The 57671-nt window shown below is 72.2% G+C and carries 48 protein-coding genes and 1 pseudogene (2 of these 49 running past the window's edge); 28 read left to right on the top strand and 21 right to left on the bottom strand.

Translation table 11 applies throughout. The annotated features are described in order from the left end of the window. From IF29_RS0131015 to IF29_RS0131025, 3 genes are all read left to right on the top strand, one after another. A protein-coding gene (locus IF29_RS0131015) for an alpha-mannosidase (RefSeq protein WP_030261784.1) crosses the window boundary here: on the top strand, window positions 1-37 show its 3' portion. The gene continues 2990 nt to the left of window position 1, outside the view; 37 of the gene's 3027 nt are visible here — the last part of the coding sequence; its start codon lies beyond the left edge, outside the window; it ends in the stop codon at window positions 35-37. Window positions 38-106: 69 nt separating this feature from the next. Beyond that, window positions 107-3256, top strand: coding sequence for an alpha-mannosidase (locus IF29_RS0131020; RefSeq protein WP_030261786.1), 3150 nt, complete (start codon window positions 107-109; stop codon window positions 3254-3256). 74 nt (window positions 3257-3330) lie between these two features. After that, complete coding sequence (locus IF29_RS0131025; RefSeq protein ID WP_030261787.1) at window positions 3331-4536, top strand: ROK family transcriptional regulator; 1206 nt, start codon at window positions 3331-3333, stop codon at window positions 4534-4536. 24 nt (window positions 4537-4560) lie between these two features. On the opposite strand, the gene IF29_RS45380 is transcribed toward IF29_RS0131025, so the two are convergent. Together IF29_RS45380 and IF29_RS0131035 are read right to left on the bottom strand one after the other, a co-directional pair. Further along, window positions 4561-6687, bottom strand: coding sequence for an ROK family protein (locus IF29_RS45380; RefSeq protein ID WP_198037597.1), 2127 nt, complete (start codon window positions 6685-6687; stop codon window positions 4561-4563). A 68-nt stretch (window positions 6688-6755) separates the two neighbouring features. After that, window positions 6756-9056: a beta-galactosidase gene (locus tag IF29_RS0131035; RefSeq protein WP_030261789.1), complete on the bottom strand. Its 2301-nt coding sequence runs from the start codon at window positions 9054-9056 to the stop codon at window positions 6756-6758. 360 nt (window positions 9057-9416) lie between these two features. Here IF29_RS0131035 and IF29_RS0131040 point away from each other — a divergent pair, with 360 nt between their 5' ends. The 5 genes from IF29_RS0131040 (at window position 9417) to IF29_RS0131060 (ending at window position 16645) form a co-directional block, all read left to right on the top strand. After that, window positions 9417-10787 carry an ABC transporter substrate-binding protein gene (locus IF29_RS0131040; protein ID WP_030261790.1) on the top strand — a complete coding sequence of 457 codons (1371 nt, stop codon included), beginning with the start codon at window positions 9417-9419 and terminating at the stop codon, window positions 10785-10787. Window positions 10788-10796: 9 nt separating this feature from the next. After that, a complete protein-coding gene (locus IF29_RS0131045) occupies window positions 10797-11696 on the top strand; it encodes a carbohydrate ABC transporter permease (protein ID WP_030261791.1) in 900 nt (299 codons plus the stop codon). Further along, window positions 11693-12640 carry a carbohydrate ABC transporter permease gene (locus IF29_RS0131050; RefSeq protein ID WP_198037598.1) on the top strand — a complete coding sequence of 316 codons (948 nt, stop codon included), beginning with the start codon at window positions 11693-11695 and terminating at the stop codon, window positions 12638-12640. The genes IF29_RS0131045 and IF29_RS0131050 overlap by 4 nt, the downstream gene beginning before the upstream one ends. Before the next feature lie 488 nt (window positions 12641-13128). Beyond that, window positions 13129-15972, top strand: a complete 2844-nt coding sequence (locus tag IF29_RS0131055) for a fascin domain-containing protein (protein WP_157624014.1) — start codon at window positions 13129-13131, stop codon at window positions 15970-15972. A 100-nt stretch (window positions 15973-16072) separates the two neighbouring features. Further along, complete coding sequence (locus tag IF29_RS0131060) at window positions 16073-16645, top strand: dihydrofolate reductase family protein (RefSeq protein ID WP_030261794.1); 573 nt, start codon at window positions 16073-16075, stop codon at window positions 16643-16645. A 22-nt stretch (window positions 16646-16667) separates the two neighbouring features. Here IF29_RS0131060 and IF29_RS42515 read toward each other — a convergent pair whose 3' ends face one another. Together IF29_RS42515 and IF29_RS48035 are read right to left on the bottom strand one after the other, a co-directional pair. Then, complete coding sequence (locus IF29_RS42515) at window positions 16668-17525, bottom strand: CAP domain-containing protein (protein WP_051726256.1); 858 nt, start codon at window positions 17523-17525, stop codon at window positions 16668-16670. 176 nt (window positions 17526-17701) lie between these two features. After that, on the bottom strand, window positions 17702-18268 hold the full coding sequence (locus IF29_RS48035; RefSeq protein ID WP_232242673.1) for a hypothetical protein: 567 nt from the start codon (window positions 18266-18268) through the stop codon (window positions 17702-17704). A 66-nt stretch (window positions 18269-18334) separates the two neighbouring features. On the opposite strand from IF29_RS48035, the gene IF29_RS0131075 reads away from it, so the two are divergent. After that, on the top strand, window positions 18335-19057 hold the full coding sequence (locus IF29_RS0131075) for a response regulator transcription factor (RefSeq protein WP_030261799.1): 723 nt from the start codon (window positions 18335-18337) through the stop codon (window positions 19055-19057). Further along, the gene (locus IF29_RS0131080) at window positions 19054-20436 is read left to right on the top strand and encodes a sensor histidine kinase (protein ID WP_030261801.1); all 1383 of its coding nucleotides are present in this window, start codon (window positions 19054-19056) and stop codon (window positions 20434-20436) included. Before IF29_RS0131075 ends, IF29_RS0131080 begins: the two co-directional genes overlap by 4 nt. 87 nt (window positions 20437-20523) lie before the next feature. Here the strand turns inward: IF29_RS0131080 and IF29_RS0131085 are convergent, their stop codons facing one another. Both IF29_RS0131085 and IF29_RS0131090 read right to left on the bottom strand, forming a co-directional pair. Next, window positions 20524-21915: a Cys-Gln thioester bond-forming surface protein gene (locus tag IF29_RS0131085; RefSeq protein ID WP_030261802.1), complete on the bottom strand. Its 1392-nt coding sequence runs from the start codon at window positions 21913-21915 to the stop codon at window positions 20524-20526. A 179-nt stretch (window positions 21916-22094) separates the two neighbouring features. Then, window positions 22095-23507, bottom strand: a complete 1413-nt coding sequence (locus IF29_RS0131090) for a S41 family peptidase (protein WP_030261804.1) — start codon at window positions 23505-23507, stop codon at window positions 22095-22097. A 221-nt stretch (window positions 23508-23728) separates the two neighbouring features. Between IF29_RS0131090 and IF29_RS0131095 the strand changes: the two genes are divergently transcribed. From IF29_RS0131095 to IF29_RS0131115, 5 genes are all read left to right on the top strand, one after another. Continuing rightward, complete coding sequence (locus tag IF29_RS0131095) at window positions 23729-25441, top strand: glycerol-3-phosphate dehydrogenase/oxidase (protein WP_030261806.1); 1713 nt, start codon at window positions 23729-23731, stop codon at window positions 25439-25441. Window positions 25442-25526: 85 nt separating this feature from the next. After that, window positions 25527-26327 carry an MIP/aquaporin family protein gene (locus tag IF29_RS0131100; protein ID WP_030261808.1) on the top strand — a complete coding sequence of 267 codons (801 nt, stop codon included), beginning with the start codon at window positions 25527-25529 and terminating at the stop codon, window positions 26325-26327. Window positions 26328-26371: 44 nt separating this feature from the next. Further along, window positions 26372-27886: a glycerol kinase GlpK gene (gene glpK, locus IF29_RS0131105; protein WP_030261810.1), complete on the top strand. Its 1515-nt coding sequence runs from the start codon at window positions 26372-26374 to the stop codon at window positions 27884-27886. Window positions 27887-28046: 160 nt separating this feature from the next. After that, complete coding sequence (locus IF29_RS48635; RefSeq protein ID WP_030261812.1) at window positions 28047-31403, top strand: glucodextranase DOMON-like domain-containing protein; 3357 nt, start codon at window positions 28047-28049, stop codon at window positions 31401-31403. 35 nt (window positions 31404-31438) lie between these two features. Continuing rightward, complete coding sequence (locus tag IF29_RS0131115) at window positions 31439-32059, top strand: L-threonylcarbamoyladenylate synthase (protein WP_030261814.1); 621 nt, start codon at window positions 31439-31441, stop codon at window positions 32057-32059. 25 nt (window positions 32060-32084) lie between these two features. On the opposite strand, the gene IF29_RS0131120 is transcribed toward IF29_RS0131115, so the two are convergent. Then, on the bottom strand, window positions 32085-32981 hold the full coding sequence (locus IF29_RS0131120) for an SDR family oxidoreductase (RefSeq protein ID WP_030261816.1): 897 nt from the start codon (window positions 32979-32981) through the stop codon (window positions 32085-32087). A gap of 114 nt (window positions 32982-33095) precedes the next feature. Here IF29_RS0131120 and IF29_RS0131125 point away from each other — a divergent pair, with 114 nt between their 5' ends. Next, window positions 33096-33668, top strand: coding sequence for a TetR family transcriptional regulator (locus IF29_RS0131125; protein WP_030261818.1), 573 nt, complete (start codon window positions 33096-33098; stop codon window positions 33666-33668). Window positions 33669-33696: 28 nt separating this feature from the next. On the opposite strand, the gene IF29_RS0131130 is transcribed toward IF29_RS0131125, so the two are convergent. From IF29_RS0131130 to IF29_RS0131140, 3 genes are all read right to left on the bottom strand, one after another. Next, the gene (locus IF29_RS0131130; RefSeq protein ID WP_030261820.1) at window positions 33697-35406 is read right to left on the bottom strand and encodes a methyltransferase; all 1710 of its coding nucleotides are present in this window, start codon (window positions 35404-35406) and stop codon (window positions 33697-33699) included. A gap of 54 nt (window positions 35407-35460) precedes the next feature. Continuing rightward, on the bottom strand, window positions 35461-36672 hold the full coding sequence (locus IF29_RS0131135) for a 4-hydroxybenzoate 3-monooxygenase (RefSeq protein ID WP_051726258.1): 1212 nt from the start codon (window positions 36670-36672) through the stop codon (window positions 35461-35463). A 90-nt stretch (window positions 36673-36762) separates the two neighbouring features. Next, on the bottom strand, window positions 36763-37665 hold the full coding sequence (locus IF29_RS0131140) for a LysR substrate-binding domain-containing protein (RefSeq protein WP_030261823.1): 903 nt from the start codon (window positions 37663-37665) through the stop codon (window positions 36763-36765). Window positions 37666-37736: 71 nt separating this feature from the next. Between IF29_RS0131140 and IF29_RS0131145 the strand changes: the two genes are divergently transcribed. The 3 genes from IF29_RS0131145 to IF29_RS0131155 all read left to right on the top strand — a co-directional run bounded on the left by IF29_RS0131145 (window position 37737) and on the right by IF29_RS0131155 (window position 39605). Continuing rightward, entirely contained in the window at window positions 37737-38429 is a 693-nt protein-coding gene (locus IF29_RS0131145; RefSeq protein ID WP_030261825.1) for a 3-oxoacid CoA-transferase subunit A, read from the top strand. After that, entirely contained in the window at window positions 38426-39121 is a 696-nt protein-coding gene (locus IF29_RS0131150) for a 3-oxoacid CoA-transferase subunit B (protein WP_030261826.1), read from the top strand. Before IF29_RS0131145 ends, IF29_RS0131150 begins: the two co-directional genes overlap by 4 nt. A gap of 97 nt (window positions 39122-39218) precedes the next feature. Next, the gene (locus IF29_RS0131155; RefSeq protein ID WP_157624015.1) at window positions 39219-39605 is read left to right on the top strand and encodes a hypothetical protein; all 387 of its coding nucleotides are present in this window, start codon (window positions 39219-39221) and stop codon (window positions 39603-39605) included. A 22-nt stretch (window positions 39606-39627) separates the two neighbouring features. Here the strand turns inward: IF29_RS0131155 and IF29_RS0131160 are convergent, their stop codons facing one another. Together IF29_RS0131160 and IF29_RS0131165 are read right to left on the bottom strand one after the other, a co-directional pair. After that, on the bottom strand, window positions 39628-40092 hold the full coding sequence (locus tag IF29_RS0131160) for a hypothetical protein (protein ID WP_030261829.1): 465 nt from the start codon (window positions 40090-40092) through the stop codon (window positions 39628-39630). A gap of 72 nt (window positions 40093-40164) precedes the next feature. After that, on the bottom strand, window positions 40165-40743 hold the full coding sequence (locus tag IF29_RS0131165) for an XRE family transcriptional regulator (RefSeq protein WP_030261831.1): 579 nt from the start codon (window positions 40741-40743) through the stop codon (window positions 40165-40167). A gap of 166 nt (window positions 40744-40909) precedes the next feature. On the opposite strand from IF29_RS0131165, the gene IF29_RS42520 reads away from it, so the two are divergent. The 3 genes and pseudogenes from IF29_RS42520 (at window position 40910) to IF29_RS0131180 (ending at window position 43266) form a co-directional block, all read left to right on the top strand. Further along, a complete protein-coding gene (locus IF29_RS42520) occupies window positions 40910-41350 on the top strand; it encodes a mycothiol transferase (RefSeq protein ID WP_232242674.1) in 441 nt (146 codons plus the stop codon). Window positions 41351-41564: 214 nt separating this feature from the next. Next, window positions 41565-42923: pseudogene (locus tag IF29_RS48065) on the top strand (MFS transporter); the annotation flags it as partial. Then, entirely contained in the window at window positions 42832-43266 is a 435-nt protein-coding gene (locus IF29_RS0131180; protein ID WP_232242675.1) for a P-loop nucleotide/nucleoside kinase family protein, read from the top strand. The pseudogene IF29_RS48065 and the gene IF29_RS0131180, both read left to right, overlap by 92 nt. 81 nt (window positions 43267-43347) lie before the next feature. Here the strand turns inward: IF29_RS0131180 and IF29_RS0131185 are convergent, their stop codons facing one another. From IF29_RS0131185 to IF29_RS0131195, 3 genes are all read right to left on the bottom strand, one after another. Then, window positions 43348-44124 (bottom strand): amidase domain-containing protein, encoded by a 777-nt coding sequence (locus IF29_RS0131185; RefSeq protein ID WP_030261836.1) that lies wholly within the window; start codon window positions 44122-44124, stop codon window positions 43348-43350. Window positions 44125-44250: 126 nt separating this feature from the next. Continuing rightward, complete coding sequence (locus tag IF29_RS0131190) at window positions 44251-45252, bottom strand: NADP-dependent oxidoreductase (protein ID WP_030261838.1); 1002 nt, start codon at window positions 45250-45252, stop codon at window positions 44251-44253. Between the two features lie 122 nt (window positions 45253-45374). Further along, window positions 45375-45824 (bottom strand): carboxymuconolactone decarboxylase family protein, encoded by a 450-nt coding sequence (locus tag IF29_RS0131195; RefSeq protein ID WP_030261840.1) that lies wholly within the window; start codon window positions 45822-45824, stop codon window positions 45375-45377. Window positions 45825-45929: 105 nt separating this feature from the next. Here IF29_RS0131195 and IF29_RS0131200 point away from each other — a divergent pair, with 105 nt between their 5' ends. After that, the gene (locus tag IF29_RS0131200; protein ID WP_030261841.1) at window positions 45930-46820 is read left to right on the top strand and encodes a sigma-70 family RNA polymerase sigma factor; all 891 of its coding nucleotides are present in this window, start codon (window positions 45930-45932) and stop codon (window positions 46818-46820) included. Window positions 46821-46827: 7 nt separating this feature from the next. Here IF29_RS0131200 and IF29_RS0131205 read toward each other — a convergent pair whose 3' ends face one another. Further along, a complete protein-coding gene (locus IF29_RS0131205; RefSeq protein ID WP_030261843.1) occupies window positions 46828-48114 on the bottom strand; it encodes a vWA domain-containing protein in 1287 nt (428 codons plus the stop codon). 122 nt (window positions 48115-48236) lie between these two features. Here IF29_RS0131205 and IF29_RS0131210 point away from each other — a divergent pair, with 122 nt between their 5' ends. Then, window positions 48237-48698: a membrane protein gene (locus tag IF29_RS0131210; RefSeq protein ID WP_030261845.1), complete on the top strand. Its 462-nt coding sequence runs from the start codon at window positions 48237-48239 to the stop codon at window positions 48696-48698. Between the two features lie 186 nt (window positions 48699-48884). Next, window positions 48885-49511, top strand: coding sequence for a maleylpyruvate isomerase family mycothiol-dependent enzyme (locus IF29_RS0131215; protein WP_030261847.1), 627 nt, complete (start codon window positions 48885-48887; stop codon window positions 49509-49511). A 57-nt stretch (window positions 49512-49568) separates the two neighbouring features. Here IF29_RS0131215 and IF29_RS0131220 read toward each other — a convergent pair whose 3' ends face one another. Both IF29_RS0131220 and IF29_RS0131225 read right to left on the bottom strand, forming a co-directional pair. Then, window positions 49569-50432 (bottom strand): LLM class flavin-dependent oxidoreductase, encoded by an 864-nt coding sequence (locus IF29_RS0131220; protein ID WP_030261848.1) that lies wholly within the window; start codon window positions 50430-50432, stop codon window positions 49569-49571. Window positions 50433-50477: 45 nt separating this feature from the next. Then, complete coding sequence (locus IF29_RS0131225) at window positions 50478-52241, bottom strand: ABC transporter ATP-binding protein (RefSeq protein ID WP_030261850.1); 1764 nt, start codon at window positions 52239-52241, stop codon at window positions 50478-50480. Window positions 52242-52505: 264 nt separating this feature from the next. On the opposite strand from IF29_RS0131225, the gene IF29_RS0131230 reads away from it, so the two are divergent. Further along, entirely contained in the window at window positions 52506-54467 is a 1962-nt protein-coding gene (locus tag IF29_RS0131230) for a phosphocholine-specific phospholipase C (protein ID WP_037597227.1), read from the top strand. Window positions 54468-54571: 104 nt separating this feature from the next. Here the strand turns inward: IF29_RS0131230 and IF29_RS0131235 are convergent, their stop codons facing one another. Next, window positions 54572-55459, bottom strand: a complete 888-nt coding sequence (locus IF29_RS0131235) for an SGNH/GDSL hydrolase family protein (protein WP_030261856.1) — start codon at window positions 55457-55459, stop codon at window positions 54572-54574. 246 nt (window positions 55460-55705) lie between these two features. On the opposite strand from IF29_RS0131235, the gene IF29_RS0131240 reads away from it, so the two are divergent. After that, window positions 55706-56371, top strand: a complete 666-nt coding sequence (locus IF29_RS0131240) for a DUF998 domain-containing protein (RefSeq protein WP_063757652.1) — start codon at window positions 55706-55708, stop codon at window positions 56369-56371. After that, window positions 56368-57129 carry a dienelactone hydrolase family protein gene (locus tag IF29_RS0131245; protein ID WP_030261860.1) on the top strand — a complete coding sequence of 254 codons (762 nt, stop codon included), beginning with the start codon at window positions 56368-56370 and terminating at the stop codon, window positions 57127-57129. The genes IF29_RS0131240 and IF29_RS0131245 overlap by 4 nt, the downstream gene beginning before the upstream one ends. 13 nt (window positions 57130-57142) lie before the next feature. Here IF29_RS0131245 and IF29_RS0131250 read toward each other — a convergent pair whose 3' ends face one another. Next, window positions 57143-57466 carry an L-rhamnose mutarotase gene (locus tag IF29_RS0131250; protein ID WP_030261861.1) on the bottom strand — a complete coding sequence of 108 codons (324 nt, stop codon included), beginning with the start codon at window positions 57464-57466 and terminating at the stop codon, window positions 57143-57145. A gap of 133 nt (window positions 57467-57599) precedes the next feature. Further along, window positions 57600-57671, bottom strand: partial view of a glycosyl hydrolase family 95 catalytic domain-containing protein gene (locus IF29_RS0131255; protein WP_030261863.1) — the 3' end only. 2373 nt of this gene lie beyond the right edge of the window; only the last 72 of its 2445 coding nucleotides appear in the window; its start codon lies off the right edge, out of view; its stop codon occupies window positions 57600-57602.

Raw genomic sequence — 57671 nt, forward strand, 5'->3', positions numbered from 1 at the left:
CTTCCAGCTGGTGACCCTGCGCATCCCCCGAGCCTGACCCGCCCGTCACCGGTCCTGCGCCGAGCGCCTCGTCGCCCCGCGCAGGACCCCGGAAGGAGCAGTCCCCGTGCACGACGACCGCCGGATCACCGAGACCCGGATCCGCAAGCTGCTGGACCGGGTGGTCCGGCCCGCCCTGTACAGCGACGTCCACCCGTTCACGCTGAGCGCCTGGCAGGTCGACGGCGAACCCGTGCCGGTCGCCGAGGCGCTGAACGCCGACTACCGGCCCTTCGCGCTCGGCTCCAGCTGGGGCGGCCCCTGGTCGACGACCTGGCTGCGGGCCCGCGCGCAGATCCCGCAGGGGTGGGCGGGCCGCCGCGTGGAGGCCGTCTTCGACCTCGGCTTCGACCTCACCCGCGGGCCCGGCGGCCAGGCCGAGGGCCTGGTCCACGACGCCCACGGCGCCCCGCTGCAGGGCCTGCACCCCTACCACCGCAGCGTGCTGCTGACCCCGTCCGCCACCGCCGGCGAGCAGGTCGACCTGCTCGTGGAGCTCGCCGCCAACCCCTGGATTGTGGGCAGTGCCGGACACAACACCCACCTCGGCTCGCTGGAGACCGCCGGCACCGAGCACCTCTACCGGCTCGGGCAGGCCGAGATCGCCGTGCGCGAGGAGGAGGTCTGGCAGCTGATCCACGACATCGAGGTGCTCGACGAGCTGATGCACCAGCTGCCCGAGGGCTCCTCCCGGCGGCACGGGATCCTGCACGCGCTGCGGCAGGCGGCCGACGCCGTCGACCCCACCGATGTGCCGGGCACCGCAGGGCGGGCCCGGCAGCGGCTGGCCGATGTGCTGGCCCGGCCGGCGAACGCCTCCGCCCACACCGTCTCGGCGGTCGGACACGCCCACATCGACTCCGCCTGGCTGTGGCCGGTCCGCGAGACGGTGCGCAAGTGCGCCCGCACCTTCACCAATATGACCACCCTCGCCCAGGAGTACCCCGAGCTGGTCTTCGCCTGCTCCTCGGCGCAGCAGTACGCCTGGATGAAGGAGCAGTACCCGGAGGTCTTCGCCCGGATGAAGAAGGCCGTGGCCGAGGGCAGTTGGGCGCCGGTCGGCGGCATGTGGGTCGAGGCCGACGGCAACCTGCCCGGCGGGGAGGCGCTGGCCCGCCAACTCGTCCACGGCAGGCGGTTCTTCGCCGAGGAGTTCGGCATCGAGCAGCACGGCGTCTGGCTGCCCGACTCCTTCGGCTACACCGCCGCCTACCCCCAGCTCGCCAGGCTGGCCGGGGCCCGCTGGTTCCTCACCCAGAAGCTGTCCTGGAACGAGACCAACCGGCTGCCGCACCACACCTTCGCCTGGGAGGGCATCGACGGCTCGCGGATCTTCACCCACTTCCCGCCCGTCGACAGCTACAACGCCGAGCTCACCGGGGCCGAACTCGCCCACGCCGAAACCAACTTCGCGGAGAAGGGGGTGGCCACCCGGTCGCTGGTGCCGTTCGGCCACGGCGACGGCGGCGGTGGTCCCACCCCCTCGATGCTGGAGAAGGCGCGCCGGCTCCGGGACCTGGAGGGCTCGCCCCGGGTGGTGGTCGAGGCGCCGGACGCCTTCTTCGCCGCTGCGGCGGCCGAACACGAGCAGCTGCCGGTCTGGCGCGGCGAGCTCTACCTGGAGAACCACCGCGGCACCTACACCAGCCAGGCGCGCACCAAGCGGGGCAACCGCCGCGCCGAGGCCCTGCTGCGCGAGGCCGAGCTGTGGGCCGCCACCGCGGCCGTGCGGGCCGGCGTGGACTATCCGCACCAGCGGCTGGAGCGGATCTGGCAGCGGGTGCTGCTCAACCAGTTCCACGACATCCTCCCCGGCTCGTCCATCGCCTGGGTGCACCGGCAGGCCGAACGCGAGTACGGCGAGATCCACCGGGAGTTGGAGGAGATCATCGGCGCGGCGGTGGCCGAGCTTCCGGGTGCGCCCGCCTTCCTGAACAGCGGCCCGCTGCCGCGCCGCGAGGTCGCCTTCCTGACGCCGGATCAGGAGCATTCCGCAGCCTCGACGCAGGGCCAGCTCCTCTCGGACGGCCGGCTCGCCCTGCTGGCCGAGGCGCCCGCCCTCGGCTCCGGCACCGCGACCGCCCCGGCGCAACCGGTCACCGCCCGCGCCGAGGACGGCGGCTACGTCCTGGACAACGGCCGACTGCGGGTGGTGGTCGACCACCGGGGCCTGGTGACCTCCGCCTACGACCACATGGCGCAGCGCGAGGCCATCGCCCCCGGCACGGCCGGCAACCTGCTCCAGGTGCACCCGGACGACCCCAACCTGTGGTCGGCCTGGAACCTGGACCCCTACTACCGCGACACCGTCCGCGACCTCGACCAGGCCGACTCGGTCAGGCTGATCGACGCCGGCCCGCTGCTGGCGTCCGTGCGCGTCGAGCGCACCCACGGTGCCTCGTGCTTCGTCCAGCACATCGAACTGGCCGCGGAGAGCGCCTGGCTGACGGTCCGTAACGACATCGACTGGCAGGAGCGCGACACCGTGCTCAAGGCGGCCTGGCCGATCGACGTGCACGCCGAGCACGAGAGTGCCGAGATCCAGTTCGGCCATGTGCGCCGGCCCACCCACGAGAACACCAGCTGGGACGCCGCCCGCTTCGAGCTGTGGGCGCACCGCTGGATCCACGTGGGCGAGCACGGCTGGGGGGCCGCGCTGCTGACCGACTCCACGTACGGACACGACGTGCACCGCGACACCCGCGCGGACGGCGGCAGCACGACCACGGTGCGGCTGTCGCTGCTGCGCGCGCCGCACAGCCCGGACCCGCAGGCCGACCGCGGCCGGCACCGGTTCAGCTACGCCCTGGCCCCGGGCGCCGGTGTCGAGCAGGCCGTCGCGGGCGGCTACGCGCTGTCGCTGCCGCTCCGACCGGCGGCCGCGCAGGCCGCTCCGCTGATCGCGCTGGACAATGACCGGGTCGTGGTGGAGTCGGTCAAGCTGGCGGACGACCGCAGCGGCGACGTGGTGGTGCGCCTCTACGAGTCGGGCGGCGGTACCGCCGAGGCCCGCCTGACGGCCGGGTTCCCGCTGGCCTTCGCCCGGGACTGCGACCTGCTGGAGCGGCCCTGGCCGCAGCCCGCCCCGGGCGAGCCGGAGCGCAGGCCGGCCGTACTGACACAGGGGCCGGACGGGGTCCGGCTGCGGCTGCGGCCCTTCCAGATCCTGACCCTGCGGCTGCGCCCGCAGGCCGCCGAGCACAGTGGGCAGGGGTGAACCGGTCGCGGTGGCATAGCATGCCAGCGACCGGACACCAGTCCACGGAGGCGAAGAGGCGCAGGTTGGCGAGCATGAGGACGGGTTCGGACACGCAGTCGCCGATCAGACGCGGAACCAACCTGCCGCGGGTGGGGGACTTCAACGAGTCCGTGGTCCTGGACGCGATCCGCCGGCAGCGCTCCGGCCTGAGCCGGGTCGAGCTGGCCCGGGCCACCGGACTGTCGTCGCAGACGGTCTCCAACATCACCCGGCGGCTGCTGGACCAGGGCGTGGTGCGCGAGTCCGGCCGGCAGAGCAGCGGCAGCGGCAAGCCGCGGACCCTGCTGGAGATCGTCCCGGCCTCGCTCTACGCGGTGGGCGTCCACCTGGACCCGGCCGTGATCACCTGCGTGGTGGTGGACCTGCTGGGCACGGTCGTGGCCGAGCACAGCCACACCACGCCCAGCGGCGGTGACACCGACCGGATCGCCGCGGACATGGCCGCATCGGTCACCGCGCTGGTCGCGGACTCGGTCACGGACCGGGACCGGGTGCTGGGCCTGGGCATCGCCGCGCCCGGGCCGATCGACGCCGTCGCCGGCTGGGTGGTGGACCCGCCCGAGCTGCCCGGCTGGGGCCGCTACCCGCTGCGGGACCGGTTGAGCGAGGCCACCGGCTTGCCCGCGGTGCTGGACAAGGACGTGACGGCGGCGGTGGTCGCGGAGCGCTGGACCGGGGCCGCTACCGCCAGCCGCAATCTGCTCTTCTTCTACTTCGGCACGGGCACGGGCATGGGCCTGGTGGTGAACGACACCGTGCTGCGCGGGATCTCCGGCAACGCCGGCGAGGTCGGCGGCCTCGGCGCGGCCGGCTCCACCCGCACCCTGGTCGAGGAGGCGGTGACCCTGGGCGTGCTGGGAACCGAGTACACCGTGGTGAGCCCGGCCGACGCGCAGCGGGGCCTGGAGCGCCTGGCGGAGCTGTCGGCCGCCGGGGACGCGGCGGCCGACGGCGTCCTGGAGCGGCTGGCGGTCCGGATCGGCCGCGGCGTCTGCGCGGCGGCCACGCTGCTGGACGTGGACACGGTGGTCTTCGGCGGCCCCGCCTGGCAGGTGCTGGGGGACCGGCTGCTGAAGACCGTGGAGCCGATGGTGGCCGGCAGCCCCTTCATCAGGGCCACGCATCCGACTGCGGTCCTCTCGACCACCCTCGGCGCCAACGTCGCCGCCGTGGGCGCGGCCTCCCTGGTACTCGACAGCGCCCTGTCCGCCCAACCGGGCACGCTGCTGCTGACGTAGCCCAAGCAGCCGCAGCCGTCGCCTTCACGGCCGTCGCAGGCGGGGGGTGAAGGAGGCGTGGAAGAGGGTGGAGGCGGCGCCTACGGCGGCGGCCTCGTGGGTGCTGACGGAGCGTTCGACGTGGACCCGGCGCAGCCGGCGGGCGGTGGGGAAGTCGTTGACGGCGCGTTCGATCTCGGTGAGGTAGACCTCGGCGGCGGGGCCGGTGCAGAACGGGCCGCCGACCACCACCAGGCCCACGTCCAGCATGTCGATCACGGCCAGCGTGCCGCGGCCGATGGCGCGGGCGGCCTGGCGGACCGTCAGCTGCGGGCGCTGGGCGGCCGGGTCGGGGACCAGGACGTGGCAGGCCGGGTTGCACTCGGGCAGTACCTCCGGGCGCCCCGAGGGCTCGACCCGGCCCAGCACCACCGCGCACAGCTGGCCGAACTCGCCCGCGTTGGCGGTGAGCCCGCGGTAGATGTCGCCGTTGAGGATCAGGCCGGCGCCCACCCCGGTGCCGAGGTAGAGGTAGACGAAGTCGCGGGAGCGCCGGTCGCGGCCGATCCAGCGTTCGCCGACGGCGGCGGCTATCGAGTCCTTCTCGATCAGGATCGGGCAGGAGAAGCGGCGCTCCAGCAGGGTGCGCAGCGGCACGTCGCGCAGCACACCCATCAGCGGCGGGTCCAGCACGGTCCCCGACACCGTGTCGACCGGGCCCGGCACGGCGACGCCCAGGCCCAGGAAGCTGCTCTCGCGCACCTGCCGGTCGGCGCCCGCGAGCACCGCCTCGCCGAGCGCGGCGATCTGCGCGACCACCGCGCCGGGGCGCGGCTCGGGGGTGATCCGTTCCACCCGCCGGGCGACGATCCGCCCGGACAGGTCGACCACCACCGCGGTCAGCACCTCGGGGTCGATGTGGATGCCCATGGCGTGCGCGGCGTCGTCGCGCAGCCGGACCAGGCCGCGCGGTTTGCCGTCCGCCGACGGGCGTTTGCGGTCCTCCACCAGCAGCCCGCGCTCCAGCAGTGAGCGCGCGATCCGGGAGACCGACTGCTGGGTGAGCCGGGTCCGGGTGGCGATGTCGCCGCGGGTGATCGCGCCGGCCAGCCGCACCGTCTCGATGACCACGCATTCGTTGAAGGAGCCCAGGTCGATCTGGTTGGCGCCGGCGCCGCTGGCGGTCCCGGCGGCGTGCAGCGGACCGGCGGCGCCGGACGGGCGCTCGCCCGGGGCGGCGGGCAGCGGTTCGCGGATCCAGCGCAGCGGGGCGGGGCCCTGCAGCGCCGCCGCGAGGTCGAGCAGCACCCGGGCCGAGGAGGACGGGTGCTGGGCGGCGTCCAGGGCCAGCGCGGCGCGCAGGAAGGACACCGTGCCGGTGTGTTCCGGCGGCTGATGGGGGGTCACCTTGGCCCGGGCGCACTGCTCGGTGAAGTCCGTGGCGGCGGGACCGCGCAGGACCACCAGGTGCAGTGCGGCCCTGGGGTGGACCCGGCGGGCGGCGGCCAGGAAGGCGCCGACCGCGGCATGGCCCGCGGTCTGGCCCGTGCCCGGTCCCGCGGGCGGCGCCGCCGGGGCGGCCAGGGCGCGGGTGAAGGCGGTGGTGACCGCGGCCAGTGCGTCGGCGGGGGGCTGGATGTCGGCGGGCGCGGGTTCGGCCCGGGTGCCGGTGCGCTGGGCGAGCAGCACCAGGGTGTGGCCCGGCTCGTGCAGCAGGCCCACCACCCAGATCCCGCCCTCGCCCAGCGGCGGTGTCAACGGCGGTGCGGGGGTGGAGAGTTCGTCGCGACCCAGGTTCCAGTGGCGGCGGGCGGCGGCGACCGCGGTGTGCGAGCAGCCGAGCCGGCGGCCCAGGCTGCGCGAGGAGCGCTGGTCCGGCGGGGCCAGCAGGCTCTCGGCGACCACCTCGCCCTCGTCCACCACGCTGGGGCGGCCGCTCTGCGAGCGGCTGTCGAGGCCGGTCGCGCCCTCGGCGGCGTAGCGCTGCCGCCAGGTGGCCACGGTCTGCCGGGAGACCCCGAGCCGGCGGGCGATCTCGGCGTTGTGCCGCCCGAGCGCGGCCTCCAGCACGATCGCCGCACGCAGCGCGCGGGGTTGCGGCCCGGCCGCCCACCGGCGGAGGACGTCGAGCTCGTCCTCCACCGGTGCGCGGGTGGCAGTGTGCTCAAGCACCGGCAGTCGTCCCTCCTGCCGGCCCGCCCGGCGGATCTCATGCTAGTTGCGGACGGCGCCGTTGCAGCTCACTGGGCGCCGGTGGACAGCTGGACGCTGTGGATGTACAGCGGCAGGCCGGGGTCGGTCGCGGCCAGGCGCAGGTCGGCCTGGAGGTTCTGGGCCTCGTCGAACTGCGCGCCGGTGAGGGTCACCGTCGCGGTCTGCCAGCTGCCGGTGCCGCTGCCGGTGACCGTGGGCCCGTTCTGGTACGGGCTGCCGGTGGCGTCGTACTGGGCGGTGAAGCCCTGTCCGGCCTGCGACCAGTAGGTCACCGTGAGGGTGACCGTGGACGCGCGGGCCACCGCGCTGCCCGGGTCCAGCTGGAGGTAGGCGTTGGCGGAGCCGACCCCGGTCTGGGCGGTGGTCCAGGTCTGGTACGCGCTCTGGCCGCCGATACTGGTGACCGTCAGGTTGCCGTCCGCGCCCGCGCCGGTCGCGCCGACGCTCTGGAAGATGACCCCTGACGAACCGTCGTTGCTGCCCACGGTGGCGCCGATGGTGGTGGCGCCGCCCGCGCTGGTGGAGCAGCCGGCGGGCACCGGGGTGCCGGCCGGGGCGGGGCCCGGCACCAGCTTCCACTCGCCGAGCGTGGCCGTGCCGAGGGTCAGCGGCACGCAGGCGCCGCCGTCCTGCTGCGGGACCTGCGGCAGCGCCTTGCCAGTGACCGCGTCCACCGCGTGGTAGCGGCCGGAGGCGAGGTTCAGCCCGGCCGGGTGCAGCACCACCGCGCCGTCGTAGCCGAAGTAGGGGTTGATCTCGGCCAGCACCAGCTGCGCGCTGCGGTGGTCGGCCGCGGTGGTGGGCACGATCTGCAGGGCGTGCGCGCTGCTCAGGTCGGCGTAAGCCGGGGCGTAGCTGGTGAGCTGGTCGCCGCTGGTCAGCACGGTGCCGCCGGAGTTCTGGTAGGCGGTCACATTGGCGTCGGTGCCGTTGAGCGGGAGCACCGCGCGGAACTTCCGCAGGTCCACCGCGTGGTTCTTGACCTCGTCGCTGGTGACCACGGCGAAGCCGCTCTGGTGGCGCGACCACAGCGCGGTGATCTCGTTCTCCACGCTGTTGAGGCTGCCGCCGGCCGGGTTGCCCCAGGCCTTGGAGTAGTCGAAGTAGACGGCGACCGGCTGCTGCGGGTAGGAGCCCTTGAGGCTCTGCAGCTGCGCCAGCGCGGCGGTGTAGATCGGGTAGGCGATGACGTCCTTGGAGGTGCCGTCGTGGATGAAGAAGTCCTCGCCGCCGCCGTAGGGCAGCCCCATGCCGTAGTTGGAGATCCACTGCACGGCCTGGGCGGGCATCTCGGTCTCGTCCGGCGCGGTCCACTCCTGGGCCAGCTTGACGTGGTAGGCGTTGGCCAGGCTGCCGAAGGTCAGGGTGAGGCCGGGTGACTGGGCGGCGTCCTCGACGACGGTGACGTCGTACTTGCGGGCCAGGTCGAAGAAGATGTCGGGCAGGTTGCCGATGTCGGGCGCGTTGGAGATGTGGCCGCCGAAGTAGTAGTACAGCGTCCCGGAGCTGACCTTGCGCACGGCGGCGGTGAGCCGGTCGTAGGTGTCCAGCACGCTCCACTGGCGGAAGTCCTGGTAGACGCCGGCCAGCGGCTGCCCGGGGGTGGCGGCCGGCACCTGGTCGAAGGAGGTGTAGGCGGTGCCGTTGGCGGTGTTGAAGCGCGCGACGGTGCGGTACGTCTGCGGCAGCCAGTGCTGGTGGAAGTAGTCGATGTCGGCCTGGGCCCAGCCGCCGTCGCCGTTGTCGCTCCACTGGGCGTCCAGGCGGCCGTAGTTGAGGATGGCGCCGCCGTAGCCGGGGTTGGCGGTGATGTGCGCGACGGTGCTGGTGACGTAGTCGAAGTAGTCCTGCTGCTGGGTCAGGTCCCACCAGGGCGGGGCGATGCCGGTGCCGCCGGTGCTGGTGGTCTCGGTGCCGGTGATCCAGGCCGCGGGGCTGCCGCCCCAGCCGGCCTGCCAGAAGATCGGGACGATCCGGATGCCGGCCGCGGCCGCGTTGGCGAGCTCGGTGTCCAGCTCGCTGAAGTCGAAGGTGCCGCGGCTGGGCTCGATCTGGTTCCACGGCATGTTGATCTCGACGCTGTTCATCCCCTTGGCCCTGATGGCCTGGAACTGCGCCACCGACCAGGGCGTGCCGTGGTCGTCGAACTGGAGCTGGGTGGACCACAGTTTGGCCGCGCCGGCGGCGGATCCGGCCGTTGCGCCGGTCGCCGAGCCGGTTGCAGCGCCGGCCGGGGAGACCATGCAGGCCGTCGCGGCGGCGAAGGCCGCGGTCGCGGCGAGGAATGGGACCGTTCTGCGTTTCGAGGGTTTCGATGTGCGCAGCATCGGCAGAGCCCTTCCGGGTGGGTGGACGGGTGGGGTTCGACGGGCCGTGCTTCTCCAGGGCGCCCCGTCGGCGGCAAGGGCTATGGAAAACCAAGAGTGTTACGAAGGCAACAGTTCGGCCGGAAAACCTGCCGCCGTCCCGTTTCTCCATGAGGCGACCTGCGCAGATGCCACCGTCGATGTGCGGGTAACGGGGTTTCCACCACTCTTCCGTAAGAAAAGTCTCTTGGCGAACCGTCAGAATTCTCCGTGCAGACGGTCTTGACGCGGCAAACAATCGGTCACATGCTTCGGATCAATCTCCGGGGCTTCCCCGTCGGCCACATCGCGTCCCTCGTCTCTCTCGCAGAGGAACCAGACATGGCCGACAGAAACCGCACCATCCGCCCGTCCCGCGTGCTGGCCGCGACCGCAGCCGCGGCTCTCGCCGCCACCGGGCTCACCGCCTGCGGAGGCGGCAGCGGCAGCAGCAGCTCGTCCACCACCCTGGTGGTCGCCGAATGGACCAACGCCGCCGCCGTACAGGAAACCCAGGCCATCGACGCCGCCTTCGAGAAGGCCAACCCCGGCGTCAAGATCAAGCTGGAGACCGCGCCGACCACCGCGGGAGCCTGGCCCGCCCTGCAGTCCTCGCTGGAGGCCTCCAAGGGCGTGGACGTGCTGGCCCAGTTCGCGCAGTCGCCGGAGAAGTACGCGCCGGCCGGCTCCGGCGTCACCGTCGGCGGCACCCCGGCGCTGATCTCCAGCGGCCAGCTGCTCGACCTGAGCAAGCAGTCCTTCATGTCGCGCTTCGACAGCACCACGCAGAAGTTCGCGATGGGCTACAAGGACGGCATCTACGGCGTCACCATGGCCGAGTACGTCAACAACTCCGGCATGTTCTACAAGAAGGACCTGCTGGCCAAGTACGGCCTGTCGGTGCCGACCACCTTCGACGAGTTCATCAGCGACCTGAAGACGCTCAAGTCCAAGGGCCTGACCCCGCTCTACGTGGCGGGCAAGGACGGCATCCAGAACATCGTCTGGATGGGCATCTACAACCAGCTGATGATGCAGGACAAGCCGGCCTCCGAGGCCACCAGCGTCTTCATGGCCAAGGACAACGCCTTCCTGAACGGCACCCAGAACTGGAACAGCGCGCTGTACCAGGACGCCGCCAACCGCTACGAGCAGATCATGCAGTACATCGAGCCGAACGCGGGCGGTGTCTCCTTCGCCAGCGCCCCCGGCACCTGGTCGGCCAAGACCGACGACTACCCCTTCTTCGTGGACGGCTCCTTCGACGGCAACACCATCGCCGCCGACAACCCGGCGCTGAACTTCGGCATGATGGCCATCCCCGGCACCGACAACGCCGCCTGGAACCGCGCCGACCTGGCCCCCGACCTCGCCTGGACGGTGCCGACCTGGTCCAAGCACCAGGACCTGGCGCTGAAGTACCTGGACTTCTTCACCCAGCAGACCAACTACGAGGCCTGGGTGAAGGCCACCGGTTCGCTGTCCACCCAGACCGCTGTGCCCACCCCCACGCTCAAGTGGACCGACTGGCTGCAGACCAACGCGTCCAAGGGCTTCCCGGGCACCACGCTGCCCTGGCTGCCGGCGAACGTCGGCACCGGCAACCCGGCCGGCGGCCCGACGCTGACCGAGACCAAGCCCTTCGGCTCCAAGGACCTGCTCGCGGCACTGGACGACTCCGCCAAGGCGTACACCGCCGCCGTCAAGAAGTAGGGGCGTGCCGTGTCCACCAGTCCCTTCGGCACCAGGAGGACCAGGCGCTGGATCCCCTGGCTCTCCATCCTGGTGCCCTCCGTCGGCTGGCTCACCTTCGGGCTCTACCCGTCGCTGGCCACCGTCTACTACTCGCTCACCGAGTACTCCGGAGTGCCCGGCACCCCGATGAACTACTGCGGGCTGTGCAACTACCGCAACCTGTTCACCAGCAACTACTCGCAGGTCTCCGACGCCGTCGTGGCGACGCTGAAGTACACCGCCGGGGTGACGGTGCTGCAGATCGGGGTCGGCCTCGGCCTGGCCCTGCTGCTGCAGCGCCGCCGCTTCGGCTACGGGCTGTACCGGGCGCTGATCTTCATGCCGCAGATCTTCTCGGTGACCATCGTCGGCGTGCTCTTCTCGCTGCTGCTCGACCCGAGCAGCGGTCCGGCGGAGCAGATCCTGCACTCGCTCACCGGCGGCTCCAGCGCCTTCCTCGGTGACGCCTCCGTCTCGATCTGGCTGATCGTGCTGGTCAACGTGTGGATGTTCTCCGGCTACACGATGCTGGTCTACATCGCCGGACTGAGGCGCATCCCGCTGGAGCTGTACGAGGCCGCGTCGCTGGACGGCTGCGGTCCGATCCGCCGCTTCACCAAGATCACCTGGCCCATGCTGGCCCCCGCCACCACGGTGAACGTCTTCCTCACCGCGATCGGCAGCCTGGGCGAGTACGCGCTGATCCTGGTGATGACCCAGGGCCAGTACAAGACCCAGACCATCGGGATGTTCATGTTCAACTCGGCCTTCGGCGTCAACCCCGACCTCGGGCTCGGCTCCACGCTCGCCATGGTGCAGTTCGTCTTCACCGCGGCCATCGGCGGCGTGCTGCTGTGGCGCCTGCGCCGACGGGAGGTGGCGCTGTGAGTGCCCTCAGCACACGGCTGCACCGGCAGACCGATCCGGCCGTGGCAGTCGACCCGCAACGCGCCTCCCGCCGCCGCGGGGTGGTCCGGGGCCTGCGGCTGACCGGCGTCCAGCTGTTCTGCTTCGTGGTCTCGGCGGGCTTCTTCGCCCTGCCGTTGGTGTACCTGCTGCTGCAGTCGTTCAAGGACAACCTGGACTTCCTGCAGGACCCGACCGGGCTGCCCAAGCACTGGACGCTGAGCAACTTCTCCGCCGCCTGGACGCAGGGCGACTTCGCCACCGAGATGGTCAACTCGCTGATCTACGCGGTGGTCCCGGACGTCATCACGCTGGTCCTCGGGGTGTTCCTGGCCTTCCCGATCTCCCGGGGCTGGTTCCGGCACTCCAACGTGCTGTACGCGTTCTTCGTCTTCTCCGGCTTCCTGCCGGCGGGGCTGATCCCGCTGTTCATCGAGGCACAGAAGCTCGGCCTGTACGACAACCGGCTGGGCTATCTGACCCTCACCTCGCTGGCAGGCGCCGGGTTCTTCTTCTTCGTGGGCTACATCAAGACCATCCCACGGGAGTTGGACGAGGCGGCGGCGATGGACGGCTGCGGCTACGTCCGCTTCATCTTCACCATCATCATCCCGCAGATGAAGCCGGCGCTGGCGACCTTCGCCGTGTTCGGCTTCGTGGCCTCCTGGAACAACCTGATCCTGCCGCTGATCATGCTCACCGACTCCGATCTGTGGCCGGTGACCCGCGGCCTGTACAGCTTCTTCGGCGAGCACGGCAGCCAGTGGCCGCTGATCGCCGCGGCCACGATGATCGTGGCCGCGCCGATCCTGGTGGTCTTCGCCCTGCTGCAGCGCTACCTGGTGGAGGGCGTCGCCGGCGGCGCGGCCACCGGTACGGCCGGGGTGGGCAATGCGCCCGCCACGGTGGTGGCGGCGGAGGAGTGAGATCCGGCTGCTTCGCCCCGCCGACCGGTGTGTCGGCGGGGCGAAGTGCTTCCCCTGCCAGGGCCTGATGATTCATCGGACCTTTGCGCCGGCTGAGTGGGGGATCGGGCGCCGGGTTCGCCCGACCGGGCGTCGTCGGAGCGTCGAGCGGTGCGCTGTTCCGGATGCCACCGGTGTCGCTGGAGCATCCCGCGCACGGTGGTCCGGTGACCGGAACATCTGCTGAGTCAGTTACGAAACCGGAGGTCAGCAGCGCTGAGCTGGGCAGCATCCGGTTCCATGCGGCGCAGATCATGACGTCGGGTCAGGCCTGGTGCGCCGCAACGGCCGTGCTCCCGGTGGAGTCGTTGTGTCGAGGCCTTGACAAGCCGTCAGAAGAGCCCGAGTCTCATGTCTTGTCCTCCGATGTTTCGCCGCTGTTGCGCGTAGCGGAGGGTGCCGCCCGTCGTTGCTGTGTGCGCCGCACCGGCGCGCCGAAGGAGGATCGAATGTCCCCAGCGCGATCACCGCGCCGTCCACGCGCCCGCGTGCTGACGGCGCTGCTGCTCTCCCTGGTCCTACCGGGGCTCGGGCTGCTGTTCCCGGGCGCGGCCGCCAGGGCTGCCACCAGCACGACCGCGTGGCAGAACGGGGGGTTCTCCCTCGACACCGCCAATGTCGTCCGCCGCTCGGACATCGTGCTGGGCAAGGCGAACACCAGCCCCACCCAGTTCGTCCCGCTGGGCAACGGCACCCTGGGAGCGGCCGTGTGGGCGGCCAACGGCTTCACCGCCCAGCTGAACCGGTCCGACACCTTCCCCGACCGCAAGTCCCCGGGACAGCTGGTCATCCCCGGACTGTCCAGGCTCACCGGCGCCGCCGACTTCAGCGGCTACCTCGACCCCTACGACGGGATGCTGCACGAGTCCGGCGGCGGCATGACGCTGACCGCCTACGTCCGCGCCGACACCGCGCAGTTGGTGGTCGACGTCACCGGCGCCGACCCGAACAGCACGCAGACCGCGCAGGTCAAGCTGTGGAGCGGCCGTTCCCCCTCGGCCCAGGCCTCCGGCGCCACGGCCACCCTCGCCGAGACCTGGGTCGACAACAGCGGCCAGGGCGCGTCCGGACAGACCTTCGGCTCGCTGGCCGGCGTGAGCGCCGGCGGCCGCAATGTCTCGGCCTCCGACCCCGACTCGCTGACCGCGCAGGTCTCCTTCAACCCCAACACCGACGGCAGCTTCCGGGTGATCGTCGCCGCCCCCGCCTGGACCGGCGGCGACGCCCTCGGCACCGCCAACTCGGTGATCAACGGCGACACCACCAAGGCGGCCTCCGCCCTGACCACGCCTCACCTGTCCTGGTGGCACACCTACTGGAGCACCGCCGGGCTGATCAAGATCTCCTCGGCCGACGGCTCCGGCGAGTACGTGGAGAACCTGCGCACCCTCTACCTCTACGACGCCGCGGCCGAACGCGGCGGGTCCGTGCCCGGATCCCAGGCCGGCGTCGCCGACCTGTTCAACTTCTCCCAGGACCACCAGGACTGGTTCCCGGCCGGCTACTGGTTCTGGAACCTGAGGATGCAGGTCCAGGCCAACCTGTCGGCCGGCGAGTCGAGCCTCAACGATCCGGTGCTGAACCTCTACGAGAGCAACGTCAACGCCATCACCTCCTGGACGTCGTCCAAGGTGCCCGGCAAGCAGGGGCTCTGCGTCCCCGAGACGATGCGCTTCAACGGCAACGGCTACTACAGCGGCGGCGAGAGCAACGCGTCCTGCGACTCCACCATCGCCCCCAGCTACAACTCGCTGACCTTCACCAGCGGCGCCGAGATCGCGCTCTGGGTCTGGCAGGAGTACCTGGCCACCGACAACCTCTCGCTGCTCAGCAACGACTATCCGCTGATCAGCGGCTCGGCCCGGTTCCTGCTCTCGGCCGCCACCACCGGCTCGGACGGACTGCTGCACACCCAGGCCAACGCCCACGAGACCCAGTGGAACGTCACCGACCCGACCACGGACATCGTCGCCATGCAGGCGCTGTTCCCGGTGGCGGTGAAGGCGGCGCAGACCCTCGGCGTCGACTCCGCCCTGGTCACCCAGCTCAACGCGGCCATCCCGAAGATCCCGCAGCTGCCGCGCACCGACACCGGAACCCAGACCCAGCTGCTCACCGCGTCGTCCGACGCGGGCGGCAGCGACATGATCGGCCTGTCCACCCAGCCCACCGCGACCCGGCACAACAGCGAGAACCTGGGCCTGGAGGCGGTCTGGCCCTACAACCTGATCGGCGACAACGGGACGCTGACCGCCCTGGCCAAGCGGACCTACACCTCGCGCAGCTACGTCAACGGCAACGACTGGTCCAACGACGCCCTCGACGCCGCCCGCCTCGGTCTCTCCGGCGAGGTCAAGAACGACCTGCTGGCCGCGACCAAGTCCTACCAGGCCTACCCGTCCGGCCTGGCCAGTTTCACCGGCAGCGCCGCCTCGGAGCCCTACATCGAACAGTCAGGAGTGCTGGCAGCGGCCGTCAGCGAGGCCCTGGTCCAGGACTACGACGGGCTGCTGCGCATCGCCCCGGCCTGGCCGACGGACTGGACCGGCGAAGGCACCGTCTACATCCAGCACAACACCAAGGTCGACGTGCAGGTGAGCAACGGCACCGCGAGCACCGTCGCGATCGTCTCCGGCGGCAACGCACCGGTCACCATGCGCAGCCCGTGGCCGGGCCAGGCCGTCACCGTGGTGGACGGCTCCACCGGTGCGACCGTGCTGGCCTCGCAGACCAACGCGACCTTCACCTTCCAGACCCAGAACGGCAAGTCCTACCTGGTCGAGCCGACCGCGTCGCCGACCACCTCGCTCCCGTTCGCCTCCGTCAGCGGCAGCCCGGCCACGGCCGCCAAGCACCTGGGCAACGTCAGCATCGGACTGGACCGGGCGACCACCACCAGCCCGGTGATCAGCCTGCGGGCGCACGCCAACGGACTGATCGTCACCGCCGACAACGCCGGCGCCGCACCGCTCCTCGCCAAGAACACCGCGATCGGCACCTGGGAGCAGTTCGACGAGATCGACGAGGGCAACGGCAACATCGCGCTGCGCTCCCACGTGAACAACGAGTACGTGTGCGCGGACAACGCCGGCGCCTCCCCGCTGATCGCCAACCGAACGGCCGTCGGAACCTGGGAGACGTTCAATCTCATCCACAACTCCGACGGCAGCATCAGCCTGCGCTCCCTGGCCAACAACGAAATCGTCACCGCCGAGAACGCCGGCGCCTCCCCGCTGATCGCCAACCGCACCGCCATCGGCCCCTGGGAGGAGTTCGACCTGATCCTGGACTGACGGTGGGACTTCGGCCGGATCGAGAAATTCCGCGAGTCGCGATGAGTCCTGCGACGGTCGGCAGTCGTAGTGTCGGAACCGTTACCTAGGAGGACTTCTGATGCGCAGTGTGACCTACTCGATGGGCGTCTCACTGGACGGCTACATCATCGGGCCGGACGGCCGGTTCGACTGGTCGGCGCCGGACGAGGAGGTCTTCCGCTTCGTCACCGACGAGATCCGTGGGGTCGGCGTCCACCTGATGGGGCGTCGGCTCTACGAGACGATGCTCTACTGGGAGACCGCGGACCAGGATCCGGCGGCGGACGAGTCGATGCTCACCTGGGCGGCGATCTGGAATCCGCTGCCGAAGGTGGTGTTCTCCACCACGCTGACGGAGGTGCAGGGCAACGCCCGGCTGCTCTCCGGCGGCCTGGCGGAGGAGATCGAGCGGCTGCGCGCCGAGCCGGGGGAGGGCAACATCGCGATCGGCGGTGCGGCCCTCGCCGCCGAGGCCGCCGAGGCGGGGCTGATCGACGAGTACCGGGCCAGGGTCTACCCGGTGCTCGTCGGCGGCGGGGTTCCGTACTTCCCGCAGAGCGAGCGCCGGGTAGACCTGGAGCTGGTGGAGAGCCGCACCGTCTCCGACCTCGTCTACCTCCGCTACCGCGTGCGGCACGGCGCCCGGAGCTGACCCTCCGGCCCGCCGGTGCGGGTCAGTTGGCGAAGTCCTGGGTGAGCCATACCGTGCCGTTGGCGTCGCGCAGGACGGCTATGCCGACCCGGGTGAAGCTGCTGCTGAGGATGTTCTTGCGGTGCCCGTCGTCCGGTGGCTGCTCGTCCAGCATCATCTGGGTGAGGCCGACCGCGCTGGTGGCCTCGGCCGCTGCGGTGTCCGCCACGCCGCCGCCCTCGCCGATGTTCTCGCCGGCCGAGGTCCAGTGCACCCCGGCGGCGATCTCGCGGTCGCCGAAGGCCGCCTCGCCGGGGCACTGGTGGGAGAGGCCGCAGCCGGACGCCATCACCGAGTTGTGCGCGGCTGCGCTCGCGTTCAGCCCGGAGTCCAGGGTGTACGGGGCCAGGCCCTGCGCCGCACGGCTCTTGTTGATCAGGGCGAGCACCTGCTGGACGGCGTCGCTGCTGGTCGTCCCGGTTGCGGAGGCCGTCGTCGCCGGTGCGGACGCGGAGGCCGGTGCGGAGGAGGGTGCGGAGGACGCCGGGGCGGTCGGATGCGCGTCCGGGCTCGGCTTGGGCTTGGGGGTCGCGCTGCGGCTCGGTACGGGCTTGCCCCGGCGGGCCGCGGCCGAGACGGTGGACCGGGCGCTGCTGTTCCGGGTCGGACCTGCGGTGGCCGTGACCGCCTGGCCCTTGGCGCCCAGGTGGTCCAGTGCCCGCGCCGTGGTGCCGGCCGCCGGTGACGCATGCGGCACGCCCAGGCAGGCGAACGCGGTGCCGCCGCCGACCACGGCGAGAGCCGCCGCACCCGTCACCGCCAGCCGCAGTCGCGGCCGGCGCTTGGCCCGGTGCTGCCCCGAGGCGGCATGGCGGGAGGACGAATGGCGGGACGGGCTCATCAGCGGCACCTCGTGGTCGGGGTCGTTCGCCGGAGCGGTCCGGCGGCACGACCCTAGGCGGCTCCCGGCGCCCGTAGCAGGGGTGAGCGGCAACTTCATGTTGCGCTAAGGAAGGCCCCATGCTGCCCTCAGCCCCGCCGCCGTCATGATCGCCATCGTGATCGCCGTTGTGATCGTCACCAGGACACCTCGCGGGTGACCTCCTGCGCCTGGGGCTGCAGACTGGCGGTGAGCTCGGAACGGTGGTGCCCGCCGCTGAAGGTGACGGTCAGGGTGCCGGGCGAGGACTGCGCGGTGCTGGTGGTGAAGCCCAGCGCCGGTACGGCGGAGACCAGGCAGACCGCGTCCGCCCCGAACCGGACCACCACCTGCCCCCCGGCGGAGGAGAAACTGTGCGTCCCGGCTCCGCCGCTGCAGTCCGCGGAGGACGGATGCCCGGGCGGGGGCGCCGAGGAGTGCCGCGGCTGCGGGGGCGGCTGCGAGGCGGTCGTGGCCGAGGGGGAGGGCTTGGGTCGCGGGACCGAGGGCGAGGCGTCCGGAGTGGAGGACGGCGTACCCGTCCCGGTGGCGCTCGGCGATCCCGGGATCGGCGTGGCCAGCGCCAGCACGGTGGTCACCCCGGCGGTGCCGGGCGGCAGCGGCGCGGTGGATCCGAGGACGAAACGCACCGTCAGGAAGACGGCGGTGGCGGTGAGCGCGGTGCAGCACAGCCAGACGACGAAGAAGCGAAGGAACCGGGACACGGCCCCATCATGCCGCTCCCCGCCGGCTTCCCGTCCCGTCACTGTCGATCGGCTACGGTGTCCGCCATGGCCAGTGTCCTCGTCGTGGAAGACGACCCCGGTATACGTGCCGAGCTGATCGACGTCCTGGCCGGTGGCGGGCACGCGGTGCGCAGCGCGGCCGACGGGTTCGGCGGGCTGCGCGAGGTGACCCGGGGCCCGCTGGACGCGGTGATCCTGGACCTGGGCCTGCCCGACCTCGACGGCAGCGACGCGCTCCGCATGATCCGCGGCATCTCCCAGGTGCCGGTACTGATCGTGACGGCCAGGGACGACGACGCCGAGATCATCCGGCTGCTCGACGCCGGCGCCGACGACTACCTGGTCAAACCCTTCTCGGCGGGCCAGCTGCTGGCCCGGCTGGCCGCGGTGCTGCGGCGCTCGGGCCGGGGCCCCGACCCGGAGGCGCGCTCCGGCGCCCTCCAGGACGCCCCGGGCCTGCTCCGCGAACCCGTCGCCATCGGCCCGCTGCACATCGACCCCGGCTCCCGCGCCGTCCACCTGCACGGACACGAAGTCCCGCTCACCCGGCGGGAGTTCGACCTGCTGTCGTTCCTCGCCGCCAACGCCGACCTGGTGGTCTCCAAGCGGCGCATCCTGGCCGAGGTGTGGCGTGAGCCCTATGTCGAGGACCAGACCATCGACGTGCACCTGTCCTCGCTGCGGCGCAAGCTCGGCGAGAGCGCCGCGGCCCCGGGCCTGCTGCGCACCCTGCGCGGGGTCGGCATCAAGCTGGTGACGCCCAGGTGAGGCGCACGCTCGCCGGGGTCGCCCTGGCCGTCACCTCGATGGTGGCGCTGTCCTTCCTGATACCGCTGGCCCTGCTGGTGCGCACCGAGGCACGGAACCGGGCGGTCACCGCCGCCGAGCAGCGCGCCGCCGCGCTCGCTCCGGTGCTGGCGCTGACCGCCGACCCGAACCAGCTGCGCCAGGTCGTCCTCGGGATCGACCCGACCGGGCGGCTGAGCGTCCAACTGCCCGGCGGCCAGGCGATCGGCACCGGTCACGCGCCCGCCGCCCTGCTGCAGCAGGCGCAGCAGCAGGGCGAGACGCTGGCGCAGAACCTCCCCGACGGCGGCTGGGTCTACCTGCAGCCGGTGCTGCTGGGGCAGCGACGGGTGGCGGTGGTGCAGGAGTTCGTCCCCAAGGACGCCCTGGACCGGGGGGTCACCGCCTCGCTGTCGGTGATGGCGGTGCTCGCGCTGGGCCTGGTACTGGGCTCGGTCGTGGTCTCCGACCGGCTGGCCTCCCGGGTGGTGAAGTCCTCGCGCGGGCTGTCCCGCGCCGCCCACGCCCTGGGCCGGGGCGACCTGGGCACCCGGGTGGACCCGATGGGACCGCCCGAACTCTACGAGGCCGGTCAGGCGTTCAACGCCATGGTCGAGCGGATCGGCGAACTGCTGGCAGTGGAGCGGGAGTTGGTCGCCGACCTGTCGCACCGGATGCGGACCCCGCTGACCGCCCTGCACCTGGCGACCGAGCGGATGGCGCCCACCCCGGACTCGGCCAGGATCACCGCGGCCGTCGCCCAGCTGGAGTCGGAGCTGCATGTCGTCATCACCACCGCGCGGACCCCGCTGGCGCTGGGACGGGGGACGGGCGCCGGCCGGCCCGAGCAGGATGCGGCGGTCAGCTGCCCGGCCCCGGAGGTGGTCCGCCGCCGGGGCGGGTTCTGGGCCACGCTGGCCGAGCAGCAGGACCGCCGCTGCCTGGTCGAGGTGACCGCCGAGCAGGCTCCGATCGACCTGCCCGAGGACGAGTTCGCAGCCGTGGTGGACGCACTGGTCGGCAATGTGTTCCGGCACACGGACCCGGGCACTGACTTCGCGGTGCGGCTGGTCCGCGCGGCCCAGGTGGTTCAGCTCACCGTCGAGGACGCCGGCCCTGGCATCCCGGACCCCGACGACGCGCTGGTGCGCGGCGTGAGCGCGGCCGCCACCGGTCCGGCCTCCACCGGCCTCGGCCTGGACATCGCCCGCAGGGCCGCCGCGGCGACGCGCGGGACGGTCGAGATCGGGCGCAGCCCGATGGGCGGCGCGCAGGTCTCGGTCACCTTCGGACTCGCGGCGCCGCCGGGCCGCGGATCACTGAACCGGCGGCGCGGGCGCGCCCGCCGGTCGCACGCCTGAGCAACAGACCCGTCACCGCACCGGCGGACGGCAAAGAGGGGGTGTGCACAGCCGGTTCGGCCGTGCACACCCCCTCCTGGCGGGGCGTCAGCCCGCGTGGGCGCCGCCGCGCTGCCTGCGCAGGAAGAACACCACGCCGCCGCCCAGGACCAGGAGCGCCGCGCCGACACCGGCGATCACCGGGGTGCTGCTGCTGGCACCGGTCTCGGCCAGGCCGCCGCTGGCGGAGGGCGACGGGGCCGCCGCACCCGAGGCGGGGGTGGAGCCGGACGCCGAGGCCGAAGCCCCGGCCGACGGGGTCGAGCTGCTGCTCGCCGTCCCGCCACCGGTGGGCCGGCACTTCAGCGCGCCGGTGAAGGTCTTGCTGAAGCCGTTCGGACCGGTGACCGTGATGCTGTAGGTGTCACCCTCCTTGACCGGGACGAACACGCTCTGGCCGGCCCCGGCCGCGACGGTGACCGACTTGCCGTTGACCTGCGCGGTCCACGGCTGGTCGCCACCGTTGGTCACGGTGACGTCGACGCCGCCCTGCTTGCAGTCCTCGGTGGCGTTCGCCGCCGGAACCGCGCCCTGGGGCGCCCACTGCGCCGCGGCCGAGGCGTTGACCTGCACCGGGGCGGTCCCGGCGAGGATCATCGTCTGGCTGTCGCCGCGCAGCGCCTTGAACGCGCGACCGACCGGAAGGCTGGTCGTGGCCGAGGCGCTGAGCTGCGCGGTGCCGGCGTCGGTGCCCGCCGGCACCTTCACGTAGAGCTTGTCGTTGTTGCCCGCGCTGGTCACGGCCTGGCCGTTGCCGTCGACGAGCTGCACACCGCTGGGCGCGGTGAGCTTGAGGCCGACCGACTTGGCGTTGGTGGTCACCGTGATCGGTCCCAGCTTGTCGCCGCTCTTTCCGGCGACCGACGCCGGCGAGAGGGCCAGCGAGGGGGCCGGCTCGGAGACGTCGGTGGCGTTCTGCTCCAGCCAGCCGGCGACCGCCGTGGTGGTGGCGTCGTTGCTGGTCGCGTCGGTCTTGTCGGAGAAGTGCCAGATCGCGATCTGGGTCGCGGCCGCCGCCTCGTCCTGGCTCAGGCTGCCTACGCCCGCCTCCTGCGCCAGGGCCGACGCGGAGAGCACCGGGTAGCTGTGCTGCAGGATCCACTGGATCTTGCCGCGGTCCGGGTTGTCGGAGAGCACGGACTGGTCCCAGCCGGTCTCCTGGTACTTCACCCCGGCACTGGTGCCGTGGTAGAGGTCGATGCAGTAGACCTCCAGGGCCTGCCCGTCCTCCGTGAGCGCCACCGTCCCTGCGGCGCCCTGCCCTTCACCGGGGATGTGCACGCTCTGGCCGTGCAGCACGTTGCCGAGCGTGGCGACCGCGCTGCCGTTCTGGTCCGCTGCCGCACTTGTCGCCGTGGTCAGCGCGCCCGCCGCGAACGCCCCCGTCGCCAGCAGGGCGGCGCCGATCCGCACCGCTCCCCGCTGTGGTATTCCGAACATGCCTCGCCCTTTCGATGGTTCCAGGGGCACCGTGGCATCGACTTCCGGCCAGCCCGCTGACGCAGCAGCAGATCGGCTACCCCCCTTGGCATGTGCATACTAGTGGGATTCATCCGCTTTGATGACCAAGGGGTGGCATTTCCGGCTGTGGGCTGTCCCAGAGTCTACTGAGGGGTATGTCAGAGCCCGCTGAGGGCTGCCTCTGCGGCGGCGAAGGCGGAGTCCCGTCCCTGCGCGAACTCGGCCGGGGTGAAGACCGGTTCGGTGAGCTGCGGCGGAATGCCGCGGCCGTCGAACGTGGTCCCCGCGGCGGTGAGGAACTCCTCGTTGGGCAGGCCGAAGGACCAGCCGTTGGGCAGCTGCCGGTCCAGCACGTCGGAGAACACGCCCTGGGTCGGCTGTCCGATGCGCAGGGCCCCGCCGGGACGTCCCATCAGGGCCTGGGTGAAGGTCTCGCCGGCGCTGACGGTGGAACCGCCGGTGAGCACCGCGACCGGTCCGGTGTAGTGGGTGACGGAGTCGGCCGGCCGTACCTCGATCGGCTGGGGCGTGGTGAACCGGGTCGGGTCCTGCGGCTGGTTGCGGGCCCGCTTGGCGTAGGCGAGGTACGGACGGTCGGTCAGCCGGGCGGCGATCTGCAGCCCCAGGGCGTCCGAACCGCCGCCGTTGACGCGCAGGTCGATGATCAGTCCGTGCAGCCGCCGGGTCCGGGCCGGGGTGAGCACGGTGTCCAGTGTGCTCTCGAGGACGGCGCTGTTGCCGGCGTAGGGGTCGTCGGGGTCCGGGGTGTAGCCGCCGAATCCGGAGATCCGCAGGTAGCCCTGACCGTTCGGCAGATCGGCCCAGCTGATCCGGCCGCGGGCGTACTCGTGGAACGGCAGGCCGCCGAGGTCGGTGCGCCGGATGTAGTCCTTGACCTGCTGGTCGAGCTCGGGTCCGGGCGGCACGGTCCCGGGTCGGCCCGCCGCGAAACGGCCGACCCGGCCCGCGTCCAGGGAGACATGGGCGTCATGGAGCGGCGCCACCATGTCCCGTAGCACCGCGAACAGTGCCGCGTCGCCCATGCCTGCGTGCACCAGGGGACGGTAGTGCGCCCTGACGGACTGCCAGTCGACCCCCTTGGCGGCGAAGAAGGGGTAGTTCTCCGCGAAGGTCGCCCAGAACACGTCGAAGACCCGCACCGGGTCCGCTGCCGCGGCGGCGCCGCAGCCGGACGGCAGCGCGCCGATCCGCCGCAGCCGCAGGTCTCCGGCCGAGCCGTCGAGGTGCAGCACGGCACGGTCCGGTGCCGACCCGGGCCGGAACCGGTAGACCTGTCCCTCGTCGTCGGTCCAGACCGTCGAGCCGGCCGCGGGCCGCCCGGTCGGCCGGGCCGAGACTCCCGGCAGGCAGCTGACGGTGGTGGTCTGGTACTCCTGCAGCAGGCCGGCGCCGATCACCACGTCGGTGCCGTACCCGTCCACCTGCCAGACCCCCGATGCGGCGGGCGGCGCTCCGGTCCCGGCCGAGGCGTTCGCCGCGGGCAGGAAGGCACCGGCGATCAGCAGTGCCAGCGCGGCCGTGACGGTCCGGGCGCAGGTCAGCTGTGGCATGGCGGAACGGTCCCCTCGTACGGTCCCCGCGCTGCGGGGACGACGGTCTCCTGGGTTCCATCCTTGCGATCACCGGGCCGGACCGGCCATCGGGCTGTCCCGCCGGTCCGCCGGGGGGTTAACCCGACCGGTCGTGGCAGGGGTGCCTGCGGATGCGCTCCCGCCGATGGCCTGTTCGGATGGCAGCAGCGTCATTGTCGCCCCATGCGAGGAGCAGGTTGATGAGACCGGTTGCGTTGTCGCCGCAGGCCCGCGAGGACGCGTTGGGCGCGATGGCGGATACCAGCGAGTTCGACGTCCTGGTGGTGGGCGGCGGCGTGGTGGGGGCCGGGTGCGCGCTGGACGCGGTCACCCGCGGGCTCAGCGTGGCGCTGGTGGAGGCCCGGGACTGGGCCAGCGGCACCTCCAGCCGTTCCAGCAAGCTGATCCACGGGGGGCTCCGCTACCTGGAGATGCTCGACTTCCGGCTGGTCCAGGAGGCGCTGAAGGAACGGGGCCTGCTGCTCCAGCGGCTCGCCCCGCACCTGGTGCACCCGGTGAAGTTCCTGTACCCGCTCAAGCACCGGGTGTGGGAGCGGCCCTACGTGGGCGCCGGAGTGCTGCTGTACGACACCCTGGGGACCACCTCCGGCAACGCCCGCGGCCTTCCGCACCACCGGCACCTGACCCGGCACGGGGCGCTGCGCGAGGTCCCGGCGCTGAAGTCGGACTCGCTGGTGGGGGCGATCCAGTACTGGGACGCCCAGGTCGACGACGCCAGGCACACCATGACGATCATTCGGACGGCCGCCTCCTACGGGGCGAAGGTGGCCAACCGGACCCGGGTCGAGGGCTTCCTGCGCCAGGGCGAACGGGTGACCGGGGCGCTGGTGCACGACCTGGAGTCGGACCGGAGGTTCGAGATCCGGGCCAAGCAGGTCATCAACGCGACCGGGGTGTGGACCGACGACACCCAGGCGCTGGCGGACACCCGCGGCCAGTTCCACGTCCGCGCCTCCAAGGGCGTGCACATCCTGGTGCCCCGGGACCGGGTCAACTCCAAGTCCGGCCTGATCCTGCGCACCGAGAAGAGCGTGCTGTTCGTCATCCCCTGGGGACGGCACTGGCTGATCGGCACCACCGACACCGACTGGGACCTGGACAAGCAGCACCCCGCGGTCAGCTCCCGCGACATCGACTACCTGCTGGGTCACGTCAACGAGGTGCTGGCCACCCCGCTGACGCACGACGACGTCGAGGGCGTCTACGCCGGGCTGCGGCCGCTGCTGTCCGGGGACGCGGCCGAGACCAGCAAGCTCTCCCGCGAGCACCTGGTCGGGCACCCGGTGCCCGGTCTGGTGGTGGTGGCCGGCGGCAAGTACACCACCTACCGGGTGATGGCCAAGGACGCGGTCGACGAGGCCGTGCGCACCCTGGACCGTGCCGCCCCCGCGTCGGTCACCGAGGACGTGCCGCTGGTCGGCGCGGACGGCTACCGCGCGCTGTGGAACCGCCGCCAGGGCCTGGCCGACGAGGCCGGGCTGCACGTCGCCCGCATCGAGCACCTGCTCAACCGCTACGGCTCGATGGTCGGCGAGGTGCTGGACATCCTCCGTCAGGACCCCTCGCTGGGAACGCCGCTGGCGGGCGCGGACGACTACCTGGAGGCCGAAGCGGTGTACGCGGCCACCCACGAGGGCGCACGCCACCTGGACGACCTGCTCACCCGGCGGACCCGGGCCTCGGTCGAGTCCTGGGACCGCGGCCTGGCCGCCGCCGAGCGGGCCGCGCAGCTGATGGCGGGCCCCCTGGGCTGGAGCGAGGAGCAGGTCCGCGACGAGATCGAGCACTACCGCGAGCGGGTGGCGGCCGAGCGCGACGCCCAGCAGCAGCCCGACGACCGCACGGCCGACGCGGCCCGTCTCGGCGCCCCCGACATCGCCCCCCTGCACTGAGGCACCTCCGCCCTGAACCAAGGAGTCGACCATGGCCTCAGCGGCCCAGTCCGGCAGCCGGCCCGTAGCCGGCGCGTCCCGCCGAATGCCCCGACAACTGCTCGGTGAACTCCTGGCCGAATTCGTCGGGACGATGATCCTGATCCTCTTCGGCGTGGGCGTGGTGGCCCAGGTCGTCGCGGCCGGCCTGGGCGGGCACGACAGCATCGCCTGGGCCTGGGGCCTGGGGGTGACCCTGGGCGTGTACGTCGCCGCACGACTGTCCGGCGCGCACCTCAACCCGGCCGTCACCGTCGCCCTGGCCGCGTTCCGCGGCTTCTCCTGGGCCAAGGTCGCCCCCTACACCCTGGCCCAGACCGCGGGCGCGTTCACCGCCGCGCTGCTGGTGCGCTGGAACTACACCGAGGTCCTGGCCAAGGCCGACCCCGGCCACACGCTGAAGACCCAGGGGGTGTTCTCCACCCTCCCCGGCAACGGGACCTTCCCGGTCAGCCAGTGGGGCGCGCTGCGCGACCAGATCATCGGCACCGCCATCCTGCTGCTGGTCATCATGGCGCTGACGGATGTGCTCAACACCGCCCCCAAGGCCAACATGGGGGCCTTCATCACCGGACTGCTGGTCGTGGCCATCGGCCTGGCCTTCGGCACCGACGCCGGATACGCCATCAACCCGGCCCGCGACTTCGGCCCGCGCCTGGCCAGTTTCATCACCGGCTACGGAGGCGCCTGGCGCGACCAGTACGGGGATCTGTACTTCTGGGTCCCCATCGTCGGACCGTTGATCGGCGGCCTGCTGGGGGCCGGCCTGTACCGGTTCCTGATCGCGCCCTTCCTGCCCAGCCAGGAGCTGCAGGCCGGACGGGTCCTGGCCGACGAGGAAGCATAACCGCACCGCACCCAACTTGCCGTCACCTGTGGAGGGTTGCCGCCATGGCGGACTACGTCGCCGCGATCGACCAGGGCACGACCAGCACCCGGTTCATGATCTTCGATCATTCCGGGAACGAGGTCGCCCGCCAGCAGATGGAACACGAGCAGATCCTGCCCAGGTCGGGCTGGGTCGAGCACAACCCGGTCGAGATCTGGGAACGCACCCGGTCGGTCGTCGCCACCGGGCTGAACCGCTCCCACCTGGCCGCGGGCGACATCGCAGCGCTGGGCATCACCAACCAGCGGGAGACCACGGTGGTGTGGAACCGCCGCACCGGCCGCCCCTACTACAACGCCATCGTCTGGCAGGACACCCGAACCGACCGCATCGCCAGCGCCCTGGAGCGCGAGGGCAAGGGCGAGGTGATCCGCGCCAAGGCCGGACTGCCGCCGGCCACCTACTTCGCCGCCGGGAAGATCCAGTGGATCCTGGAGAACGTCGACGGCGTCCGCCAGGACGCCGAACGCGGCGACGCCGTCTTCGGCACGGTGGACACCTGGGTCCTGTGGAACCTCACCGGAGGCGTCCGCGGCGGCGTGCACATCACCGACGTCACCAACGCCTCGCGTACCATGCTGATGGACCTGCGCACCCTGGACTGGGACGACGAACTGCTGTCGTTCTTCGGCATCCCTCGCGCCATGCTCCCCACCATCCAGGCGTCCAACGCCCCCGACGGCTACGGACAGTCGCCGGACGTCAGCCCGCTGGCCGGCATCCCGATCAGCGGCATCCTCGGCGACCAGCACGCCGCCACCGTCGGACAGGTCTGCTTCGCCCCGGGCGAGGCCAAGAACACCTACGGCACCGGCAACTTCATGCTGCTGAACACCGGGAGCGAGCCGGTGCGCTCCCAGCACGGCCTGCTCACCACGCTGGCCTACCAGTTCGCCGGACAGCCCCCGGTCTACGCCCTGGAGGGGTCCATCGCGGTGACCGGATCGGCCGTGCAGTGGCTGCGCGACCAGCTGCACATCATCGGCAACGCCGCCGAGAGCGAGACCCTGGCCCGCCGCGTCGACGACTCGGCCGGGGTGTACTTCGTGCCCGCCTTCTCCGGGCTCTTCGCCCCCTACTGGCGCTCGGACGCGCGCGGCGCCATCGTCGGCCTGGCCCGCTTCCACAACGACGCGCACATCGCCCGGGCCACCCTGGAGGCCATCTGCTACCAGAGCCGGGACGTGGTCGAGGCCATGACCAACGACTCCGGAGTGCGGCTGGAGGTGCTCAAGGTCGACGGCGGGGTGACCGAGAACAAGCTGTGCATGCAGACCCAGGCCGACGTGCTGGGGGTCCCGGTGATCCGGCCCAAGGTCGCCGAGACCACCGCACTGGGCGCCGCCTACGCCGCCGGCCTGGCCGTCGGCTTCTGGCGGGACACCGAGGAGCTGAAGGCCAACTGGAACCAGGACCAGCGCTGGGACCCGCAGTGGGACCAGGCCACCCGCGAGGCCGGCTACACCGGCTGGAAGCGCGCCATCGAACGCACCCTCAACTGGGTCGACGTCAGCTGACACAGCGTCACCATGCTGCCGGAGTCCGGCCCTTGCCGCCCAGCGGTGGCAGGGGCCGCGGCCTGCCGGCAGCGCTGCGCCGCGTCTTTACGCCCCAGTGGCTGCGGAGTAGCTTCAGGTGTTTCGCACCACTCCCTGCAAGGCGAGCCTCGGGGGAACCATGACCGGATCCACGCGCAGGCTGGCCGCCGCCGCCACGGCCGCCGCCCTCGCCCTGCTCGGCACCGGAACCGGAACCGCCGCCGCGACCGTCGGCGCCGCCGACACCGCCCAGGCTCCGGCCCACGGCACCGCGTCCACCTTCGACCTGGCCCGCAAGGACTGCCTGGGCACCGCACGGAACAGCGGGTCCAAGGTCTGGTACACCGTGGCCGACGGCGTCCTGTCGGACGTCTACGAGCCCACCGTGGACAACACGAACGTCGGCACGCTGCAGTACGCCGTCACCGACGGGTCGACCTTCACCGACCTGCAGACCCGCGACATGACCTACACCGTGCAGGCCGATTCCACCGGCATGGCCTGCACCGTCACCTCCACCGACGCCGGGCACGGCTTCCGGCTGACCACCACCTACGTCACCGACCCGGCCCGCGACAGCGTGGTCATGCGCACCCGGCTCTCCGCCGTCCCCGGCAGCCGCACCGACCTGGGCCGGCTGCACGTCTACGCCCGGCTGGACGCGCACGTCAACGGCAACGGCGGCGGCGGAACCCAGAACGGGGGAGCGGACACCGGCGTGGTGGACGCGGCCACCGGCACCCCGGTCGTCTACGACACCGGCACCGTCAGTCAGGCCGCCAACCGCGACTACGCCGTGCCCACCTACCTGGACCTGGCCGCCACCAGCGGCGGCGCCGCCGAGGTCGGCTACGCCGGCACCGCGAGCGACGGACTGACCCAGCTCGACACGGACCACCGGCTGATCTCCGCCGACAGCTCCGCGCCCGACGGCCACATCACCAGCATCCAGGAGGTGACCCCCCGTCACGGCGGCGAGGTCACCCTGGCGCTGGGCTTCGGCCGCACACTGGCCCAGGCCACCGGCACCGCCGCCGCGTCGCTGCGGGCCCCGTTCGCGCAGACCGAGGCCGGCTACACCCGCGGCTGGCAGGCCTACGACCGGACCCTGAAGCAGCCCCCGGCCTCGCTGCCCGGTCTGCCCGCCGCCCAGGTGCGCTCCAGCTACTACCTGGACGCCAATGTGCTGAAGGCGAGCGAGGACAAGACCTTCCCCGGCGCGGTCGTCGCCTCGCTGGCCTCGCCCTGGGGCCAGTCCGTGGACGGCAGCGCCCTGGTCGGCGGCAAGCCGGTCTACTTCGGCTCCTACCGCGAGGTCTTCGGCCGCGACCTCTACGAGGCGTTCACCGGGCTGATGGCCGACGGCGACACCGCCACCGCCCGCGACGCCACCACCTTCCTGTTCGACCGCCAGCAGCTGCCCGGCGGCGAGATCCCACGCAACTCCCTGGTCAACGGCAAGGCCGCGCCCGACACCGGCGGCGACCAGCTGGACGAGACCGCCTACCCGATCCTGATGGCCTACCTCTCCGGCCTGGGCGGCGACACCGCCCTGTGGCAGCAGCACATCAAGCCCGCCGCCGACTACCTGGTCGCGCACGGCCCGTCCTACGGCGTGGAGCGCTGGGAGGAGCAGTCCGGCTACTCGCCCTCCACCATCGCCGCCGAGATCGCCGGACTCTCCGCCGCCTCCGCCATCGCCGACCGCAACGGCGACCACGCCGACGCCCGGATCTACCAGGCCACCGCCGACCAGTTCCAACGCAGCGTCAAGAGCTGGACGGTGACCGGCAGCGGGCCCGACAGCAGCTCGCCCTACTTCATCCGGCTCTCCAAGACCGGCGACCCGAACGCCGCCACCAGCTACAACCTCGGCAACGGCGGACCCACCCTGGACCAGCGCACGGTCATCGACGGCGGCTTCCAGGAACTGGTCCGCCTCGGCGAACTGCCCGCCACCGACCCGGCGTTCACCAACTCGCTGAAGGTCCTGGACCAGCAGATCTCAGTGGCCACCCCCACCGGCACCGGCTACTACCGCTACGGCGACGACGCCGCCCGGGGCAGCGCGGACGGCTACGGCGACTGCTCCACCACGCTCAGCCAGACCTCCTGCAGCACCGCCGGACAGCCCTGGCCGACCACCGACGTCGGCACCGGCCACCTGTGGCCGGTACTGTCCGGCGAACGGGCCGAGTCGGCGATCGCCACCGGCGACCGGGCCACCGCCGCCGCCGAGCTGTCGTTCATGATGAAGTCCGCCTCCGGGATCGGCCTGGTGCCCGAACAGGTCTGGGAGGACCCGGACCTGCCCGCCGCCCCCTACGGCAGCGACCCGACCACCGCGTCCATCGGCTTCAGCGACGGCCGGGCCGCGGGCTCCGCCTCCCCGCTGACCTGGGCGCAGGCCCAGGAGCTGCGGCTGATCACCGACCTGGGCCAGGGCCGCACGGTGGACCAGCCGGCGATCACCAGGGCCCGCTACGCCACCCACGGCGCCCCGGCCGCCACCACGGTCACGCTGACCTCGCCCGCCGCCGGGAGCACCGTCGAGTCCGCCACCACCACGGTGGCCGGCAGCACCGCCCCGAACGCCGAGGTGACCGTCCAGTCCGCCGACACCGACACCGCGGCCGCCGCCGTCACAGCCTCCACCAGGGCCGACGCCCAGGGCGCGTTCTCCGTCCCGGTCGCCGTCGGCTTCGGCACCAACACCATCACCGTCGCCGCGACCACGCCCGCCGGCGCGACCGGCTACGCCCGCACCGCCGTGCTCGGCGACGTCAGCGGCGGCACCACCGTCCTGGACGCCAGCGACCCCACCGGCGACGACAACGGGCCCGGCAGCTACCAGTACCCGACCGCCGCCGACTTCACCCCGGGCTCCTTCGACCTCACCCGTTTCCAGGTGATCACCAGCGGCGGCACCGTCTACCTGCGCACCACGCTGAAGTCGCTCACCCCGACCTTCGGCAGCACCATGGGCGCGCAACTGCTCGACATCTACGTCCACACGCCGAGCGGGAACCCGACGTCCACGGCTGCCGCGTACCCGTCGCGCAACTACGCGATCGCCCCGGAGGACGCCTGGAGCCAGCGCCTGGAGGTGCAGGGCTTCGCCTCGCCGGTCTGGGCCGACGCGAACGGGAACCAGGTCGGCACCCCGAGCGCGGTGGTCGCCTCCACGCTGTCCGACACCATCACCATCGCCCTGCCCGAGTCCGCCTTCGGAACCCCGACCAGCGGCTGGACCTTCACCCTGGCGCTGGCCGGCCAGGACGGCTACAGCGCGGACCAGGCCAGGGCGTTCACCGTCACCGCCGGCGCCTACAGCTTCGGCGTCTGCCCGGCCGGCGGCACCGCGGCGATCTGCTCGCTCGACCCCGGCTCCGTGCCGAAGGTGATGGACACGATCACCCCGCCCGGCACCTCCCAGGCCGGCGAACTGGACCCGACCCTGGGCACCCCCACCCTGCACGGCGTGACCGCGCCCTGACGCCCTGACGCCCCGTGATCCCGTAGTCTCGGCGGATGGCCAAGTACTTCGACGTGCACCCCGAGAACCCGCAGCCGCGCACCATCGGCAGCGTGGCGGACCTGGTCCGGTCCGGCTCGCTGGTCGCGTACCCCACGGACTCCTGCTTCGCCCTGGGGTGCCGGCTCGGCAACCGCGACGGCATCGGCCGGATCCGGACCGTCCGGGAGCTCGACGACCGCCACCACTTCACCCTGGTGTGCCGCGACTTCGCGCAGCTGGGGCAGTTCGTGCACATCGACAACAAGGTGTTCCGGGCGATCAAGGCGGCGACGCCCGGCAGTTACACCTTCATCCTCCCGGCCACCTCCGAGGTGCCGCGGCAGCTGCTGCACCCGAAGAAGAAGACGGTGGGGGTGCGGATCCCCGACCACGTGGTCGCCCAGGCCCTGCTCGCCGAGCTGGGCGAGCCGCTGGTCTCCAGCACCCTGCTGCTCCCCGGGGAGGAGGAGCCGATGACGCAGGGCTGGGAGATCAAGGAACGGCTGGACCACGTCGTGGACGCGGTGCTGGACTCGGGTGACTGCGGTACTGAGCCGACCACGGTCATCGACTTCTCCGGTGACGAGGTCGAGATCGTACGGCGCGGAGCGGGCGACACCGCGCGGTTCGAGTGAGGGTCCGTCAGGCAGGTCAGGCGGGTCAGGTCCGGAAGTAGTAGCCGGCGTCCAGGTCCTGGATCAGGCTCGGGCCGCTCGGGGTCCAGCCGAGCAGTTCCTGGGTGCGGGCGCTGGTGGCGTGGACGTCCAGGGCGTAGAAGCGGCTGATCCAGCCGAAGTGCTCGGCCGCGTCCTGCGGCGCGATCGAGGCCGCGGGGAGGCCCAGCCCCCGTCCGATGGCCTCGGCCATCTCCCGGGTGGGGACCCCCTGCTCGCCGACCGCGTGCAGGACCGTTCCCGCCGGGGCCTTCTCCAGTCCCAGCCGGGTGACCCGGGCGGCGTCCGACAGGTGCACCGCCGGCCAGCGGTTGGCGCCGTCGCCGACGTAGCCCGCGACGCCCCTGGCGCGGGCGATGGCGACCAGGGCCGCGACGAACCCGTGGTCGCCGTCCCCGTGCACGGTGGCGGCGTAGCGCACGCTCACCGTGTTCACACCACGGTCGGCGTACTCCAGCGCGAGGTTCTCGCTGCCGCCGCGCGGGGAGTCCGGGCCGTGGGCGGGTGACCGGTCCTCCTCGGTCAGTGGTCCGCCCGGTGCCGGGAAGGCGAGGCCGGAGGCCAGCAGGAACGGACGGCCCGATCCGCTGAGGGCGTCGGCGATCGTCTGCACGGCGGCGCGTTCGGCCCGGTTGGAGACGGCGGGGTTGTCGAAGTCGTGCTTGTTGGCGAGGTGGATGACGGCGTCGGCGCTCTCGGCGCCCTGCCGGATGGCGTCCAGGTCGTCCAGGTCGCCGCGGCGGACCCGGGCCCCCTTGGCCTCGATGGCGGCGGCGGAGGCGTCGGAGCGGGCGAGCCCCACCACCTCGTGTCCTGCGGCGAGCAACTCGTCGACGGTGGCGGAACCGATCCACCCGGATGCTCCGGTGACGAAGACGTGCATGTGGAAGATCTCCTTCAGAAGCCGGGCCTGCGAAAGCGATGTCAGTGACTGACGTCAGTGACTGCTGTCACTGTAGCTCCGATGTCGGTCGCTGTCATCGCTAGAGTGGAACCCATGGTGAGATGGGAGCCCGGAACACGGGAGCGGCTGCAGGCGGCGGCGATGGACCTCTACGTCAGCCGCGGCTTCGAGAGGACGACCGTGGCCGAGATCGCCCAGGCCGTCGGCCTCACCGAGCGCACGTTCTTCCGCCACTTCGCCGACAAGCGCGAGGTGCTCTTCGGCGGCCAGGAACTGCTGGAGCAGGCGTTCGTCGACGGGGTCGCCGCGGCGGCGCCGGACGCCTCGCCGCTGGCGATGGTCGAGTCGGCGCTGTCGGCCGCGGCGGGCTTCTTCCCGGCCGAACGCCGCAGCCACTCCCGGCAGCGGCAGACCATCATCGCCGCCAATCCGGCGCTGCAGGAACGGGAACTGCTGAAGATGGCGGCGCTGGCCGCGGTGGTGGCCGCCGCCCTGCGGGCGCGCGGGGTCCCGGAGGCGTCGGCCACGCTGGCCGCGGAGTCGGGCGTGACCGTGTTCGGGGTGGCCTTCGTGAAGTGGCTCGCCGAGGGCGAGCAGCGGTCGTTCCTGGACATCGAGCGCGAGGTGCTGGGCGAGCTCGTGGCGATGGCCGCCGGCGCGGCCTGAGGCGGCGCCGGCGGCCGGTGCCGAACCGTCAGATCCCGGCGGCAGCCTGGCCGGCGGCAGCCTTCCGGGCGTGCAGCACACAGGCGTCCAACGGCAGCGGCGAGCTGTCCACCAGGGCCAGGCCCGCCTCGGCGAGCAGCCGGGCGTAGTGGTCGGTACGGCGTTCACGGCCGCCGACGTTGCACATCATGTGCAGGTCCCACGCGGTGGCCAGCGAGGGCGAGCCGTCCGCCGGCAGTACCCGCTCGATGATCAGCAGATCGGCTGTGGCGGGCATGGCCTGCGCGATTCCCCGCAGGATCTCCCGGCAGCGGTCGTCGTCCCAGTCGTGCAGCACCCGGGAGAGGACGTAGACGTCGCCGCCGGACGGCACATGGGCGAAGTCCCCCGGCAGGTAGTCGCACCGCCCGCCCAGGCCCGCGGCGTCCAGCGACCGGCGGGCCGCCTCGATCACGTGCAGGCGTTCGAGCAGCACCCCGCGCAGCCGGGGGTGTGCGGTCAGCAGGCGGCCGAGCAGCTCCCCGTTCCCGCCCGCGACGTCGACGACGGTCCCCGGCGTCGGCGCCTGGGCGGCGGCCGTGACTACCGGGTGCGCGGTGAGCGGCTCGAACATGCGCGAACTCGCCGCCATCGACTGGTCGAACAGCTCCGCCAGCTCCGGGTGGCGGACGAAGTAGTCGAAGTGGTTCTGGCCGAAGCGGTGCTCGAAGCCGACCTCGCCGGTGCGCACGGTGTGCCCCAGGCTGGCGAAGGACTGGTAGAAGGCGCCGCCGTACATCAGTGCCAGCGGCCGCAGCGATCCCGGGCCGCCGGTGCGCAGCAGGGCGCCCAGCGCGGTGAGCCGGAAGCCGTCCTGGTCCTCGCTGACCAGGTCCAGCGTGGCCAGGTAGCGCAGCAGCCGGGTCAGGTTCTCCGAGTGCGTGCCGACGGCCAGGGCCAGCGTGTCGGCCTCCGTGCCGGTGTCGGTGTCCAGGGCGTCGGGCACCCGCAACTCCGCGAACGCGGCCAGGGCCTGGGTGGTCCAGGCCCCGGTGAGCAGGCGCAGGAGCGTTTCCGCAGATCCGTTCGCCCGGTGCTCGTCCAGGTGGCCGGCCAGCACGTCCCGGTGGTCGCCGGGCGCGTACAGCTCGACCCGCCGGTATCCGGCTTTGGAGTCGGCGGGGGCGGCGAAGTAGAAGACGGTGCCGTCCTCGTGCGGGTTGTAGCCGCCGCCGTCGGCGACCGCGCCGTGCCGGCCGAGCAGCGCGCGCAGACCGCGCAGCAGCAGCGGATCGGGCCGGTCCACCTCGAAGGCCAGGTGCGCCTCGTGCTGCCGGGCGCGCTCGTGCTCGGCGACCCCGGTCAGGTCGGAGCCCGGCGGCACGGCCAGGGCGAACACCTCGACCGTGCGCTGCTCACCGCCCGGGCCGAGCACCGGCGGGCGCAGGATCTGGACGTCGAGCCCGGCCGCGTCGCGCCCGTGCCGCGCGGCCAGCCGGTCGCGGACCACGACGCTGGGGCACGGGGCGGTGTCGGGCGCCAGCCCGCAGCCGGCCAGGTCGGCACGGAGCGCCGCCGGGTCCGGTGGGAAGACCAGCAGCGCGGCGTGCGAGAAGCGGCAGCGGTCGGCCAGTGCGCGCAGCTCCACCGCGTCCAGGCCGGGCAGCAGCAGCCACAGCAGCGCGGCGGTGTCCTGTTCCCGGACGAAGTCGACGGTCGCTCGCAGGCGGCCGGCGTCGGTCGGGATCGTGGTCGTCATCGCGAAAGCATCCTCGGTGTCAGTGGGCCGGGTGTCGGTGGGGGAGAGCGGTGTTCAAACGCCGACGTAGTGCTCGGCGAACCAGTCCTGCTGGCTGCGCGAAGTGCGCAGTGACTCGAGGCGGGCACGGCGCAGGGCGTTGTGGAACAGCGACTCGGCGTCCGGGCCGGAGGGCCCGTGCAGCAGCCGGAGCATCCACTGCGAGAACTCCTGCGCCCGCCAGATGTAGGGCAGGCACTGGGCCGAGTAGCGCTCCAGGCCCCTCGCGTCGCCGTGCGCGAGGTCGTCGACCAGGGCGCCGGCCAGGATCTCCGCCTCCAGCACCGCGAGGTTGGCGCCCTTGGCGGCCGACGGACTGAGCAGCGCGGCCGCGTCGCCGGCCAGCAGCAGCGATCCGTACCGCAGCGGCTCCAGCACGTCGGACTCCAGGTCGACGACGGTGCGTTGGACGATCGGGCCCCGGTGCAGCGCGCCGTACTCGGCGGCGCCCATGCGCAGTGCCAGCTCGTCCCAGATCCGCTGCTCGGACCAGGCGTCGGCGGCCTGGCCGCGCTGGTACTGCAGGTAGTAGCGGGTCACTTCGGGGGTGCGCGCCATGTGTCCGGCGAAGCCGTCGGGGTGCACCGCGTAGCCCACGGCGTCCAGGCTCGGCGGCGCCTGGGCCAGCAGGCCGAGCCAGGACAGGCCGTGGTCCAGGTGGTGCCGCCGCACCGCACCGGGCGGCAGGGAGCGCCGCGCCGCGCCGTGCCGTCCGTCGCAGCCGGCGACGTACCTGGCATGCAGCCGGGACGGGCGGCCGTCGGGATCGCGCACCGTGACCTCGGGGCGGGAGCCGTCGGCGCCGACCACGGCGACCGCCTCGGTCCGGAAGCTGATCCGGCCGCCGGCACCCTGATAGTGCGTCAGCAGGTCCGTGACCAGTTCCTGCTGCGGGTAGACGGTGTGGCGTTCACCCCGGCCCAGGCTGCCGTAGTCCAGGCGGAAGCGGCCGTCCTGGGTGCGGAACTCGCACGCGGAGTGCTCGCGGCCGCGACGGTGCAGACCCTCCGCCAGGCCGTGGCGGTCCAGGATCCGCACGGTGTTCGCGGCGAGGAACCCGGCCCGGGCCCGGGTCCGGACCTGCGCGGCGTCGGCCCGCTCCACGACCAGGCAGTCGACGCCGCTCGCCTGGAGCAGGTTCCCCAGCACCAGTCCGGCGGGTCCGGCACCGAGGATGACGACGTCGGCCGTTTCATCGCCTGATCCGACTCTCTGACTCACTGTCACGGAAGTGGATCATAAGCACCCGCGGACCCGTTGATCGTCAGAATTCCCCCGTATGCAGTCAGAACCCGCCAGATCGGTACCGACGGCCGGCTACGGGGTCGCCGGCGCGGTCGGGACCAGGTGCCGGATGATCTCGACGGTCCGCAGCAGGTGCGGTTCGGCGCGGTCGGCGCGGTGGGCTACGGCCAGGGCGACGGTGGTGGTGGGCTGGACCAGCGGCCGGTAGACCACGCCGGGCAGGGTCAGCGCGGACACCGGCTCGGGCACGACGGCCGCCCCCAGGCCGCCGGCGACCAGGGTGACCAGGGTCGAGGTCTCGCCGACCTCGTGCCGGATCCGGGCCTCGACGCCGGCGTCGCGCAGCACCCGCAGCACCACGTCGTACATGGTGGAGCGGCGATCGGCCGAGTGCACGATCAGGTCGGTGCCGGCCAGGTCCGCGGCGCGCAGCCGGCGCCGCCGGGCGAGGACGTGGTCCGCCGGCAGCGCCACCACCAGCGGGTCGTGCCGCAGCAGGTGGGTGACCAGGGAGGGGCCCGCCGCCGAGGGGCGCAGCAGGGCGACGTCGATGGCGCCCACCCGCAGCGCCTCGGCCTGGTCCGGGGCGAGCATCTCGCCGCGGAAGGAGAAGTCGACGCCGGGCAGTTCGGTCGACAGGTGCCGGGAGAGCGCCGGCAGCAGGCTGTAGGTGGCCGATCCCACGCAGCCGATCGCCAGGCGGCCGACGCCGCCGGCCGCCACCCGGCGGGCCAGGTCGGCGGCCTCGTCGACCTCGGCCAGGATCGCGTGCGCGCGCTCCAGGTAGGCGCGACCGGCCTCGGTCAGGTCGACCCGGCGCGTGGTGCGGCGCAGCAGCTCGACCCCGAGCTCGCCCTCCAGCCGGCGGATCGCCTGCGACAGCGGCGGCTGGGCCATCCGCAGCCGCTCCGCGGCCCGGCCGAAGTGGCGTTCCTCGGCGACGGCGACGAAGTAGCGCAGATGGCGAAGATCCATATCTGCTGCCTCTCAATCGACCGTGATATTGATACTTCACCCTATCGACCCCCGCCCCCTAACGTGGAGTCGTGACTGCTCTCCTCCATGACACCTGCGACCAGGCCGTCGCCGGCATCCAGGACGGTTCCACCGTCCTGGTCGGCGGCTTCGGCTTCGCGGGGATGCCGTTCGACCTCATCGACGCCCTGATCCGGCAGGGTGCCAAGGACCTCACGATCGTGTCCAACAACGCCGGCAACGGCGAGGTCGGCCTGGCCGCGCTGCTGAAGGCGGGCCGGGTGCGGAAGGTGGTCTGCTCGTTCCCGCGGCAGGCCGACTCCTACGTCTTCGACGAGCTCTACCGCGCCGGCAGGATCGCGCTGGAGGTCGTGCCGCAGGGCAACCTGGCCGAGCGGATGCGCGCGGCCGGCGCGGGCATCGGCGCGTTCTTCTGCCCGACCGCGGTGGGCACGCCGCTCGCCGAGGGCAAGGAGGCGCGGACCATCGACGGCCGCGACTACGTGCTGGAGTACCCGATCAAGGGCGACTACGCGCTGGTCTCCGCGCACCGGGCCGACCCGATGGGCAACCTGGTCTACCGCAAGACCGCCCGCAACTTCGGCCCGGTCATGGCCACCGCGGCCACCACCACGATCGTGCAGGTGAACGAGGTCGTCGCGCTGGGGGAGCTCGACCCCGAGGCGGTGGTCACCCCGTCCATCTACGTCGACCGGATCGTACGGGTCCAGGCCCGGAACTACACCGTCCAGGGAGCACGATGACCATCGTCGCCAGTGCCGCCGCCGGCGCGGTCGAGCACCTCGACCGCGGACCGCTGACCATGGACGAGCTCGCCGCCGTCATCGCCCGGGACATCCCCCGGGGCTCCTACGTGAACCTCGGCATCGGCCAGCCCACCAAGATCGCCGACCATCTGCCCGCGGACGCCGGGGTCGTCCTGCACACCGAGAACGGCATGCTGAACATGGGTCCGGCCGCCACCGGCGACCAGGTCGACCCGGACCTCACCAACGCCGGCAAGGTGCCGGTCACCGAACTGCCCGGAGCGGCCTACTTCCACCACGCCGACTCCTTCGCGATGATGCGCGGCGGCCACCTGGACGTCTGCGTGCTCGGCGCCTTCCAGGTGAGCGCCACCGGTGACCTCGCCAACTGGCACACCGGCCGCCCCGACGACATCCCCGCCGTCGGCGGCGCCATGGACCTGGCCATCGGCGCCAAGAACGTCTACGTGATGATGACGCTCTTCACCAGGACGGGCGAGCCCAAGCTGGTGCCGTCCTGCAGCTACCCGCTCACCGGGGTCCGCTGCGTCGGCCGGGTCTACACCGACCACGCCACCTTCGACACCACCCCGGACGGCATGCGGATCCGGGAGACCTGGGGCAGCACGGCGGCCGACCTGGCGGCCCGGCTCGACGGCGCCGCCGCCGCGACGCAGTCACGTCGTTGATCGATTCCGGTCGCCGATTAGCACGTCCCTCGGAATGTCGTACCGCCCCCACCGAACAGGTGACAGGCAGTCACCCGGCTGTGGCATGCTGCCCGGCATGTTCCGATCCTCCGCCTGGACACCCGTCGTCGTCGCTGCCGCGCTGTCCCTGACCGGCTGCGCCTACCAGGCCAGCGCCACCATCGTGAACCCGGCGGCGCAGCTGCGCGACCAGGACCTGAGCGCCCATGGCACCGCCCACGCCCAGGCCAGCTACACCAAGGCGTTCAAGGCGCTGACCGCCGACTGCAAGGAGCAGGGCACGGCCCTGGCGAGCACGGTCGACGCGGTGCTGGCGGCCCTGCAGAAGGCGAAGTTCGACGACGAGACCCGGCTGACCCTGATGCAGCACCTCGCGGCCACCGCCACCGTCCCCGCCGGCACCCCGAAGACCTCCTGCGCCACCCTGGGCACCGCCTACATCGCCCTCCGCAAGAGCCAGTGACCCGCTCCCCGGACCGCGCCGCTCAGTACTCGCCCTTGATCACGAAGAAGGAGCCGCGGATCTCGCCGGCCAGCTTCGACTTCTGCCGCGCGAACTTGAAGCGTGACGCCAGCTCCTCGGGAACGTCCATGCCCTCGGAGAGCTTGAAGCCCACGGCACGCTTCCCGCCGTCCTGGACGGTGTACATCACGTTGATGGACAGGCCGGACTGGTAGAACACGTAGGCCATCCGGATGCCGTCCACCTCGAAGGAGGTCACCTCCAGGGGCGGGGAGGCGATGACGATGTCGCGCTCCTCGGCGAGGATGCGGTTCACCCACGCCAGCACCTCCGGCGCCTCGGCGGTGGGGGTGACGGTGAAGGTGTGGTCGTACTTGTTCTTGAAATAGCGCGCCTCGTTGGCGCGGAGGCCTGCGAGTGCGTCCGCGACCGGGGAGGATTCCAGGCCGACGGTGGACACGTCCTTGAAGTCGACGGCGTACGGCATGTGCCCTCCTGGTGGCCTGTTGCCGGATCGGGTTTTCAGCCTAGTCGCCGGTGCGGTGCGCGATCGCCGCGGTTACTCCGTCGGGGCGGCCCGGCCGCTCTGGTGTCCGCGCCGGGCGTCGCGGTCGAAGATGCCGAGGATCTCGCAGGGCCCGTTCTCCGCGCCGATGGCGTGCGGGAGCATGGTGGGGAACTCGGCCGCCTGGTTGGTCTCCACGCGGAGGCGGCGGTTGCCCAGCAGCAGGATCGCCGTTCCGGACAGGACCACCAGCCATTCGCGGCCCGGATGGGCGCGCAGCCGCGCGGGGCTGTCCGGCGGCGGGTCGGTCATCCGCTGGTGGACGACGGTCATGCCCGGGTCGGCCTTGACGGGCCACCGCAGCACTCCGTGGGCTCCGTCGATCATCGGGCTGGAGACCACGTCGTCGCCGGCGGTCTCGACCAGCTGGTCCAAGGTGGTGTCCAGGGCCCGGGCCAGGGTCACCAACTGGTCCAGGGCCAGCCGGCGTTGACCGTTCTCGATCCGGCTGAGCGTGGACTGGCTCAGCCGGGCGCGGGAGGCCAGCTCCTCCAGCGACCAGCCCTGCGCCACCCGCAGCCCGCGGATGCGCTTGCGCACCAGGCTGTCCAGCTCCGCGTCGTCATCGCCCATGCCATGCGTCATAGGCATGACTGTATGCCGTTAAGGCAAGCGCTGTCTGATTCCGGGTCGTCGTTCGTCACAGCGCTGACGTCCTCGTTCCCCGGAAGGGAAGTACCGCCATGACGGATCTCCAGGTGCGCGACCTGCTGGCGTCGCTGCGCGAGCAGCGGCGCCATTGCTGGGCGCGGTCGCGGGGCTGTCCGACGACGAGCTGCGGCGGCCGGCGCTGCCGTCCGGCTGGAACTGCCTGGGGCTGCTCAACCATCTGGCGCTGGACGTGGAGTGCTTCTGGTTCCGCGCCGTCCTGGCCGGCGAGCCCGGGGCCCGCGCTCTGCTCGACGCGAGCGGGGACGCCTGGAAGGTGCCGGGTGACGAGCCGTCGGGCGCCGTTCTGGCCCGCTACCGCGAGCAGTGCGCGGGTGCGGACGCCGTCATCGCCCGGACCGCCGCCGGAGCCGCCCCGGCCTGGTGGCCCGACGACCGCTTCGGAAGCTGGCGGCTGGACACCCACCGGGAGCTGCTGCTGCACGTGATCGCCGAGACGGCCTGCCACGCAGGCCATCTGGACGCGGCCCTGGAACTGCTGGACGGCCGCCAGTGGATGGTGCTGCACTGACCGTTCCGCCGCCGCGCGGACCAGTCGGCGCAGGCGGACCCGACCCCTCCGGTTTCGGATCCGTCTCGGCCCCGCATCAAGCTGGCAACGGAGTGTTTAAGCAGGTCAAACCCCCTTCTGTGAAAGATCGCCGGTTTGATACACCTGCTCTGCGCACCTCTCGTCGTCACGGGCACGGGCGCTTCACCCGGCCACTTCGCTCCAAGGTCCGCCCATGCCCGCGCGCGCCGTCACGCCCTCGCTCACCATGCTCTTCTCCGCCGGTTACCTGGCCCCCTACCTGCTGCCGACGCTGGTGGGACGGCTCACGGCCGACTACCGGCTCGCGCCCGCCGCGGCGGGGGCGATCGGCAGCGCCCTGCTGCTGGCCTCGGCCGCGGCCGGGTTCACCCTCACCTCCCGCAGGTCGGCGGGCAGCGCCGCGGCAAGGGCCAGGGCCGGTCTGGCCCTGCATATCGCCGGCTTCGCCCTGGCCGCGGCCGCCCCGGTCGGGGCGCTGCCGCTGCTGGTGCTCGGCTGCCTGCTGGGCGGCGCCGGATCCGGGACGGTCGCCGCGGTCGCCGCCACCGGCATCGCGGGGCAGCACGATCCGCACCGGACCTCGGTCCGCGGGCTGCTGCTGACCTCGGCCGTCGCCGGCTCCCTGTATCTGATCCTGCCTCACCTCGGCGGCGGCCACCGGCTGCCCTTCGCCTGCATCGCGGCCTGGGGCGCCCTGGCCCTGCCCGGCACCGGCGCGCTGCCCGGCACCGGCGCGCTGACCGGCACCGGGCAGGCCACCGGGACCACCGACGCACCGCTGCCCCCGGCCGGACCGCTGCCGCTCCGCGCCGCCGGGTCCACCCTGGCCTGCTGCATCCTGCTGTGGTCGATGGCGCAGAACGCGCTCTGGGGAGTGAGCGCCCGGATCGGACTCGACCGGGCCGGCCTGTCCGAGTCCCTGCTGGGCCTGGTCTTCGCGGTGGCCCTCGGCGCCGGGCTGCTCGGCACCGCCGCCGCGGGCACGCTCGGCAACCGCCTCGGCCGCGCCCTGCCCATCGGCGCCGGCACCGTGGCCATCGCCGGATGCGTGGCGCTCAGCGCGGGCGCCCACTCCGCGCTGCCCTTCGCTTTCGGGGAGATCGCCTGGAACGGCGTCTACCCCTTCGTGCTCAGCTATCTGCTGGGCCTGGCCGCCCGCCTGGACGGCCGGGGTCGCTGGGCGGTGCTGATCGGCTCCGCCTCGTCGCTCGGCGTCGCCTGCGGCCCCATCACCGGAACGCTGCTGTCGGTGTCCGCCGGGTTCACCACGACGGGTCTCGTGCTCGGCGCGGTCCTGCTGCTGGTGGCCCTGCCGATGGCAGCGGTGGCCCGGGGCACGGATCACGCTGTCGCCCGACCCGCGGCCCGGCGCTCCGGGCTAGCCTGGCTCGGTGACGGAACGAGTGAGCACGGTGGTGCTGATGTGTGGGCTGCCGGGAGCAGGCAAGACCACGTACGCGATGGGGTTGGAGCGACGCGGTTTCGTCCGACTCTCCATCGACGAGGTGGTCTGGCGACGGCTCGGCGGGCGCGACGCCGGCCTGGTGCTGGAGACCGAGGCCTTCGACCGGCTCAAGGAGGTGGTCCGCCGCGAGCAGCGGCGGGAACTGGTCGAGCTGATGCGGGCCGGCCGTGACGTGGTGGTGGACTACAGCTTCTGGAGCCGCGCCGCCCGCGACGACTACAAGGCGCTGATCGAGGCCCACGGCTGCCGCTGGGAGCTGATCCACCTCAAGGGCGACCGGACGGTGCTGGAGGGTCGCCTGGCGGTACGCAACGCAGAGGAAGGCGCCAACTCCGTCACCGTGGACGCGGAGTTGTTCGACCGCTACCTGTCCGGCTTCGAGGAGCCGGACGGAGAGGGCGAGCAGGTCGTCCTGCAGTCCCCGGCCTGAGCTGGAGCAGGGGCCGTCCGGCTGCAGGCCGGACGGCCCCCTTTCTCTCAAGTCCTCGGACCACTCCCGGGCAGTCGGTCGCTAGACCTGGGGGCCCGCCGGGTCGGTGGGCAGGGCCAGTCGGGACTTCGGGCCGGGGGTGGTCGGGGTGGCCGGGGCCGGGTGCAGCAGTCGCTGCTCGGCGGTCCAGGCCCAGACCTCCAGCAGGGCGTTGGGGACCAGCCGGACCAGGTGCGAGGGCGCGTAGTAGTGGTAGCCGTAGTCGAGCCGGGCGTTGTTGTGGGCGTCCACGGTCGCCTCGGTCGTGTCGGTGGCGGCCTGGGCCACCAGGCCGACATGGCTGAGGGTGCCGTCGGGGCCCAGGTAGGTGACCACGATGTCACCGGGCTGCGCCTGCCCGGGCTGGTCGCCGACGTCCTGGCCGATGCCGCTGTCCATCAGGTAGGCGTAGAGGTTGTTGTACTGCGGCAGCTCCGAGATCAGCAGCAGGTCGTAGACCTTGCCGTTGGGCGCGGTGTAGTTGAAGTAGTCGTCCTGCGGGTCGTTCGGGCCCAGCCCCGGCACCAGCCCGGCGGCGGCCAGCGCCCGGGCCACGAACTCGGCGCACTGGTACTGGGGCTGGGCGCTTCCGAAGGCAACCGGGGTGCTGTCGTTCCAGGCCGTCCAGTTCCAATGGGCGTCGGCGTAGCCGACCTCGATCGCGCGCGAGACGACGTCCGTGTCCGGCAGTGTCTGACCCTGGCTCAGGGACGGCCGGGGAGCCGCGACCGCGGGCGCGGCCAGCGCTGGAGCGCCGGCGCAGACGATTCCCACCACGACCGCGGCGGAGGCGATTCGGCTTCGGAGAACATGCGTCACTGTGGTGGACTTCCTTAGCTCTTGGTTCTGAACAAGACCATCTCTCACTCACCCAGACTCCGCACAGCCGCCACAGCGTCACACCGGATCAGTAAGAAAATGGCATGACCTCAGCAACGAGGCCGCTCAGTCCGCCACCCGGACCAGCATCTTGCCGGTGTTCTCGCCCCGCAGCAGGCCGAGGAAGGCGTCGACGATGCGGTCGAAACCGTCGACCACGGTCTGGTCCACGCGTACGCGTCCCGCCTGGATGTTGGGTATGACCAGGGCTTCGAGGTCCGCCCTGGCGTCGAGGTGGTCGCGCACCCCGAAGCCCTCGACGCGGAGGTCCTTGCGCATGATCTCGGCGAGGTTGCGCGGTGCCGCCGGCGGGTCCTCCGGGTTGTTGTACTCGGCGATGGCCCCGCACCAGGCGACCCGTCCCCGGGTCCGCAGCGCGGCGAGGGCTGCCTCCAGGTGGTCGCCGCCGACGTTCTCGAAACAGACGTCGATGCCGTCCGGTGCGGCGGCGGCGAGCTGTTCGGTGACGCTCGCGTCGTGGTAGTCGAAGGCCGCGTCGAAGCCCAGCACGTCGATCAGGTACCGGACCTTGGCGGGGGTCCCGGCGCTGCCGATGATCCGGCCGGCGCCGAGCAGCCGTGCGATCTGGCCCACCGAACCGCCGACCCCGCCCGCGGCCGCGGAGACGAAGAGGTCCTCGCCGGGTTGCAGCCGCGCGATCCGGGTCAGCCCGACGAACGCGGTCAGCCCCGTGCCGCCGAGCACACCGAGATAGGCGGGCAGCGGAACTCCGGGCGGTGCCACCACGGTTCGGACCTCGTCGCCGGTCAGCACGGCATGGGTGGCCCACCCGTGGTGGTGGAAGACGGTCGTCCCCTCCGGCAGGGCCGGGTCGCGCGACTCCACGACCCGGCCCAGGCTCCGACCTTCCAGCCCGAAACCCCGCGCCCAGCCCTCCCTGCGCATCAGCCCGCGCATGTACGGGTCGACGGACAGGTAGAGGTTCTGCACCAGCACCTGCCCCGCCCGCAGGTCCGGCGCCGTCCCGGTGACCACGGCGAAGTCCTCGGGAACCGGAACCCCCTCGGGCCGTCGGACCTGGCGGACGGCGGTGAACGTGCGGGACACGTGGACTCCTCGCTGGGCGTGGGCAGGCAGGGTCGGCTGACGCCACGACAGGTGCGATGATCACGCTAACGGATGCCCCGGCACACCCACCACCCTGCCCAGGCCCCCGGGCCCGCCCGCCCTCACCAGGACTTGCCGGCCTGCTCCCGGACCGTGTGATTGATGGTGTTGAAGAACTTGGTCAGAGCGATGTTGAGGACGATCGCGGACAGCTGCCCCTCGTCGAAGTGGGCGGCGGCGGCGTCCCAGATCTCGTCGGTCACCCCCGGTGCGCCGTCCTGCAGCCGCGTGGCGGCCTCGGCCAGCGCGAGCGCCGCCCGCTCCGGCTCGGTGAAGAAGGGCGTCTCGCGCCAGGCGACCACGCTGTGCAGCCGCTCGTCGGTCTCCCCGTGCTTCTTCGCCGACCGGGCCCCGGCGTACACGCACGGGCTGCAGCTGTTGATCTGGCTGGTGCGCAGATGCACCAGCTCCAGCACGAGCGGGTCCACGCCCGCGCCGTGGATCGCCTTGTTGAGATGCTTGATCGCCGTCATCACGTCGGGGTTCGGCCGGCTCTCGATACGTGCTTCCATCGGTCCTGCTCCTTTGAAAGGTGACTCGTAGTTGACTCGTCGGTTACCTGGACCGCTCCAGGGCCGTCATACCTGTGACGGAGCAGAGCCGAGGAAGGTAACAACATGTCCGACACCAGCCCGATGGACCCGACGGACCCGGTGTCCAAGGCGTTCCAGGACCAGCGCGAGCGTCTGGTCGCGATCGCCAACCGGATGCTCGGATCGAAGGCCGACGCCGAGGACGCGGTCCAGGAGGCCTGGCTGCGGCTCTCGCGCCAGGACACGGCCGAGATCGACAACCTCGCCGGCTGGCTGACCACGGTGGTCGGCCGGATCAGCCTGGACGTGCTGCGATCGCGTACGGCCCGCCCCGAGGCGACCTACGACGACACGCTGCCCGAGCTCGTGGTGGCGGTCGCCGACGGCCCAGCGCCGGAGGACGAGGCGGCGCTCGCCGACTCGGTCGGGCTGGCTCTCCTGGTGGTCCTGGAGTCGCTGGGGCCGACCGAGCGGCTGGCGTTCGTACTGCACGACCTGTTCGCGGTGCCGTTCCAGGAGATCGGCCAGATCCTCGGCAAGTCCACCGCCGCCACCAAGATGCTCACCAGCCGCGCCCGCAGGAAGGTGCGCACGACCGAACGGCCGACAGCCGCCGGACGCGAGCAGCACGATGTCGTCCGGGCCTTCCTGGCGGCAGCCCGCCGCGGCGACTTCGAGGGACTGCTGCGGGTGCTCGACCCGGAGGTGAGACTGACCGTCGACACCCCCGACGGCGTGGTGGTGACCCTCGGCGCCACCAAGGTCGCCGCCGGCGCGCAGCTGGGCGCGGCCGCTGCCGCGCGGGGGACGGCGGTGCTGGTCAACGGCCTTCCGGGGATGGTGGCCTGGCGCGAGGACGGCGCGCCGATGTCGGTCATGGCGTTCACGGTGGTGGCGGGCCGGATCGCCGGCATCGCCATCGTGATCGACCCGGCCAAGCTCGCGGCGATGGACCTGCCCGATGCTGTCGGCTGAACAGGTGTCAGGCGATGCCGAGCCGGCGGGCCTCGGCCAGCCACTGCGGGAACTCGCTGAGCAGGCGGTCATACAGCTCCGCGTCGGTGATCCGGTCGAAGTCGTCGACCTGGAAGAAGCCGGCGTTGTCGACCACCCGCCCCGGCAGCGTGTCGAAGCGCTCCAGGATGCCGTAGTCGGACTTGCCCAGCCCGATGAACTGCCAGAACAGCGGCTGGGAGGCGGCCCGGGTGAGCAGCTCCTGGATCTGCCGGCTGCGGTTGATGCCGCCGTCGGAGAAGAACAGCACCAGCACCGGATCACCGGGACGCTCCGCGTAGTAGTCCAGGATGTCGCGGATCACCTCGGGCTCGTTGTTGCCGCCGAAGACGTCCACCAGGTAGTCGGGGACGCGGGAGCGTCCGCCCGGCAGCTCCGGGAGCTGACGGTGCCCGGCGCGGATGTAGACGTTGCGCTCGATCCACCCGGCCAGCTCCGGGACCCTCAGTTCGGGCAGCCGGGCGCAGTGGTCCGCGAAGATCCAGGCGTCCAGGGAGCCGTCGTCGTCCACCACGGCGGCGACCGGGGCCATCCGCTCCACCAGGCGGCCCACGGTGCCGCCGTTGTAGAGCGGGCGCATCGACCCCGAGCGGTCCAGCACCAGGGCGACCCGGGCCCGGATCCCGGCGGCACCCCGCTTGGCCAGGTTCACCCGCACGATCTCCTTGCGCAGCGAGACCGGGTCGGCGGGGGCGGCGGCCGGCGCGGCCTCGGCCGGGGTCGGTGCCGCGGTCGGTGCCGCGGTCGGCTGGTCGTCGACGGCGACGCCGAAGTCGGCGGCCAGCCCGGCCAGGCCGGTGTCGTAGCCCTGGCCCAGGGCCCGCAGCCGCCAGCCGCCCTGGCGCCGGTAGACCTCGCCGAGCAGTAGCAGGGTCTCCCGGCCCGCGGACCGTACCGGGAAGACGGCGGCGACCGCGCCGTCGGCGTCGTGCAGTTCCAGTGCCAGGTCGCGCACATGGGCGAAGCTGCCGTCGTCCAGGGTCGCCGCGATCACCACCCGCTCCACGCCCGCGGGCAGCCGCTCGGGCTGCAGCAGCAGGGACTGGCGCCCCGGCGTGCCGCCCTGGAGGCGCACCGCGCCGCCCTCCGCCTCCGGCTGGTTGTAGAACACCAGGTCGGCATCGCTGCGGACCTTGCCGCCCGCACCCACCAGCACGGCCGAGGCGTCCAGCACCGAGCCGCAGGACCAGCGGACCACCAGGTCCAGCGAGCCGGAGGGGACAGCGACATTGGCACCGGGGAGGAGTTCGGTCATGGCGGCATTGTTCCGCAGCGCGGGCCCTCACGGCGGCACTTTCCGGGGCGCGGGGTCCGGGCCGGTCGGGCCAGGTCCGGGGCGCCGGAGGGGTGCCGTTGCCGGTTTCCTAGACTCGGCGGGTGACAAAATTCTTCCTCGCTCTGCACATCCTCGCCGCCATCGTCGCCATCGGCCCGGTCGCCGTGGCGGCCAGCATGTTCCCGCCGGTCGCCCGGCGGGCGCTGGCCGCCCCGGGCGCCGGCGACGCCGAGGCGACGATGGCCGTGCTCTACCGCATCTGCCGGATCTACGCGCTGGTCGGCATCGCCGTACCGCTGTTCGGCTTCGCCGCGGCCGGGGTGATGAAGGTGACCGGCCAGACCTGGGTGATCGTCTCCATCGTGCTGACCCTGCTCGCCGCCGCGGTGCTGGGCGCACTGGTGCTGCCGCGCCAGGCCCAGCTGATCGAGGGCGGCCGCGACGGTGCGGCGTCCGTGAAGGACACCAAGCAGCTGGCGATGTTCGTCGGCATCTTCAACCTGCTCTGGGCCGCCGTCACCATCATCATGATCGTCCGCCCCGGCTCGACCCTGGGCCACTGACCGGCCCGCGCAGGCGGGCGGCCCTCGACGGGGTCAGGAGTGTCAGGTCCGACTGATGACGGCCGTGCCGGTGCGGCCTCCGTCGACGTCGACCACGGTGCCGACTCGCAGGGAAACGTGCTCCCGGCTGATCGGGTGGCAGTCTTGTGGTCCGACCGGCGGACGAGGACGGGTGAACGGACGACCATGGGTGACGCGGAGCTGTGGGGCATGGTGCATGCGGAGCGGGCGGCGCTGGCCGAGGATCTGGCGGGGCTGGAGGACGTGCAGTGGAGCACGGAATCGCTGTGCACCGGGTTCACGGTCCGTCAGGTCGTGGCGCATCTGACGGCGGGGGCGAGGCTGGGGCCGGCGCGCTGGATGGCCGGCGTGATCCGGTGCCGGTTCGACTTCGACGCACAGAACGCGTACCGGCTGGCCCAGCAACTGGGGGCCGACGCCGGTGAGACGCTGGAACGGTTCCGCCGCTCGGTCACCAGCACCACCAAGCCGCCGGTCCCGGTCGTGGCGGTGCTGGGCGAAGCGGTCGTGCACGGCGAGGACGTCCGCCACCCGCTGGGCCTGCGACGCGACTACCCGATCGCCGCGTTGACCCGGGTCGCCGAGTACTACCAGCGCACCAACATGACCGTGCCGAGCAAGCGACGGACGCAGGGGCTGCGGCTGTCCGCGACCGACGGACCGTTCGCCGCTGGCCCGCAGGACGGCGCACAGGTCAACGGCAGCACGCTCGCGTTGGTCATGGCGATGGCAGGACGGTCGGCGTATCGCGCCCAGTTGGCGGGTGACGGAGCGCCGGCCATCGCGGACTGAGCCCGAAGCCGCGACCGCCCTCGGCCCGGTGGCCGTCGACTCCGTGGGCCGTCGCGGTCACCCGCGCGGCGGTCCCTGCTCGATCCTGCGCAGCAGTGGCTCGGCGCGGTCCAGGTCCTCGCCCCAGGGGATGCGTTCGTCCCACCAGGTGGCCCCGGCGTCGGCGCGTGCCGCGACCAGATCCCGGCCGGCGGTCCCGGTGGGGCTCGCACCGCCGACGACGATGTCGAACGGACGGTCCGTCAGTCCGTTGTCGGCGCGGCAGGTTCGGAGGAAGCGCACGAGCTCCCGCACCTGGCCCAGGTCCGGTGGTCGTGCGGCCTGCCAGCCGGCCATGATCGGGATGGCTCCGTCCCAGCGTGCCGCTCGGCGCATCGGTGCCTTGTTGGGCCAGACCCCGCCGACCCAGATCGGGACCCGTGGTTGCTGGACCGGGGTGGGCCGGAACACCACGTCGTCGATGGTGGTGTGCTTGCCGCGGTAGCTCACCGGCCCACCGGACCAGAGCAGGTCCAGTGCGTGCAGGCCCTCGTCGAGGCGTTCGGCGAGCACCCGGGCGTCGGTGGTCTCGCCGAAGCTGCCGTACTCGTCGGCGATGGGAGCGCCCAGACCGGTGCCGAGGACGACGCGTCCGCCGGTCAGCCGGTCCAGGGTGGTCACCTCCCTGGCGAGTTTGGCCGGCCGGCGCCGGGCCACGGGGGTGACCGCGGTACCCAGCCGGATCCGGCGCGTTGCCAGCGCCGCGACGGTGAGCAGGATCCAGGGATCGGCGATGTCCCGGTGCAGGGCCTTCTGTTCGACCACGTGGTCCCACACCAGCACCGCGTCCCATCCGGCCGCCTCGGACCGACGGGCGACCTCGGCGAAGACCTCGGGCCGGGCGAACTCGCCGAAGTTGGGAACGCTGACGGAGTAATGCATGACCCCCACCCTGCCACCTGGCACTGACAGGAGCGGGGGCACGCGTCAGGCGATGTTGGCGGCGTGGATGTCGGCGTACTCGCCGCCGTGGTGCAGCAGTTGGTCGTGCGTGCCGATCTCGGCGATCCGGCCGGCGCGCATGGTGACGATCCGGTCCGCGCCACGGATGGTGGACAGCCGGTGGGCGACCACGAAGGTGGTGCGTCCGTGCATCAGCCGCGCCAGCGCCTCCTGGACCAGGGCCTCGGCGCGCAGGTCCAGGGCCGAGGTGGCCTCGTCCAGGATGAGGATGCGGGGGTCGCGGATCAGTGCGCGGGCGATGGCCAGGCGCTGCTTCTGCCCGCCGGACAGCCGCGCGCCGCGTTCGCCGACCACGGTGTCGATTCCCGCGGGCAGCCGGTCCACGAACTCCAGGGCGTTGGCGTCGCGGAGGGCGTCGCGCACCTTCTCCTCGGGGAGTTCGCCCATGCCGTAGCCGACGTTCTCGCGGATGCTCCCCTCGAACAGGATCGGCTCCTGGGGGACGATGGACAGGGAGCGGCGGAAGGTGCGCAGGTCCAGGGTCTCCATGTCGACGCCGTCCAGGAGGATGCGCCCGGTGCTGGGGCGCAGGAATCCGATGGCGAGGTTGAGCACGGTGGACTTGCCGGCGCCGGACGCGCCGACCAGGGCCACGGTCTCGCCCGGCGCGATGTCGAGGCTGAAGTCCGCGACGGAGGGGTCGGCGGCTTCGGGGTAGGTGTAGCCGACCGCCTCGAAGCGGACGGCGCCGGTGACGGCGGCGACCTCCGCCTTGCCGGCGTTGCTCTCCAGGTCGGGGGCCTGCAGGACCTCGCCGATGGACCGCACGGACTCCAGCCCCTTGCTGATGGTCGGCGCCAGGTTGATCAGCGCGGTCACTGCGGCGGTGAGCGTGGTGAAGAAGGCGCTGAGCATCACCACGTCGCCCGCGGTGACCCCGAACGCACCGCTGTAGGCGACCTGGGCCGCCACCGCCAGGCAGCCCACGCCGAGGGCGTTGAGGGTCACCCAGGACAGCGCTCCGAAGCGGCCGTTGAGCAGGTCCAGGCGCAACCCGGCGCCCTGGACCTGGTGCAGGGTTCCGTCGACGCGCCTGATGGCGTCCTGCTCCAGTCCGTGGGCGCGGGTGATCGGGATCAGCGAGGTCATCTCGATCACCCGCGAGGACAGGACTTCGACCTCCTGGCGGAAGAACTCGTTGTGGCTGCGCAGCCGCGACCGCAGCCGCATGACCAGGGTCGCGGCGGCCGGGACGACGATCAGGAAGACGGGCAGGAACACCGGGGTTCGGGCGGCGATGACGGCCAGACCGCCGAGCAGGCTGCAGATCGCGGCCAGCCCGCCGTCGGCGGACTGCTGGACCATCTGCTCCACGGTCTCCACGTCGCGGACCACCTTGGTCTGCAGCACCCCGGCGCTGACCCGGGAGTGGTAGCCGATGGACAGTTCCTGCAGCCGGCGGCAGATCGCCGAGCGCAGCCCCGTGCTCATCCGCCGGATGGACCGGCTGTAGCAGCGGACGTAGAGCAGGTGGCCGGGGAAGTTGAGCAGCAGCAGGGCGAACAGCAGCCCGCAGTTGAGCCAGAGTTGGGTGAGGGGTCCGTGGCTGACCACGATGTCGATGACGTTGGCGGTGACCACGGGCAGCAGCCAGGTGGGGCTGTGCTTGACGGCGAAGGCGGCGGTGCCGAGGGCGAGACGGCCCCGGTCCTCGCGGAGCAGGTAGAGCAGGGTGCGCAGCGGGTTCTCGCCGCGGTAGTGGTGGTCGAGCGGACTGGACGACGTCACGAAGGCTCTCCCGGCATGCAGTTCGGGAACTGAGTGATGGGTGCGGAGCGAGGGCAGCGAGCAGGCACGACGTTGGGCCGCGGACAGCCTAGAACACCTGGACGACGCGTCGACGGGCGCCGCGGTCCGATCTCGAATCGGTAACGGGTATGGACCAAAAGTACGGTCGTGTTCATGCCGCAGACATTCCGGTCCGCGCGGCCCGTCACCTTGCCGCCGGACATTGGCGTGGCCCCTTGCTGCCCCCGTCCTCCGGAGGTCCCCGTGCCCGCCCTGTCCCGCCGTACCTTCCTCGGCTCAGCCGCCGCGGCCACCGCCGCAGTGGGCGCCAACGTCCTGCCGGCGTCGCTGGTCAAGGCCGCCGCGGCCCCGGCCGCCGCGGGCTCCATCAGCGACATCGCCCACGTGGTGATCTTCATGCAGGAGAACCGCTCCTTCGACCACTACTACGGCAGGCTCTCCGGCGTCCGGGGCTTCGGCGACACCTCGCTGCTGCGCTTCCCGAGCGGCTCCGACGTGTTCCACCAGACCACCAGCGGACCCAGCGGCGGCAGCGTGCTGCTGCCCTGGCACCTGGACACCAGCACCACCAACGCCCAGCGCATCGTGGACCTGGACCACTCCTGGTCCGGCACCCACTCGGCCTGGAACAGCGGCCTGTACAACAACTGGATCCCCGCCAAGACCAAGACCACCATGGGCTACTACGGCCGCAACGACATCCCCTGGCAGTACGCCCTGGCGGACGCGTTCACCGTCTGCGACAGCTACTTCTGCTCCGTGCAGGGGCCGACCAACCCCAACCGGCTGTACCAGTGGACCGGTTGGATCGACCCCAACGGCACCGCCGGCGGACCGGTGACCGACAACAGCGAGAAGGGCTACACCTGGACCACCTATCCGGAGCGGCTCCAGGCCGCCGGACTGACCTGGAAGGTCTACCAGGAGGCCGACAACTACGACGACAACCCGCTGGCCTGGTTCACCCAGTTCAAGACCGCCTCGCCGAGCTCCGCCCTCTACACCCGCGGCATGGCCCGATCCGCCGACTCCGTCGCCGACTTCGCCGCGGACGTCGCCAACGGCCGCCTGCCGCAGGTCTCCTGGGTGGTCGCCCCGGCCGCCAAGTCCGAGCACCCGGCCAACCCGCCGGCCTACGGCGCCAACTACGTCAACGGCATCCTGGACGCCCTCGCCTCCGACCCGGCCACCTGGGCCAAGACCGTGGTCTTCCTCAACTTCGACGAGAACGACGGCTTCTTCGACCACGTCGCCCCGCCGGTGCCGCCGACCGGCACCGCCGACGAGTTCATCAGCGGCAACCCGATCGGGCTGGGCCCGCGCGTGCCGATGACCGTCATCTCGCCCTGGAGCAGCGGCGGCAGGGTCTGCTCGCAGACCTTCGACCACACCTCGGTGCTGCAGTTCGTGGAACGCTGGAGCGGGGTCACCGAGCCCAACATCTCCGCCTGGCGCCGCCAGGTCTGCGGCGACCTCACCTCGGCCTTCAGCTTCTCCACCGCCGGCACCGCCTTCCCCACCACCCTGCCCGACACCGCCGCACTGGTCGCCGCCTGCGACGCGGAGAAGTCCCTGCCGGCCGCCACCGCACCGTCCAGCTCCACCCTGCCGGCCCAGGAGAGCGGCGACCGTCCGGCGCTGCCGATCGGCTACCGCTTCGACACCACCTCGTGGACCGACACCTCCACCAACCGGATCTGGTTCAAGACCGTCGCCAACGGCAGCCTGGGCGGCGGCTTCACGGCCTACGCCGTCAACCACCGCACCTACGCGGCCTGGCGCTACACCTGCGCGGCGGGCGGCAGCATCTCCGACTACTTCAGCGCCCTGACCTACGGCGGCGGCCTCTACGACTTCGACGTGCACGGCCCGGACGGCTACCTGCGCGGCTTCCAGGGCGACGTCCGCACCTGGACCAGCACCACCAAGGCCCACCCGGAGGCCTATGTCGTCGACAACGCCGACGGCGCCACGCAGACCCTGCACCTCACCAACGCGGGGACCGTCGCGGCGGTCTTCACCGTCGGCGTGAACGTCGCCCAGGGCGCGTCCGGCGGGTCCGTCCGGAGCGTCACCGTCGCCGCCGGCGGCAGCTGGACCGGCACCCTGGCCAGCACGGCCGGTCGCTACGACTACACGGTCACCGCCAACGTCGGCGACGGCTTCGCCCGCCGCTTCGCCGGCCGCCAGTACCAGGGCAGCTGACGCAGGGTCCGTTCCACCGCAGGTCCGTTCCACCGCAGGTCCGTTCCACCGCAGGTCCGTTCCACGACCGGGCCCGGGGTTGCTCCCCGGGCCCGGCACACCGCTCAGCCGAGACCGAGCACCGTGGCGACCTGGTCCGCCATCTTGGACTCGCCCAGGGCGTTCGGGTGGACCGGCACGTAGTTGGTCCCGAACAGCAGCGGCTCGATCCAGCGGGTGCCGGCCGGCCGGCAGGCGTCGTGCCCGTTGGAGACGGCCGACATGTCGATGTAGGTGGCGCCGGTGGCCTGCGCCGCACGCTGCACGGCGGCGTTGAGGTGGCCCTCCAGCTCCCGCAGGTAGGGGATGTCACCGGAGGCGATCGGCAGCTTGGCGAAGCAGCCCGGGACGGCCGTGGCCGGCACGATCCAGGGGTAGCCGACGATGGCGACGCGGGCGTTGGGTGCCTTGGCCCGCACCGCGGTGAGCGCGGCGACCAGCGCCGGATAGGTGCTGGAGTCGATCGAGTCGTCGAAGCTGGAGCCGTAGAGGGACTGGCACGGGTGGCCGATGCCGAGGGTCAGCACACCCGCCGAGCCGCAGGCGAGGATGGCGTCGATGAAGGTGTTGTTGTCGTTGCCGCCGATGGTCATGGTGACCAGGTCGGTGCTGCTGCTCAGCGCGTCGAGCTGCGGCGCGACCCCGGGGTACTGCGAGCCGGCGTAGTCCTTGGTCTCCGCGCCGCCGCAGGTCACGTCGGTGAGCTGGGCCCCGATCCGGGCGGCGAGGTCGTGCGGGTAGTTCGCCGTGGATCTGGCGCACTCCAGCGCGGCGCTCGGGTCCAGCGGGAGCACGCCCGAGCCGGCGCTGTAGCTGTCGCCCATGGCGACGTAGTCGACGGGGGTGGCCGTCGCCGCCCGGGCGGGCGCGGCCAGGGCGAGGCCGCCGGTCATCGCGGCCGCGACGGCGAGGACGGCGAGGCGCCAGGGGCGGGAGTGGGTACGGATCGACATGCTGGTCTCCTTGAGTGCGGGGGTGGGTCCGTACAGGAGGTGCGGGTGCGACCGGCGCGGGGCATGGGGATGCCCGGTATCCGGGGTGTCCGGCTGATGACATGGGCGTTTCGGCTAAGTTACCGATGGGGAAGTTACCGACCGGTCAGAACGTTGGCAAGGGTTCTGACACGACCGGTGCGCGGGCGCGGCGCAGCCCGCTCCGCCCGACATGTGAGGGACGGCCGGCCGTCCTACCGTAGAGAGATGCGCCCCGTCCCAGGGTGGACCCTGATCACTGCGGGAACGGCGCCGATCCTGCTGGTCGGCGGCTGGACGGTCGCGGCGCTGCTGCTCGGATCGGGGTACGACCCGGCCACGGACACCATCAGCGTGCTGGCCTCGGTGGGGGAGCCGTACCGGTGGCTGATGACCGCGGCGATCGCGGGCCTCGGGGTGTGCCACGTCGCCACGGCGGTGGGGCTGCGCGCCGCCCCACTGGTGGGGCGCATCGCCCTGGCGGGCGCCGGCGGGTCGGCGATCGTGCTGGCGTTGACCCCCGAACCGCACGACGGAGCCTCCTTCCAGCACGGCACGGTCGTCGCGGTGGGCTTCTCGCTGATGGCCCTGTGGCCGGCGCTGGCCGCGCGGCGCGGCCCGGCGGCGCCCTGGGTGCTCAGACCGCGGACGGTGCTGCTGGTGACGCTGCTGGTGCTGGCCGGCGCGGCGTGGTTCCTGCTGGAACTGCGTGATCACGGCCTGGTCGGGGTCGCCGAGCGGGCCCTGTGCGCGATCCAGTCGCTGTGGCCGCTGGTGGTCGTGGCCTCGTGCAGACGCCGACTCGCCGCCGGGTTAGTTGAATGGCGCGGTGTGCTTGGTGAGAGGGTGGGCCACGCAAGTGCACCCCCAGACGAAGGCAGGATCCGGACATGACCGCCGTACACGGCAGCACTGTCGACATCCCGACCCAGGACGGCACGGCGGACGCGTACTTCGTCCACCCCGAGGGCGAGGGGCGCCACCCCGCCGTGCTGCTCTACCAGGACGCGTTCGGGCCGCGCCCGGCGCTCAACGCGATGGCCGACCGGCTGGCCGCCGAGGGCTACGCGGTCCTGGTGCCCAACGTCTTCTACCGACATGGCCGCGCCCCGGTGGCGCCGCTTCCGGCGCATATCGACCACGACAACCGGGGCGAGATGTTCGCCCGACTGATGCCGCTGATGCAGGACCTGACGCCGGACCTGGTGGTCGCCGACGCGCACGCCTACCTCGGCTGGCTCGCCGACTGCCCGCAGGCCGCCGAGGGGCCGGTCGGCATCACCGGCTACTGCATGGGCGCCCGGCTCGCCCTGCACACCGCCGGTGCCTACCCGGACCGGGTGGCCGCGGTCGGCGGCTTCCACGGCGGCAGGCTCGCCACCGACCAGCCCGACAGCCCGCACCTGGCGGCCGCCACGATGACCGCGGAGGCGTACTTCGGCCACGCCGACCAGGACCAGTCGATGCCGCCGGAGCAGCAGGAACGCCTGGAGAAGGCACTCACCGAGGCCGGCGTCACCCATCGCTGCGAGGTGTACCAGGGCGCGAGCCACGGCTACACCCAGTCCGACACCTCGGACTACAACGCCGAGGCCACGGAGCGCCACTGGGCCGCCCTGCTGGAGCTGTTCGGGCGCACGCTGCGCGGCTGACGGTCCGGAGCCGTCAGTCGAGGTGGAAGACCTCCTCGGCGGGGGACCACCATTCGCCCGGCGACGCTGTGTCGAGAGGCTGCTGACAGGGGTCGGTGAGCGCCCACCACTGGCGGGTCGCCGGGTCCTCGCCGATCGCCGCGGTGTCGCCGGGGTAGTCGTCGCCGGTGTACTCGAGGTAGCTGAAGAGCAGGCCGTCGCGCAGGAAGATGGAGTAGTTGCCGATGTGCGCGCGCTTCAGCGCGGCCAGCACCTGCGGCCACACCTCGGCGTGCAGGGCCCGGTACTCGGCTTCCTTCTCCGGGCGCAACCGGATCACGGTGGCGAATCGCTGCATCGTCGGACTGTGCCTTCCCTCGGAGTCCCCGCTGCCGGGGTTGTCGCAGCGGCGGGCCGGTCTGCGGGGCGGACCGGTCCGCCCCGCAGCGAGGAAGCGTACCGGTCCGGCCCGCGCGGCCCGGCCTCGGGCGTCAGCGGCCCCGGGTCGGGCCCGACCGGGTGAGGCGGTAGCTGCCGCCGCGCTCGGTGCGGACGGTGATCAC

Origin of the sequence: Streptacidiphilus jeojiense (assembly GCF_000719095.1) — a bacterium.
Taxonomy (GTDB): Bacteria; Actinomycetota; Actinomycetes; order Streptomycetales; family Streptomycetaceae; genus Streptacidiphilus; species Streptacidiphilus jeojiensis.

Excerpts from the sequence above, each read along its gene's own strand:
- IF29_RS0131025 (WP_030261787.1), top strand. The coding sequence starts at position 3,331 with ATGAGGACGGGTTCGGACACGCAGTCGCCGATCAGACGCGGAACCAAC.
- IF29_RS0131035 (WP_030261789.1), bottom strand. The coding sequence starts at position 9,056 with ATGCTGCGCACATCGAAACCCTCGAAACGCAGAACGGTCCCATTCCTC.
- IF29_RS0131040 (WP_030261790.1), top strand. The coding sequence starts at position 9,417 with ATGGCCGACAGAAACCGCACCATCCGCCCGTCCCGCGTGCTGGCCGCG.
- IF29_RS0131055 (WP_157624014.1), top strand. The coding sequence starts at position 13,129 with ATGTCCCCAGCGCGATCACCGCGCCGTCCACGCGCCCGCGTGCTGACG.
- IF29_RS0131060 (WP_030261794.1), top strand. The coding sequence starts at position 16,073 with ATGCGCAGTGTGACCTACTCGATGGGCGTCTCACTGGACGGCTACATC.
- IF29_RS42515 (WP_051726256.1), bottom strand. The coding sequence starts at position 17,525 with ATGAGCCCGTCCCGCCATTCGTCCTCCCGCCATGCCGCCTCGGGGCAG.
- IF29_RS0131075 (WP_030261799.1), top strand. The coding sequence starts at position 18,335 with ATGGCCAGTGTCCTCGTCGTGGAAGACGACCCCGGTATACGTGCCGAG.
- IF29_RS0131085 (WP_030261802.1), bottom strand. The coding sequence starts at position 21,915 with ATGTTCGGAATACCACAGCGGGGAGCGGTGCGGATCGGCGCCGCCCTG.
- IF29_RS0131090 (WP_030261804.1), bottom strand. The coding sequence starts at position 23,507 with ATGCCACAGCTGACCTGCGCCCGGACCGTCACGGCCGCGCTGGCACTG.
- IF29_RS0131095 (WP_030261806.1), top strand. The coding sequence starts at position 23,729 with ATGAGACCGGTTGCGTTGTCGCCGCAGGCCCGCGAGGACGCGTTGGGC.
- IF29_RS0131100 (WP_030261808.1), top strand. The coding sequence starts at position 25,527 with ATGCCCCGACAACTGCTCGGTGAACTCCTGGCCGAATTCGTCGGGACG.
- glpK (WP_030261810.1), top strand. The coding sequence starts at position 26,372 with ATGGCGGACTACGTCGCCGCGATCGACCAGGGCACGACCAGCACCCGG.
- IF29_RS48635 (WP_030261812.1), top strand. The coding sequence starts at position 28,047 with ATGACCGGATCCACGCGCAGGCTGGCCGCCGCCGCCACGGCCGCCGCC.
- IF29_RS0131115 (WP_030261814.1), top strand. The coding sequence starts at position 31,439 with ATGGCCAAGTACTTCGACGTGCACCCCGAGAACCCGCAGCCGCGCACC.
- IF29_RS0131120 (WP_030261816.1), bottom strand. The coding sequence starts at position 32,981 with ATGCACGTCTTCGTCACCGGAGCATCCGGGTGGATCGGTTCCGCCACC.
- IF29_RS0131125 (WP_030261818.1), top strand. The coding sequence starts at position 33,096 with ATGGTGAGATGGGAGCCCGGAACACGGGAGCGGCTGCAGGCGGCGGCG.
- IF29_RS0131130 (WP_030261820.1), bottom strand. The coding sequence starts at position 35,406 with ATGACGACCACGATCCCGACCGACGCCGGCCGCCTGCGAGCGACCGTC.
- IF29_RS0131140 (WP_030261823.1), bottom strand. The coding sequence starts at position 37,665 with ATGGATCTTCGCCATCTGCGCTACTTCGTCGCCGTCGCCGAGGAACGC.
- IF29_RS0131150 (WP_030261826.1), top strand. The coding sequence starts at position 38,426 with ATGACCATCGTCGCCAGTGCCGCCGCCGGCGCGGTCGAGCACCTCGAC.
- IF29_RS0131155 (WP_157624015.1), top strand. The coding sequence starts at position 39,219 with ATGTTCCGATCCTCCGCCTGGACACCCGTCGTCGTCGCTGCCGCGCTG.
- IF29_RS0131160 (WP_030261829.1), bottom strand. The coding sequence starts at position 40,092 with ATGCCGTACGCCGTCGACTTCAAGGACGTGTCCACCGTCGGCCTGGAA.
- IF29_RS0131165 (WP_030261831.1), bottom strand. The coding sequence starts at position 40,743 with ATGGGCGATGACGACGCGGAGCTGGACAGCCTGGTGCGCAAGCGCATC.
- IF29_RS0131180 (WP_232242675.1), top strand. The coding sequence starts at position 42,832 with ATGGGGTTGGAGCGACGCGGTTTCGTCCGACTCTCCATCGACGAGGTG.
- IF29_RS0131195 (WP_030261840.1), bottom strand. The coding sequence starts at position 45,824 with ATGGAAGCACGTATCGAGAGCCGGCCGAACCCCGACGTGATGACGGCG.
- IF29_RS0131200 (WP_030261841.1), top strand. The coding sequence starts at position 45,930 with ATGTCCGACACCAGCCCGATGGACCCGACGGACCCGGTGTCCAAGGCG.
- IF29_RS0131205 (WP_030261843.1), bottom strand. The coding sequence starts at position 48,114 with ATGACCGAACTCCTCCCCGGTGCCAATGTCGCTGTCCCCTCCGGCTCG.
- IF29_RS0131215 (WP_030261847.1), top strand. The coding sequence starts at position 48,885 with ATGGGTGACGCGGAGCTGTGGGGCATGGTGCATGCGGAGCGGGCGGCG.
- IF29_RS0131220 (WP_030261848.1), bottom strand. The coding sequence starts at position 50,432 with ATGCATTACTCCGTCAGCGTTCCCAACTTCGGCGAGTTCGCCCGGCCC.
- IF29_RS0131235 (WP_030261856.1), bottom strand. The coding sequence starts at position 55,459 with ATGTCGATCCGTACCCACTCCCGCCCCTGGCGCCTCGCCGTCCTCGCC.
- IF29_RS0131240 (WP_063757652.1), top strand. The coding sequence starts at position 55,706 with ATGCGCCCCGTCCCAGGGTGGACCCTGATCACTGCGGGAACGGCGCCG.
- IF29_RS0131245 (WP_030261860.1), top strand. The coding sequence starts at position 56,368 with ATGACCGCCGTACACGGCAGCACTGTCGACATCCCGACCCAGGACGGC.
- IF29_RS0131250 (WP_030261861.1), bottom strand. The coding sequence starts at position 57,466 with ATGCAGCGATTCGCCACCGTGATCCGGTTGCGCCCGGAGAAGGAAGCC.